The sequence below is a fragment of the Thiohalospira halophila DSM 15071 genome (assembly GCF_900112605.1).
GTDB lineage: Bacteria > Pseudomonadota > Gammaproteobacteria > Thiohalospirales > Thiohalospiraceae > Thiohalospira > Thiohalospira halophila.
The window spans coordinates 1-57,671 of sequence record NZ_FOMJ01000003.1; the positions used below are offsets into that span (position 1 = coordinate 1).

The window sequence follows — 57,671 nt, forward strand, 5'->3', positions numbered from 1 at the left end:
GACGCAGCGGCTCCGGCAGCAGGGTGTGCTCATCAGCATGGATGGCCGTGGCCGGGCGCTGGACAATGTCTTCGTGGAGCGGCTGTGGCGGACCGTGAAGTACGAGGACATCTACCTGCGGGGCTACGAGACGCCCGCCGAGCTGGAAGCCGGCCTGCACCGCTACTTCCGCTTCTACAACGAGCAGCGGCCGCATAGTGCCCTTGACCGCCGAACCCCGGCCGAGGTCCACTGGACCTCTCAGCCGGACCCATGAACCCGATGGAGAGGCCTCCGGTCTTTACTTCTCAGCGCCCCTCCGTGGTCCAGCGATCGGGGTCCACCCCAGTGGCCTACAACGAGATCGGGATCGAGCGGGGCATACGAAAGGTGGACCGCCTCAAAGCCGGTGAACCCGACTCGAAGACCGTCCACCGTTCGGTGAAGCAGCTACACGCCGACCTACCCGCCGAGATCGAAGCCGCCCAGGAACACACCCAGGAGGTCCTCGCGGAGGCACGCGAGCAGGCTGACGTAGCCCGGACCGAGGCCGCTGACGCCGAAGCGGAACGAGAGCGGGCCCGAGAACGGGCCGACGAGGCCCAAGCCGAACTCCAGGCCCTCGAAGAGAAGATCGCCAAGAACGAACGCCTCGAATCCCGGGCGCGGGAACAGGCAGAAAAGGCCGAGGCCGAAGGTGGCGAGCGGGCGGCCAGGGCCCGCAAGAAGGAACGCACCTACCAAAAGCGTGCCGAGAAGGCGCGGGCCCGGTACGACGAGATCATGGCCGAACCGCCCCTTCCAGAGCCGAGAAGGGAGAAAATCGTCACCCAGGACCGGGGAGCATTCCGGCAGCCAGAGACAAAACTCGTGAGGGTCTATCCGGCCAGACAAATCGAGCAGTACACCGCGCACACCGACATGCTGCGCAAGAAGACCGAGGACAATAACCGGGCGTTGCGGAAGCGCCTCAAAACCCTGGAAGACGCCACCAATAAGTGGCCGCACGCCGGGCCAGACACCGAGGTTTCCTGGTCGGCTGAAAAGGCCCTGACGGCACGGCAAGAGCACCGTTACGGCGTCATCTGCTCAACGCAGGACAACGAGATCGCCGTACCGCCGCAGAACGCCACCCCAAAGCAAGTGGCGGCGGCGATCTACCGTCACGGAAAGGAGCAGGGATGGCCCTCGCTGGTATTGGACGCTGACACCAATGTTCAGCGGGAAGTCCTCAGGGTGGCGAAGGAAGATGGCCGTTTGGAGTGGGTGCAGGGCGTGAGAGCCGAAATCCGGAAGGATTTTGACCCAATCCCGGCCACGACCGGCGAACCGGCCGTCGCTAATACACAGCGCCCAATACAGCACGAAGACCTTGAACCACCGACCGCACCGACTTCCCCTTAAGGAATCAATGATTCAGCCGGTTCTGGTTCCACAGAAGGCCGAATTCCATCGCTGTCGGTTGGCCGATGGTCGGACGCGGGCCGTTTTCGCCCCTCGTCCGAGGACGAGTGACCGCCTCAATGTAAAGACCCCTTGGCTTCCACACTCCCCACCGCCCAAAAACTTGGCACTCAGCCGCTTCGGGACCGCGTAGCCGTTCCAGCGTCGCGAGAAAGCGAATTGTTCGGCGTCTACGACGCCCGTATAAACTCCGAATCCCACCAGCGCTTACACAACCTTGGCGCTCTCGGCGCCCACTTTTTCACTGGTTCAATGTCCGGCGCACGCGCATAATACTCCTGTTTCAGGGAAGTCAACCCGTCTAGACCACGCATATTGCTTAGCTCCCATTCCTCGGCGGCGTAGTACTCCCACGCAGGAACATCAAAGCCCATATTTTGAAGGGCATGCTTAAATTGGCCGTTGTTCAGGAGAGATGGATACGCATCATCATTATTCATGCCTACAAAGTTCCAGCCTAGAATCCAATACGGAAAGCACTCATTGACCCCATCGAAGACTCTCACGAATGCGCGTTGCACTGCATCTATATATGCCGCAGTTCCGGCATCATCCAACTCCTTGTATAAGGAATGATCGCGTCTCTTACGGTGGGTCACTTCATTTCTCAGTTCAAGAAATTGCAGGATAACTTCACAGTCGCCCTCATCGATGACGGCGTCCGAGATTCTACGTGGCCACTTCTCAATTTTCTCACGAAGGGCTGTATATCTGATCTTGTTAGATATGCTCTGCTCTAGCTTCCCTTCCTGCTCCAGCACATTCCGCATTCTGGTGTTCAGAAAGGCCTCAATTGCACACCCACCAAATAGCAGACATGCACTCACATGGTGATATCGCATAATATCGTTTGTGGCAGAGATCGATAAGCTGTGCTCTTGGTACATGGAAGAATAGCTTTGCCACACGTCATCTACGTTCCATCGCCATACGCCATCCGTCGACATTTAGTTCCCCACGTTACTCGCCGAACGCCCGAAAAACTTGCGGCCATGTAATAACGGCGCAACCAAAATGAAAACGCCGTCGCTGTGCCTGCGTTTGTTATTCATTGTTCGAATGCATAACCCAACCCATAACCCGCAGCGGAAAAGCGGCCGGCTCCAGCCCTTAATTGTGTAATGAATCACCGGGCGACCCGCATTGCCATGTGCTCATTAATAGCAAGGTCGCAGTACACTTTATTCCTTTGAGATACGGAGGGGGTACCTAAAACGAGGATGTACGCCCCAGCAAGGCCCTCTTCATCTTCGATGCCGTATCGGTCATACAACGGGGTAACTAAATGCTCGTCCAAACAAAAACTGATCGCATCTCGACCTCCGCTATTTAGCCAAAGCGTGCCGTCGTGTCCCCTTCTTGCGTCAGACAACATTCCCCAATAACCGCGAAACTGACCTTCATGATCAGTGGTCACTTCCAGCAGCGGAACAAAGAAGTCTCTTACTAAGATTTCAGGACAGCCTTCGATTTCTAGGATTTGGTCAGACTGCCTAAATTCCGGCATCTCAATCAGGTTTCGTAGCAACGAACTAAGCCGGCGCTGCATCCTTGCCTGAGGCCTACCGCCTTCTTCGCCGTATCTTCCTCGCCTATCTCTATTTTGAGGGAGCCCGTCTTCCTCCCGAACAACTGGTTGGCGTGCCGCGCCATAATTGAGATCAACTACAATCCGATTGCCTGGGTTCAAAAGTTGCTCTTGGTCTTCCCCTCGACCGTCCGCATTAGGATCATATTCAGGCGCTGCTAATTCGCAGTTAGGTGCGTGAGGGCGAGCACCAAAGCATGCCGCTCTACCGCCACGAGATGCTTTTCTGAAAAAGGCTGGGCCACCACATTCCGAACACTGAAGAAACTGGCGTTTCCGAGCTAACTCTTCAGGAGGTAGCCTTGCAAAATCGACGGCGGCATAGATCACACCGTCCTCGGTACATCTTGCTGAGTACATATCGCCCTCCTTTTATCTAAAGCCCGCGTTTTCGGCTTCTTTGGCGCGCCAGCGGACAAGCTGGTCGGCCTTAAGAAATTGTTAACGCTCATTCAGTTTTGCCAGCATGTAACTAGCGATTGTCCCTGCCAGCTCGATAGCGGCCGAAAACTCGGCCTCCCCCAATCCCGGGATCCATGGCCGACCATGGCCCGTACCTTCCTTATTTCTGAGACGATTGACTCCGAGAGCCGCTTGGTACATACCCCGTTCCATCATACGTTGCGGTGGCTCGGTTGAACATGGAGCGTCTTCCGGCGTAGCCAAACCGAGAACCACAAACGCTTGTCCCAGCAATGCGGGGAAGTTCGCCTGCTGTGGGTATTCGCCGTATTTGGTGTTCAGTACGTGTGCAGCCGTCGCCTCGAGGAGGTCTTTACCTGTCCCGGAAACTAATGCTGCGTCGTGTGAACCTTTTTGGGCTCGCCGCGCATATCCCAGCAATGCCTCGGTGAGCTCCCTTCCTCGCAGAGATTCGAGATTCTTGGCGCGAAGTGAACCATCCATCGAAAGAACGAACCCTTCGGACTCAAATGCATCTATCGCGTGCCGAACAGATTCCGAGCCTATGTAGTTCTCCGATGAATCACGAAACCCGCCTGACGCGCGAATCTTGGAAATCAACGCCTCAATCAACTTGGCACCAGCCTCGGGGTCATTATCAATCGCCCAGGATAAGACCGCTCGCACACGCTTGGCCTTGCCGACTGTTTGCCCCTGTGACTTTGGATCGCCATCTTTCAAACCGAAACGCCCAATATAGAACTCTAGGTCCGAATGGCTCGGTTCTCGATACCCGTCAATCTGTGAGTCGTCGACCATTTTGCTGACGGCCGCGACAATCAGATCGTTTATTGGCACTAACACTTAGATATCTCCAGCATTTTCGCTAACGCCTTGGGTAAGCTGCCAGCGTGGAACGCAGCGTAGTCCCGATCGGCTTGACCCACTTGTTAAGGCCTTTGATATTTGCTTGGCGTTTTTGGGTTGAGCAAACGCAAATATTTCTTGTATACCCAACCTTCTCTATGGATATCCTCGAGATGGTCATAGAATTCCACTTTGATCCATTTTTGCTTTTGTTCCATTAGCCTGACCTTCTGATTTGGGTATAGAATATCTATCACTTGATGTTTGGTAGAGGGCCCTTCGCGAAAATTTACGTTTGCCTTAACTATATAAAAAGATGAGTTCTGTTCCTCTCTGGTCGCCACTTCATACTTCTCAACTATTGTCGATTCAAGTCGATCTAGCCTTTCCATCAAGTCGTCATCGGCTTCATTTGAATCAATGCTCTGCATCAAAAAGATAGTGAGAGTAATAACTAGAGTTAAATAAAACTCTAAACTCAAAGTTGTTTTGGACGATGACGCCTTTTCTTCGATCTCATTGATCGAACTCTCTAGCGAACCAGAGGCATTGGCGTCTGCGTATTCTCGTAAAATCTGAGAATAAATATCTGATAAGTTTTCGTGCTGGAGAGCGGAGATGTTTCTGGCAATTTCAGATGCTTGCCGGGAAGCTTTCAGAAGGTCGGGGTTCTTAAGAACCTCTTGATTCAATGCCTTTGCGAATGTGTCCCACTTTTTCTGAATTTCCAGAGATTGACTCCGAACTGGAGCCAATCGGTCATTCAGGTTCTTCGCAATATTCGCGTACGGCTCAATTCGCCTATTCCATTCATTTATGGCTTTCACGGTAGGCGCAAAGTGCCTATTGAAAGCCTTATTAACTTTCTCAATGTCTTTAACAGAAGAATTGAAACGGAATTGATTATTCAACGCCTTTCCTATAGATAATGGACTGCTATCAATCGGGTCGTGTCCATGTAGCCTTAATATTCCGCTTCACCCGACCGCAAGAGCGGACCGATGACGCATGACCGACGCAACTATCCCGCGCCGCGCTTGTTGATCGTGGTGCATCGTGTGTTAGGCACTTGGCAGACTCCAGATCGTTACCTCGTCCCCGTAGAGCCCGGCTCTGCGCCGCTGAAGGTTAGCCCGTGGATCGAAAAAATCCTCATGGAGTGGGCAGCGAAACCGGGCGTGGCTACTTCGACGTATCCCTAGGCGCTCGGCACCCTGCTTTTCGTCGGTCAGGGGAGACTCGCTATCGGGCTGGACTGGCGGCCCGATTTGGTCAGGGAAGTTTTCCTTGAAAGGGGCTCTACGGAGAGCCTGGACGTTCCGGGGGAAATTGGCCCAGCGGCGCGCATAGCTGTGGGCCAAGGGGTCGGTGCCAAACTGTTGCCTCGCCGCTGAGGCTCTCGAGGCAGGGAATGGGAGGAATAGCACTAAGAGCCCGCTCGGTCTTCTGGTCCTAGGGCTGCAAGCTGGTTCCATGAAAGTGTCCGTCCGTGACCCGTACCCGCATGAACACGCGAGTGATCGATAGGATCACGTTATCGGCTCGTTTCCTGGGCCGCAACAGGGGACTCTTGTCCAAAAGGCCTGATGGGCCACCAAAGCGGATGCACGGACGCGAGGGTTTTGAGGGCTAGGGGGGGCACGGGCAGGCGCAAGAAACCGCACACATAGCCTTTACGTCCGTGTGTGGTACTGGGCAAGAGCCGGGGTTTGCACCACGGCCTCTGGGCTGGCCGTATGGCAATCCGCAAAAGGGGGGTCGACGACGCTAGGTCCAGTTACTAGACAGATCGAGCCCCAAACCACCTCCGCGCTCTGAATGCCAAGACTCAGACGGGTAGCTTCCATCGAAGGGGATTGGACAGGCAGGAATGAAAAATCAGTGAGTTACGTTATGGCTAGCGATGCTGAAAAGTGTGGGACTCAGCGTGGGACTCGCTCTTTGAAGACTGTAACTCACTGCTTTTCAAGAAAAAGTGGCGGAGAGAGAGGGATTCGAACCCTCGAAGGGGGTGACCCCTTACTCCCTTAGCAGGGGAGCGCCTTCAGCCACTCGGCCATCTCTCCGGCGTCCGCAGGGCAACGATTGCCGCCCCTGAGGAATCGACAACTATACCGCCCCACCTGCGGGGGCGTCAAAAGGGGCGAGCCTCTCAGGCGGGCGTGCCGCCCTGGCCCGGCTCTTCGTCCTCGTCCTGGATCCGGTCGTAGATCTCTTCCCGGTGGACGGTGACATCCTTGGGCGCATTGATGCCCAGGCGGACCTGGTTGCCCTTGACGCCCAGCACGGTGACCGTGATGTCGTCGCCGATGATCAGGGTCTCTCCGACCCGTCGAGTCAGAATCAGCATGGTTTTCGCTCCGGTTGAACCATTATTGTAGTAATCTTTCGTTTCCCCGCACGGCCATCCAGGACCGTGCTTCCCCAGTGGCGCTCGTACAGCGCCCTAACCGGCGGCGGTTGCCGCCTCCTCCAGATTGAAGGCCTGGTGCAGGGCGCGCACGCCGAGCTCCAGGTACTTCTCGTCGATGACCACGGAGATCTTGATCTCGGAGGTCGCGATCATCTGGATATTGATCCCCTCGTCGGCCAGGGCCCGGAACATGGTCCCGGCGATACCGGCGTGGGAGCGCATGCCGACCCCCACCAGGGAGACCTTCACGATGCGGTCGTCCCCGGCCACCTCGCGGGCGCCGAATTCCTCGGCCAGCGCCTGGAGGATCTCGACCACGCGCTGGTAGTCATTGCGGTGAACGGTGAAGGTGAAGTCCGTGGTGCCGCCGTCGGCGCCCACGTTCTGGATGATCATGTCCACCTCGATGTTGGCATCCCCGATGGGGCCGAGGATGCGCGAGGCGATGCCGGGGGTGTCCGGCACGCCGCGGATGGTCACCTTGGCCTCGTCCCGGTTGAAGGCGATGCCGGAGATCACCGGTTGTTCCATGTCGTTGTCCCCTTCGTCGACCGTGATGAGGGTACCGGGCCCCTCCTGAAAGCTGGAGAGGACGCGCAGCGGCACGCTGTACTTGCCGGCGAACTCCACGGCGCGGATCTGGAGCACCTTGGAGCCGAGGCTGGCCATCTCCAGCATCTCCTCGAAGGTGATGCGTTCCAGCCGGCGCGCCCCGGGCACCACCCGCGGATCCGTAGTGTAGACGCCATCCACGTCCGTAAAGATCTGGCACTCGTCCGCCTTCAGCGCCGCGGCCAGGGCCACCGCCGTGGTATCCGATCCGCCGCGCCCCAGGGTGGTGATGGAGCCGGCCTCGTCGATGCCCTGGAAGCCGGCCACGACCACCACCCGGCCGTGACCGAGGTCGGACCGCACGTGCTCGCCGTCGATATCCAGGATCCGCGCCTTGTTGTAGGCGCTGTCGGTGAGGATCCGCACCTGGGAACCAGTATAGGAGCGCGCTTCGCATTCGCGCCGCTCCAGTGCCATGGCGAGCAACGCGATGGTCACCTGTTCACCAGTCGCGAGCAGGACGTCCAGCTCGCGACCGTTGGCTTCCGGGTCGACGCGCCCGGCCAGCTCGACCAGGCGGTTGGTCTCCCCGGACATGGCCGAGACCACGACGACGACGTCGTCCCCGGCCCGCCGCCGGGCACAGACCTGGTCAGCCACCGCCTCGATGCGTTCGGGGGTACCGACGGAGGTCCCGCCATATTTCTGAACGATCAACGCCATAGGAGCGATCTCACCGATTAGGGCGCGGCAGAGCCCCGCGCCAAAGGGGCGCAATTAAACACGAATCAAGGAGATGGTTAAAGGGGTAGGACAATCCCTACAGCCGATGACCACCCGGGAATAGGCCCCGAGGTGGCCGTCTGCGGCCTATCCGAGCTGCTCGGCCACCCAGGGGCGGACGCTGTCCAGGGCCTCGCCCAGCGCCTCGGGCTGGCTGCCGCCGGCCTGGGCGAAGTCGGCGCGACCGCCGCCCTTGCCACCTACCCGGGCGGCCACGTGGTTGACCAGCTCCCCGGCGGCGATGCGGTCGGTGAGGTCCTCGGTGACCCCGGCGGCCAGGTTGACCTTGCCGTCGCCGGGGACACCCAGGACGATGACCCCGGAGCCGAGCTTCTGCTTGAGCTGATCCACGGTGGAGCGCAGCGCCTTGGGGTCGGCGCCCTCCATCCGGGCGGCCAGGACCTTGATGCCGTCCATCTCCTGGGCCTGATCGGCGAGATCCGCCCCCTGGCTGGAGGCAAGCTTGGCCTGGAGGCGCTCGGTCTCCTTCTCGGCGGCGCGCAGCCGCTCCTGGAGCTGGTCCACGCGCGCCTCGACACCGTCGCGGTCGGTCTTCAGCTTCTCGGCCAGCCGGCCCAGAGCCGCCTCGGCCCCCTCCAGCCGGCGGAAGGCCGCCTCGCCGGTGACCGCCTCGATGCGCCGGACGCCGGCGGAGACGCCGCCCTCCTCGACGACCTTGAACAGGCCGATGTCCCCGGTACGGGCCACGTGGGTGCCGCCGCAGAGCTCCACGGAGAAGTCGTCCTCGCCCATGGAGAGCACCCGGACGGTGTCACCGTACTTCTCGCCGAAGAGCGCCACGGCCCCCATCTTCCGCGCCTCGTCCATGCTGGTCACCCGGGTGTGGACCGGGGTGTTGGCCCGGATCTGGCCGTTGACCATGGTCTCGATGGCCGCGACCTCGTCGGCGCTCAGCGGCGCCTCGTGGGAGAAGTCGAAGCGCAGCCGCTCCGGCTCCACCAGGGAACCCTTCTGCTGGACGTGGTCGCCGAGGATCCGGCGCAGGGCGGCGTGCAGGAGGTGGGTGGCGGAGTGGTTGTGGGCGGTGCTCGCCCGCCGCTCGCCGGTGACGCCGGCGCGGACGGTGTCGCCCACCGCCAGGTGGCCCAGATTCAGGGTGCCGATGTGGACGTGGGCGTTGCCGGCCTTCTGGGTGTCGCGGACCTCGAAACGGCCGTCACCGCTGGTGAGCGCGCCGGTGTCCCCCACCTGGCCGCCGGACTCGCCGTAGAAGGGGGTCCGGTCCAGGACCACAGCGCCCTCGTCGCCGGCCTCCAGCCGCTCCACCGGCTCGCTGCCGCGGAAGAGCGCCACCACGGTGCCCTCCGCCTCCAGGGCGTCGTAGCCCAGGAACTCGGTCTCCGCGTCGGTGTGGATGCCGGCGTGGTAGTCCACGCCGAACTGGCCGGCGGCCCGGGCGCGCTCGCGCTGGGCCTCCATGTGCTGCTCGAAGCCGGCCATGTCCACGCCCACGCCGCGCTCCCGGGCGATGTCGGCGGTCAGATCCGCGGGGAAACCGTAGGTATCGTAGAGGCGGAAGATCACCCCGCCGTCGAGCTGATCGTCCTGGAGGTTGGCGAAGGCCTCCTCGAGGTGCTTCATACCGGCGTCCAGGGTCTCGGCGAAGCGCTGCTCCTCCTTCTCCAGGATGCGCGCCACGCGGTCGGCCTGCTCGGCGAGTTCGGGGTAGGCCTCGCCCATCTCCTCCACCAGCGGCTGCACCATCCGGTGGAAGAAGGGCTCACGAGTGCCGAGTTGGAAGCCGTGGCGGATGGCGCGGCGGATGATCCGGCGCAGGACGTAGCCGCGCCCCTCGTTGGAGGGCAGCACGCCGTCGACGATGAGGAAGGCCACCGACCGGATGTGGTCGGCGATGACCTTGAGATGGCTGTTGTCGCGATCGAAATCGACCCCGGCGGCCAGCGCCGCCGCCTCCATGAGGTGGCGGAAGAGGTCGATGTCGTAGTTGGACTGGTTCCCCTGCAGCACCGCGGCCAGCCGCTCCAGCCCCATGCCGGTATCCACCGAGGGGTGGGGCAGCTCGCTCATGGTGCCGTCGGCCTGGCGGTCGTACTGCATGAAGACCAGGTTCCAGATCTCCACGTAGCGGTCGCCGTCCTCCTCCGGCGTGCCCGGCGGGCCGCCGGGGACCTCGGGGCCGTGGTCGTAGAAGATCTCCGAGCAGGGGCCGCAGGGGCCGGTATCGCCCATGGACCAGAAGTTGTCGTCGCCGTCGATGCGCGAGAAGCGCGCCGGGTCCACGCCGATCTCGTCCAGCCAGATCCGGGCGGCCTCGTCGTCGTCGACGTAGACGGTCACCCAGAGCCGCTCCGGCGACAGGCCGTAGGGGCCGGTGAGCAGGTCCCAGGCGTAGCGGATGGCGTCGCGCTTGAAGTAGTCGCCGAAGCTGAAGTTGCCCAGCATCTCGAAGAAGGTGTGGTGCCGGGCGGTGTAGCCGACATTCTCGAGATCGTTGTGCTTGCCGCCGGCGCGCACGCAGCGCTGGGAGGAGACGGCGCGGTGGTAGTCGCGCTTCTCGTGGCCCAGGAAGGTCTCCTTGAACTGGACCATGCCGGCGTTGACGAAGAGCAGCGTCGGGTCGTTCTCCGGCACCAGCGGGCTGGAGGGGACGACCTGGTGGCCGCGCTCGGCGAAGAAGTCCAGAAAGGTCTGGCGGATGTCGGCGCTTCTCATGCGGTTATCCCGTACTGCGAATTCAGTCGTCGTCCTCGCCCACCACCCGGCGGACCTGCTCGGCGGTAAAACCGCGCTGCTGCAGAAAGCGCATGCGCCTGGCCCGCTCGCGATAGTCGGCCGGGGGTTCGGCGTTGCCGAAGCGGTGCTGGTAGGCCGCGCGGGCCTGCTCCACCCAGTCCACCGCCTCGAGATGGGGATCGGCCAGGGCCGGTTCCACCCCGCGCTGGCGCAGCTCGGCACCGATCTTCATCGGCCCCTGGCCCCGCTCCACGCGGCTGTTCACGAAGGCCTCGGCGAAGCGCTCGTCGCTGACCAGGCGCTCCTCGGCCAGCTCGGCGACCACAGCGTCGGCGATCGCCGGTTCGTGGTCACGCTGCTCCATTCGTGCGCGGAGTTCGGCAACGGCGTACTCACGCCGAGCGAGCAGGCGGATGGCCACCTCCCGCGCCGCGGCGTGGTCGTCGGCGCTCACTCGTCGGCCTTCTCCGTCCCGCTCGCGGCCTCGGCCTCGCCCTCGCCCGCCTCACCAGAGCCGGCCTTGCCGGGGAGCAGGCGGGCACGGATGGCATTCTCGATCTCGGCGGCGGTCTCGGGGTGGTCCTTGAGGAACTGCCGGGCGTTGTCCTTGCCCTGGCCGATGCGCTCGCCGTTGTAGGAGTACCAGGCGCCGGACTTCTCCACCAGCCCCTCCTTGGCGCCCATGTCGATGATCTCGCCCTCGCGGGAGATCCCCTCGCCGTAGAGGATGTCGAACTCCGCCTGCTTGAAGGGCGGGGCCACCTTGTTCTTGACCACCTTCACCCGGGTCTCGTTGCCCGTGACCTCGTCGCCCTTCTTGATGGAACCGATGCGACGGATATCCATGCGGACCGAGGAGTAGAACTTCAGGGCGTTGCCGCCGGTGGTGGTCTCGGGGGAGCCGAACATCACCCCGATCTTCATGCGGATCTGGTTGATGAAGATGACCTGGGTGTTGGAGCGCTTGATGTTGGCGGTGAGCTTGCGCAGTGCCTGGGACATCAGGCGCGCCTGCAGGCCCACGTGGGAGTCGCCCATCTCGCCCTCGATCTCCGCCTTGGGCGTGAGCGCCGCCACGGAGTCCACGACGACGACATCCACCGCCGAGGAGCGCACCAGCATGTCGGCGATCTCCAGCGCCTGCTCACCGGTGTCGGGCTGGGAGACCAGGAGGTCGTCCACGTCCACGCCCACCTTGCGGGCATAGTCGGGGTCCAGGGCGTGCTCGGCATCGATAAAGGCGGCGGTGCCACCGGCCTTCTGCGCCTCGGCCACCACGTGCAGGGTCAGGGTGGTCTTGCCCGAGGACTCCGGGCCGTAGATCTCCACCACCCGGCCCCGCGGCAGGCCGCCAGCGCCCAGGGCCACGTCCAGCCCCAGGGAGCCGGTGGAGATGGCCGGCACGTCCTTGACGGCCTCGGCGTCGCCCATGCGCATCACCGAGCCCTTGCCGAACTGCTTCTCGATCTGGCCCAGCGCCGAGTCCAGCGCCTGCTTCTTGTTCTCGTCCATAACCGCGATACCCCGCCTGCTGTGCGGCCCGGCTCCCTGCCAGTGCCCGTGTTTGACTTGCTACCGATTATCCCACAGATGGCCGCTGCGGGCCTAGGCCGGGAAGGCCGTGTTCGCCAGTGGCCAGCGGGCCAGCTCGCGGTAGACCGCGCCCCTGGAATCCCGACGAGAGGCCATCAGCGAGAAGGCCGTCGCCTTCCAGGGGACAGCCTCGGGGAGTTCGGTGGTATCCCGTGCCGGCGCCTTGCGGGCCACCGTCACGTGGGGGCGATAGGGACGTTCATCGGCAGCGAGGCCGCAGGCCAGGGCCGCCGCCTCGCTGGCGGCGTTGAGGGCGGTGAGGTGGGTCGGGATGGCCGACGGCGCCAGCCAGGCAACACCGGGCCCGCGCCAGCTCCCCTGGCGGTCCAGGGTCAAGGCAAAGGGCGCCACGCGGATCCGGGCGGCGGCCCGCTCCAGGCAGGCGCGCCCGTCGGGCTCCACGGTGCCCAGGAAGCGCAGGGTCAGGTGCCAGTTCTGCCGGGGCATGGGGCGGCCACCGGGCCCGCCGGCGGCCTCCAGGGCGCGGTGGATGGCGTCGCGCTCCGCCTCCCCCGGGACCAGGGCGAAGAAGAGCCGTTCGCTCATGCCGGGACCCGGGCCAGCAGCCCCTCCAGGGCGACGGCCACGGTCTGCCGGCGGACGGCCTCTCGATCCCCGGCGAAGTCGTGGCAGGCGGTCGCCACCCCCGCCGGCCCGGCCCAGGCCAGCCAGACCCGCCCCACCGGCTTCTCCGGCGTGCCGCCCCCGGGACCGGCGATGCCGGAGGTGGCGCAGGCGAGGTCCGCCCCCGCCCACTCCCGAACGCCGGCGGCCATGGCGTGGACCACCGGTTCGGAGACGGCACCGAAGCGTTCCAGGTCGTCGGCCGGCACGCCCAGCAGTCGCTCCTTGGCCGTGTTGGCGTAGGTAACCAGGGCGGTGTCGAGCCAGCCGGACGAGCCAGGGATATCGGTGATGGCCTTGGCGATCCAGCCGCCGGTACAGGACTCGGCGGCGGTCACCCGCCAGCCGGCGGCGGCCAGGCGCTCGCCCAGGCACCGCGCCAGCCCCGCCAGCTCCGAATCCAGCGGTCCATGCACTTCTTCCATCGCCGCGTCTTCCTCCTGTCTATTCGAGGATCCGGTCGATCCGGCAGCCGATGCGATGGCCCTCGCCCTCCGGCTCCACGCGCACCACGGTGGCCTCGGCGTGGAGCGGGCTCACGCCGGGCCGGCTGGGGAGGACCCGGACCTCCAGGGTCTCGCCCTCGGCCAGCTCGCGCTCAGCATAAAAGGAGACGCCGGTGGCGCTGAGATCCCGGCCGCGTCCCTGCTCCATGGTGGCTGACCCCTCCGGGCGGAACTCCACCTCGCAATCCACCTCCATGCGGATGAAATCGCGCTTCTCCGAGTGTCCTCGTCCCAGCACCTTCCTGCCCTCCTCCGGATGCCAGTTTTCCCCGTTCGGGGCGCTTGGCAGAATCCTCGCCCATCCACCGCCCGACGTCCACTGACCGGTTTACCGAAAGGTCAGGCAGCACTACGATTTCAATACCCGGTTCATCAGGAGTCGTACTCCCATTTCCCGCTCCGACCCCGAACAGGCCCGGCTGGAAATACAGCCGGCCGACCATCGCCTTCAACTGAGCGGCCCCTGGCGAGCCACGGCCCTCGCCGATGCGGCCCGTGAGGCGGCGCAATGGGCGCCGGAGCCGGGCGAGTGGACCCTGGATCTGGGCGGGATCACTGCGCTGGACACCGCCGGAGCGGCCCTCATCCACCAGCTCCGGACGCATCTGGCCGAGCAGGGCGGTACTTCGGTGATCGCAGAGGCCGGCGACCTTCGCCAGCAGCTCCTGGACCTGGTGGATGAGACCCCTCCAGCCCCGAAGCCGGCCCGACGGCGATTCCGGCCCATCTCCCGGCTGGGGGAACGGGCCCTGGATCACGTCGGTGCCGGAAGGGCGCTGCTCGCCTTCCTCGGGGCCGTCGCCCTGGCCGCTCTGCCGGCCCTGCGCCACCCGAGGCAGCTGCAGCCGACGGCCATCAGCGACGAGATGGTCCGGGCCGGTGTCCAGGCCCTGCCCATCACCGGGCTGCTCGCCTTCCTCGTGGGCATCGTCGTCGCCTACCAGGGTGGGGCCGTCCTGGCCCCCTACGGCGCCACCACCTTCATGGTCGAGCTGGTGGGCAACGTCCAGCTCCGGGAGCTCGGCCCCATCCTGGTGGCCGTCATCGTCGCCGGGCGCACCGGCTCGGCCTACGCCGCAGAGCTGGGCACCATGCGGGTAACCGGCGAGATCGACGCCCTGCGAACCATGGGGGTCAATCCGCTCCACGCCCTCGTCCTCCCCCGCCTCATCGCGCTGATGGTCGTGCTGCCCCTGGTAACGTTATGGGCAGACGCGGCCGGCCTGGCAGGCGGCATCCTGACTGCGGGGCTACTCTTCGGGCTGGAACCGGCGGTCTTCATCGCCCGGATGCCGGAGGCGATCTGGAACAGCAGCCTCTGGCTGGGCCTGATCAAGGCCCCCGTCTTCGCCATGCTGGTCGCGATCACGGGCTGCCACCACGGCCTGCAGGTCCGCGGCAGCGCCGCCGAGGTGGGGCGGGCGACCACCGTCGCGGTCGTCCAGGCCATCTTCCTGGTCATCGTCACCGATGCCCTCTTCTCGGTGGCCTTCCAGCAACTGGATCTCTAGGGAGGGAGTGTGACGACACCCGTCATCGAACTGCACGGCCTGATCAACCGCCTGGGCGGGGCCACCATCCACGACGGGCTGGATCTGCGCGTGGAGCCGGGGGAGTTCATGGCCGTGGTCGGCGGCAGCGGCTCCGGCAAGACAGTACTGCTGCGCTCCCTGGCCCTGCTCCATCGGCCGACCGCCGGCTCCCTGCGGCTGTTCGGGGAGACCGTCGCCGATCCCGAGACCGCCGCGCCCTCTCTTCGCCAGCGCATGGGTGTACTCTTTCAGGGCGGGGCGCTGTTCAGCGATCTCAGCGTCACCGAGAACGTCCTGCGCCCCCTACGCGAGCACACCCGGCTCCCCGAGGATCTCCTCCAGGAGGTCGCCGCCATCAAGCTCCACCTGGCCGGGCTGGACCCGGCCGTGGGCCCGCAGCCGCCCCGCTCCCTCTCCGGTGGCATGGTCAAGCGGGCCGCCCTGGCTCGTGCCCTGGCCCTGGATCCGGAGCTGCTCCTGCTGGACGAGCCCACGGCCGGCCTGGACCCGGTGGCCGCGGCCCACTTCGACGCCGTCATCAATCGCCTGCGCTACCTGCTGGGCCTCACCGTGGTGGTGGTCACCCACGACACCGACTCCATCCACGCCATCGCCGACCGCGTCGCCTTCCTGGGCAACCAGCGGATCCTGGCCGTGGACACTCCCGCCGCCCTGCGCGAGCATGCCCGGCCGGAGATCCGACGCTTCTTCGCCGAACGGGCGGCCATTACCGAGGAGGAATTCCCGTGGAAGCGCGCCTGAACCACCTCATCGCCGGGATCTTCGTCCTCGTCTTCGGCGCCGCTACCCTCGTCGCCGGCGTCTGGCTGGCTGCCGATCGCGATCCCGCCGAATATCGCACCTATCGCCTCTACATCGAGACCACCGCACAAGGACTGGCGCGCAACGCCGCCGTCACCTACCGCGGCATCGAGGTGGGGCGAGTGGACCGCATCGACATCGACCCCGACAACCCGGCACGCGTCCGGGCCGACCTGCGGGTCCGCCGGGACGTCCCCGTCCGCAGCGGCACCACGGCCACCCTGCGCAGCCAGGGGCTGACCGGCGGCGCCACCCTGGCCATCTCCGGCCCGGAGCCCGGCGCCCCGGCCCTGACGGTCCCCGCCGGCGAGCCCTATCCGGTCATCCCCTTCGAACCCTCCTTCTGGAGCCAGCTGGACCGGGAGGCGGAGAAGACCCTGGGTGCCTTCCGGGGGCTGATGGCGGACCTCCGCGCGGTGGTCAACGAGGAAAACCGTGCCGCCCTGGGCGACTCCCTGGCCCACCTGGAGACCGCAACGGCCGCCCTGGCGGACAGCGACGACGACCTGCGCGAGGGGATCCGTGCCGGTCGGGAGCTCCTGGAGGGCAGCGCCCGCACCCTCCCGTCCACCCTGGAGCGGATCCGCGATGGCGCCTCCGCTGCCGAGCGCGCCGGGGGAGCCGTCGAGGAACTAGCCGCCAGCGGGGAGGCGGGCCTGGACCGGCTGGAGGGGCGCTCGCTGCCACGGCTGGAGGCGCTCACCCGGGAGCTGCAACGCCTGGCCGAGGACCTGGGGCGCCTCTCCCGACAGCTCGAGGACGACCCGGCCGGCCTCCTCCACGGCCGCCGCGACAATGGGAGCTAATCCGTGCGCCTGATCACCCTTGCCCTGACCCTCTCGCTCCTCACCGCCTGCTCAATCTTCCCCGAGCCGGCCCCGCCGTCGGTGGACCACGACCTCACCCCCGCCGCCGGCGAGGCCCGACCGGATCCCGACGGGCCGGTGGTCACGGTCACCGCCGATGCCGCCCCGGCCGCCGCCGGCCGCGACCTGCTCCGCCGCGAGGACACCGCCCTGGTCCCCCTGACCGGCCACCGCTGGGTGGAGCCCCCGGCCCGCCTGCTGGCCGATACCGTGGCCCGGCGCCTGGAGGAGCGCGGCGCCGTCCGCGCCGCACTGGTCGGCACCACGGGCGCCCGGCCGGGCCGGCATCTGGAACTGCGCCTGCTGGCCCTGGAACAGGCCGGCCCCGGGGAGCCGGTCACCCTGGCCCTCACCGCCCGGCTACTGACCGCCGACGGTACCCTGCTGGACAGCCGCCGGCTGCGCCTCACCGAGGCGGTGGACGGGCCGGGCGGTCGCGCCCACGCCGCCGCAGCCCGAGGGGCAGTGGACCGCGCCGCCAACCAACTAGCCGAGATGGTCGACTCCCTCGAATAGGGCGCGGAACCGAACGACGAGCTGGAAGCTCGGGTGGGGGTGGGGTCTGTCAGGTCCTCGACGGCAGGGATGCCGGAAAAGGCCCGGCGTGCGGTGCGAGTCCCTGCTGCCAGGTCGTCGGCAGCAGGGATGCTGCCGTCGAGCCGACAGGGACGTCTTCACGGCGTACCTGGCAGCCGGGACTCGTGCCGCACGCCCCCGGAATCAACAACAGGGAATTGGCGCCCCCGCGCCGACGGGCGGTAGACTCCGCGCCATGGCCGACGCGACCGCTCCCCAGCACACCCCCCTCATGCGCCAGTACCTCGGCATCAAGGCCGAGCACCCCGACATCCTGGTCTTCTTCCGCATGGGGGACTTCTACGAACTCTTCTACGAGGATGCCCGGCGCGCCGCCGAGCTCCTGGACATCACCCTCACCGTCCGCGGCGAATCCGCCGGTGAGCCCATCCCCATGTCCGGCGTACCGGTGCACGCCGTGGAGGCCTACCTGGCGCGCCTCATTCGCAAGGGCGAATCGGTGGCCATCTGCGAACAGATCGGCGACCCGGCCACCGCCAAGGGGCCGGTGGAGCGCCAGGTGGTCCGGGTGGTCACCCCGGGCACCGTGAGCGACGAGGCCCTGCTGGAGGAGCGCCGCGACCAGCTCGTGGCCGCCCTGGCCCCCGACGGCGACGGCTGGGGCCTGGCCTGGGCCGACGTCAGCGGCGGCCGCCTGGCGGTGATGTCCCTCGACGACGCCGAGGCGGCGGAGGCCGAACTGGCCCGGCTGCGGCCGGCGGAACTCCTCCTGCCGGAGACCATCGATGCCGGACCGGCCAGCGGCCACCACGCCCTGAGACGGCGCGGCGACTGGCTCTTCGACCCCGCCGAGGCCGCCCGGCAGCTGGCCGAACAGCTGGGCAGCCGCGACCTGGCCGGCTACGGCCTGGCCGACCCCGGGGCGGAGACCGGCGCCGCCGGGGCCGTCCTCGACTACCTCCGCCACACCCAGCGCGGCAGCCTCCCGCACCTGCGTACCCTCACCGTGGAGGACCGCTCCGAGGCGGTGCTCATCGACGCCGCCTCCCGGCGCAACCTGGAGATCGAGCAGAGCCTGGCCGGCGACGACCGCCACACCCTCGCCGCCCTGCTGGATACCAGCATCACGCCCATGGGCGGCCGCCTCCTGCGCCGCTGGCTCCACCGCCCCCTGCGCGACCACGCCGCCGTGGCCGAGCGCCAGGCGGCGGTGGCGGCCCTGCTGGAGGGAGGCAACTACCTGCCGGTGCGCGAGGCCCTGGCCGAGGTGGGCGACATGGAGCGGATCCTCACCCGGGTGGCCCTGCGTTCCGCCCGCCCCCGGGACCTGGTCCGGCTGGGCCACGCCCTGGCCGCCCTCCCCGGGCTGCGCGCGGCGGCCAGCGCCGCCGGGGCCGACCTCATCCACGCCCAGGTGGAGGAGCTGGCCGACTTCTCCGAGCTGGCGACCACCCTGGGCTCCGCCCTGGCGGAACCGCCACCGGCCTGGCTCCGCGACGGCGGCGCCATCGCCGCCGGCTACGACACCGAGCTCGACGAGCTGCGCCGCCTCACCGAGGATGCCGACGGCTTCCTGGCCGAGCTGGAGGCCGACGAGCGCGAGCGCACCGGCATCCCCAACCTGCGCCTGCGCCACAACCGCGTCCACGGCTACGCCATCGAGGTGCCGCGCTCGGCCAGCGACCGCGTCCCCGCCGACTACACCCGGCGCCAGACCCTGAAGGCGGTGGAGCGCTACGTCACCGACGAACTGGAGGCCTTCGAATCCCGCGTGGTCTCCGCCCGGGAGCGGGGTTCGGCCCGGGAGCGCGCCCTCTACGAGGGGCTGCTGGATCTCATCAACGAACAGCTTCCCGCGCTGCAGGCAGCGGCCGCGGCCGTCGCCACCCTGGACGCCCTGACTACCCTGGCCGAACGCGCCGAGACCCTGGGCTGGAGCCGGCCGGCGCTGGTGGAGACCCCGGGGCTGTGGCTGGATGCCGGGCGCCACCCGGTGGTGGAGCAGGCCCAGGCCGAGCCCTTCGTCGCCAACGACCTGGCCCTGGGCGGCGACCAGCGCATGCTGGTGGTCACCGGCCCCAACATGGGCGGCAAGTCCACCTGGATGCGCCAGGCCGCGCTCATCGCCCTGCTGGCCCACGCCGGCTCCTACATCCCCGCCGAGGCCGCCCGGATCGGCCCGCTGGACCGGATCTTCACCCGCATCGGCGCCAGCGACGACCTCGCCTCCGGCCGCTCCACCTTCATGGTGGAGATGACCGAGACGGCCAACATCCTCCACCACGCCACCGACCGCTCCCTGGTGCTGCTGGACGAGATCGGCCGCGGCACCTCCACCTTCGACGGCCTGGCCCTGGCCTCGGCGGTGGCGGAGGAGCTGGCCCGGCGCGGGGCGCTGACGCTGTTCGCCACCCACTACTTCGAGCTCACCGCCCTGGCCGAGCAGCTCCCGGGGGCGGCCAATGTCCACGTCCGCGCCCGGGAGCACGGCGATTCGGTGATCTTCCTCCACCGCGTGGAGACGGGGCCGGCCAGCCGCAGCTACGGCCTCCAGGTCGCCGCCCTGGCGGGCCTTCCCGACCCCGTGCTGCGCGCCGCCCGCCAGCGCCTGCACGAGCTGGAGGCGCGCACCGCGCCGGCGGACCCGGCCCAGCCCGACCTTTTCGCCGAACCGGCGCCACCGTCCGCACCGGAACCGGCCCCCGTCCCGGAGCCGCCCCACCCCGCCGTGGAGGCACTGCGCGAGGTGGACCCCGACGAACTGACCCCGCGCGCGGCGCTGGACCTGGTCTACCGGCTGCGGCGGGAGGTGGAATAGGGCCTTACCCGGGCCGGGGACTCCTCCAGCGGCTACAGGCCGGAGGGGTGGGCCGGTGTCAGGACCCTCGACGGCAGGGATGCCGTCGTGGAGGCTACAGGGACGTATGTACGCCGTGTCCTGACACCGGCCCGCCCCTCCGGCCTCCTTCCCCGACCGCCTGCGCGAATCCCTCACCGAACAGCACGACCGCCCGCCGGCGTGCTATGATCCGTGCCATTGCAACAGGCGTCGGGAAGAGAAGACCGGCCCCTTCCCGGTTGATCCCGCCCCCGCGAACCATTACAACGCCCCGAGTTCACAAGGAGTCCCCCCAATGACCTACGTCGTCACCGAAAACTGCATCGCCTGCAAGTACACCGACTGCGTCGACGTCTGCCCGGTGGACTGCTTCCACGAGGGACCCAACTTCCTCGCCATCGACCCCGACGAGTGCATCGACTGCACCCTGTGCGAGCCCGAGTGCCCCGCGGAGGCCATCTTCGCCGAGGACGAGATCCCCGATGGCCAGGAGGACTTCCTGGAGCTCAACGCCGAGCTCGCGGCAAACTGGCCGGTCATCAACGAGAAGAAGGATCCCCTCCCGGAGGCGGAGGAGTACGACGGCAAGGAAGGCAAGCGCGAGCTCCTCAAGCGCTGATCCCCTCCCGGGCGGCGGTCCGCGCCGCCGCCATCGACTTCCCGCATCCGGCCGGGAGTGCCAATATACCCCCTTCGATATCCGGCGATCCGACGCAGGGGGGAGTCATGGGTAATTTCCGGGAGACAGCCAGGCGATTTCTGCAGGAGGTCGCCTGGGACTGCCTGAGCGCCCGGCACCACAGCCGCACCTTCGACTACTACCGGGCCGACCGGCTCATCCTCCGTTCTCGCTTCTTCGCCCTGCTCCTCGGGGTCGCCACGCCGCTGTGGCTGTTTGCCGATATCTGGCTGCTCCCCGCCGGCTATCTGGAACCCATGGTCATCCTGCGGCTGATGGCGGGTGCCCTGTTGCTGGCCCTGGTCTGGGTCGTGCCCAAGCCGAACCTGTTCGGCGCCCGTGCCCATATCCTGATGCTGGTGGGGATCCCACTGCTATTCCACGTGGCCTCCCAGGGGCTGCTCGGGCCGACCTACTCCAACCCGGCCCTCATCGGCTACACCACCCTGCCGCTCTTCCTGGTGGTGATGCTGGCGCTCTTTCCCCTGACCCTCATGGAGGGGCTGGGGATCACGGCCCTGCTGGTGGGCGCCGTGGTCGTCCAGCACGCGGCCCAGGGCGTCATCGGCGAACTGGGGGTGCTCGGCCTCTTCTGGGACCTAGCGCTGCTCACCGGCTTCTCCCTGCTGGCCCAGGGCATCCACCTGCACATGCTCATGCTGGTCCACCGCCAGGCCACCCACGACCCCCTCACCGGCCTGCTCAACCGTGGCGGCCTCTTCCGCCGCCTGGAGCAGGGGGTTACCCAGGAGGAGTGGCCGGATACCGCGACGGTCCTCATCATCGATCTGGACCGCTTCAAGACCATTAATGACCGCCATGGCCATCCGGTGGGAGACGAGGTCCTGCGCCACCTCAGCACCATCCTGGAAGAACATCTGGGCCCGCAGGACCTGGCCGGACGCATCGGCGGCGAGGAGTTCGTCATCGTCGGCCATCCCGATGCAGGGGGCACTGTTCGGGAACGGGCGGATATCCTGCGCCAGGCCATCGCCGACCACCCGGCTCCTACCAGTGCCGGCCCCCTCACCATCACGGCCAGCATCGGCGTTGCCCGGTGGGAGTCCGGCCGGCGCGTCGAGGAGGTCATCGCCGAGGCCGACGAGGCGCTCTACGCCGCCAAGGAAGGTGGTCGCGACCTGGTTGTCGAGCCTGCCTCCTGAGCCGCTCCCGGGGTGGAGCGATCATAAAAAGGCCCGCTCGAAGCGGGCCCAAGTATTCCAAACCGGAACGAAGGGAAACGAAAGAGCGGGTTGTCGGTCGGCCTCCTGCCCACCGGGGCTTCATGCCCGAACCCGCGACTGCCTCCTGCAGACTGTTCAATCGGGCGAAGATCCCTGGCTCCCCGTACGAGCCTTCCGCCCTGCAATAACCAACCTCCCTGTTGCCTTCCCTGATTTCGGCCACTTCCTGTGGCCGCGCCTTCCTGGCGAATCGTCCCTGAGCTTGCCTTCCCTGGCGGGGCCCTTCCTGGGCCACCGCATCCTCCCTGGCGGATTTCTTGCCGGCCCCGAGCCCGGGGCCGCGTTTTGTTTAGTCAGAGCCTAACAAAGCGGCCGGCTGTCTCAAGGCCACCCCCTCGCCGGCCCCTGGTAGCCCCGGCATCCCCACCAGTGGTTAAACAACCTACAACTCAATGACTTGAAGCTCATTAATCCACCGGAGAGACAGAGACTGTCATGAGACCAACCAGTAGCCCTACAGTGATTTCAGTCGATCCCTACAGATGTGAACGCATTCCATTGCCGAAACGCCTTGAAGCCGGCTTCCGGGGCCCCCAATTGAGGCCTTTGATGCCCGGCCCTGGCGGGTCGGACAAGCGGCATTACCAGGAGAGGAAAAGATGAGCGAGACTGACAGCATCGTCGATGTCACCGCCGAGGATTTCGAACAGGAGGTTGTCGAGGCCTCCCGGCAGCGGCCCGTGCTGGTCGATTTCTGGGCCTCCTGGTGCGGCCCCTGCCAGAGCCTGATGCCGGTCCTGGAACGGCTGGCAGAGGAGTACACCGGCGCCTTCCGGCTGGCGCGGGTCAATACCGATGAACAGCAGCAGCTCGCCGCCGACTGGGGGGTCCGCGGGCTGCCCACGGTGAAGGTCTTCCGTCACGGGGAGGTGGTGGAGGAATTCACCGGCGCCCAGCCGGAATCCGCCATCCGGCCGCTTATCGACAACCACCTGCCGCGGGAGTCGGATGCCGCGGTGGAGAAGGCGGAGGCGGAACGCGAGGCCGGCCGCCCGGAGGAGGCACTGGCCCTGCTACGGCCGGCAGCCGAGGCGGAGCCGGAGAATGCCCGGCTGCAACTGCTCCTGGCGGAGCTACTGACGGATACCGGGCACGCCGACGAGGCCGAGACGCGCCTGGACGGACTGCCGGTGAACCTCGCCTCCGATCCCCGCGTGGAGTCCCTGCGGGCCCGCGTGACCCTGGCCCGGATCGCGGCAGAGGGGCCGTCGGATGAGGAACTCGACCGCCGCCTGGAGGCCGATGGCGACGACCTGGAGGCGCGCTACCACCGGGCCGCTCGCCATGCCCTGAAGGGGGATCACGAGACGGCGCTGGCTGATTTCCTCCATATCCTGCAGCGCGACCGCGGCTTCGCCGAGGATGGCGGCCGCCGCGGTCTGCTGGCGGTCTTCGAACTACTGGGCAACTCGGGCGATCTGGTCAATCGCTACCGCGGCCGGATGTTCGCCGCCCTCCACTGACGCCCTACTGCTCCAGCGCCTCCACCAGCTTCTCCGGCGGCGCAAAGCCGGGGATCATGCGGCCGCTCTCGGCAACAATGGTGGGCGTCCCGCGGATCCCCAGTTCACCGGCGAGATCGAACTGCCCGCCCACGGGGTGGTCGTCGCAGGCCTCACCACCGCCATCGCTGCTGTTCTTCATCGCCCGGTCCATGGCGGCCTGGCGGTCGTCGGCACACCAGACGGCCACGGCCTTGTCCCAGGAGCCGGAGCCCCGGCCGGCGCGGGGGAAGGCGGCGTACTGGACCGTGATACCGCGCTCGTTGTAGGCCTCGATCTGCTCGTGGAGGCGCTGGCAGTAGGGGCAGTCGATATCGGTGAAGACGGTGACCCGATGGCGCTCGTCCTCGGCCGGATAGGTGATAAGCCCCTCGTCATCCAGCCGGGCCACCTGCTCGGCGCGGCCGCGCCCGCGGGCGGCCTCGCTGAGGTTGCGCCGCTCCTCCACGTCCAGCAGGTCGCCGGCGAAGATGTAGCGCCCGCCCTCGGTGATGTAGAGGACCTCCTCGTCCACGACCACCTCGAGGATCCCCTCCACCGGGGTGGAGCGGATCACCGGATCCTCCGCCTCGGGGATGAGCTTGCGCACCTGCTCGGTGAGCCGGGCATCGCGCTCGGCGCTGCCATCGGCCGGCGCGGCGCCGGTATAGAAGGTAAGGACCAGGGCAAGGCCCAGGCCGACGACGGCCAGAAGGCCGCCCATTCGCTTGGATGCTGCGGTCACGTCGATTCCTCGCTGCTATCGGTGGGCATACAGTTTCATTGGTCACCGCCAGGGCGGACAGGTTCCCCTCATCCGGCCGCCCGGGCCGGTACCACGGCCGCCAGCGCCTCGCGGATGAGGCCCGGCCCGGAGCCGGCGCGGGGCGCACCCTCGGAGAGGATCCGGCGCCAGCGGCGCGCGCCCGGGCGGCCGCTGAAAAGGCCCAGCAGGGGCCGGGTCAGCGCGGTCATGGGGGCGCCGTCGGCGTGGCGCTCCTGCGCGTAGGGGAGCCAGGCGGCCACCGCCTCCTCCGGCGTCGCCACCGGGGCCGGTTCGCCGAAGAAGGTGGGGTCCACCGCCTGCAAGAGCCAGGGGTCCTGGTAGGCCGCCCGGCCCACCATCACCCCGTCCAGGGCCGGCCCGGTGGCGGGGTGGAGCTGCGCCCGGGCGGTCTCCCAGTCGCGGATCCCGCCATTGATCTGGATGGCAAGCCCCGGATGCTCCGCCTTGAGGTGCTGGACCCGCTCCGGGCGCAGGGGCGGGATGTCGCGATTGGCCTTGGGCGAGAGCCCCTGCAGCCACGCCTTGCGGGCGTGGACGATGAAGGTCTCCACCCCCGAGCCCGCCACCGTGGTCACGAAACGCTCCAGGTCCGCGTACTCGTCCTGGTCATCGATGCCGATGCGGCACTTCACCGTCACCGGGATATTCACCGCCTCGACCATGGCACCGGTGACTTCGGCCACGTGCTCGGGCTCCGCCATCAGCGCGGCGCCGAAACGGCCGGACTGGACCCGGTCGCTGGGGCAGCCGACATTAAGGTTGATGGCGCTGTAGCCCCACGCCTCGCCGATCCGGGCCGCCTCGGCCAGGTCGCCGGCATCGGCGCCCCCCAGCTGCAGCACCAGCGGCGACTCCGCCGGGTCGTGGCCCAGCAGCCGCTCCCGATCCCCGTGGATGGCCGCCTGGGCGTGGACCATCTCGGTATAGAGGACCACCCGCCGGGAAAGGAGCCGGGCGAGATAGCGGTAGTGGCGGTCGGTCCAGTCCATCATGGGCGCGACCGACACCTCGGGGGCAGTACGGGGTTCTGTCATGGGGCCATTCTAGCGGGCCACCGGTCGTTCCGGGTAGCCGGGGCTCCGGTCAGGGGCGGTTGGAGGTTGGAGGTAGGCGGTGGGGGTCACGGGTCCTCGACGGCAGGGATGCCGTCGTGGAGCCTACATGGACGTATGTACGGCGTACCCGTGACCCCCACCGCCTACCTCCAACCGCCTCGCTTTCCGGCACTCCCCTCAATCGGTTTTGGCGATCTCACCGGTCTCAGCCGGCCCGGTCTCCGGCCAGGCGCGCAGGATGGCGTTGACCAGGGTCGCCAGGGGGATGGCGAAGAAGATCCCCCAGAAGCCCCAGAGGCCGCCGAAGACGAGCACGGCCACGATGATGGCCACGGGGTGGAGGTCCACCACCTCGGAGAAGAGCCACGGCACCAGGACGTTGCCGTCCAGCGCCTGGATGACGAGATAGATGATGACCAGCCAGGCCAGGTCCGCCCCCCAGCCCCACTGGATGTAGCCGGCCACCGCCACGGGGATGGTGACCACCGCCGCGCCGATGTAGGGGATGAGCACCGAGACGCCCACCAGGACCCCCATGAGCAGGGCGTACTCCAGCCCCAGCAGGCTGAAGACCGCCCAGGAGACCACGGCCACGATGAGGATCTCCCAGAACTTGCCGCGGATGTAGTTCCCGATCTGCTGGTCCATCTCCCCCCAGATCCGGGCCAGGAGGCCGTGGTCCTCCGGCAGCAGGCCGACGAACCAGTCCACTAGGGTGCGCTTGTCCTTGAGGAAGAAGAAGATGAGGACCGGCACCAGGACCAGGTAGACCACCAGGGTAATAATCCCCAGCACCGAGGAGAGCGACAGCGACAGGACCCGCTGACCCAGGCCGGTGATCTCCGTCCGGGCGGCGTCGATGAGCTCCCGGATCTGGCTCTCGGAGAGGAAGGCATACTGCGCCGGAAGTTCCAGCAGGGCCTTCTGCCCCTCGGCGATATAGGTTGGGAGCTGGCGCAACAGGTCGGTGATCTGGACCCAGACCAGCGGCACCAGCCCCAGCAGCAGGAAGGCGAGGAAGGCGGTAAAGGCCGCCAGGACCAGCAGGATGACCAGCAGCCGCGGGGCCCCCCGGCGCTGGAACCAGCCCACCACCCCCTCCAGGAGATAGGCCAGCACCACGCTGGCGATGACCGGCGCCAGCATGCCGCCGAAGAGGAAGACGATGCCGAAGCCCACCAGCAGGGCCACGGCCAGGGTCACCGTCTGCGGCTCGGAGAAGCGCCGCCGGAACCAGGCGGTGACCAGGTTGCTCATTCGCCGTCCTCGCCCGCGGTCCCGAAGTTCCGCTCATAGTGGCGATAGAAGACGGTCTCCAGCTCGTCGATGACCGAATCGGCCTCGCGGCCCTGGAGGGTGTGCTCGGCCATGAGCTGGGAGGTCTCGTCCAGCATCTTCGCCTTGTCCAGCATGGGGTAGGTGGCGGAGAGGCGGCGGATGGCCTTGACCACGCTCTCCTTCTCCGGCCGGGGGATGTCCACCGGCTCCGGCGTCGGGCGCTCCTCCTTCTCGCCGCGCTGACCCAGATACTCGGCGAAGCCGATGACGGTCTCCCGCTCGCCCTCTTCCAGATCACGGGCGGCGGCGAGCATTCGCTTCTCCCAGTCCTTCATCCGTTCCGTCACTCCACCTTCAACGAAAAGACCGGCGTCTTGTGGCGCTCCTGCATGAGCTGCAGCTCGCTCACCAGCGCCACCGCGACGCGGTCGGTAACATCCTGCATGTCCGGCCAGCGATTGCGCGCCTCGCTCATGAGTTCACCCAGGTTCTCCGGCGTCTCCCGGTCGTCCTCCATGACCAGGTCCTCCAGCATGCCGGGCTTCATCTCCGGGCGGAAGAGCAGGCCGTAGGTGGTCTCCGTGGGCCGGATGGCCAGCCACTTGCCCTCGTCGTCCACCACGATGGGGTCGAGCCCCTCGGGCAGGGTCGCCGAGCCGTTGTAGAGGACCAGCACCTGCCGGCCGTCCACCGCCTGGGCGAGCTGGTCCTCGGCACCGGCCTCGGTGGCGTGGGCGGTGGTCCAGTAGGCGTTGTGGAAGGGCTCCGTGGAGAGCTCGGCCCCATGGACGGCGGCCACCGACAGGCCGCCGAAGCCGATGCCCACCGCCGGTCGCTTGGCCTTCTCGTAGACACCGATGAGACGCATCTCGTCGTCCAGCCAGGGGCAGGCCTCGCGATCGGCGTTGGGGTGGCTGCCACCGAGGACGAAGAGGCCGTCGAAGTGCATGGCGCTGGAGGGCATGGCATCGCCCACCGCCATGCGGTAGTAGGAGAAGCCGATCTCGCGCTTCTCCAGCTGCGCCTCGAGCTGACCCAGGAATTCGGTGTAGGTGTGCTGGATGACGGCCATCTGTTTCATTTCGGCTCCTCCATTGTCGCCGGGTCGGCGTGCGACCGGCAGTAGTCCCGCGCGAATTCCATGAGTTCCTCCATGGCGCGCAGGCGGAATTTCTGGCGCTGGTGGACGAAGGAGAAGGGCCGGCTTACCTGCGGCTCCAGCTCCAAGGCCACCAGCGTCCCCAGGCGCAGCTCCTTGTGCACCGTGGAACGCGAGAGGATGGCAACCCCCATCCCGGCCTCCACTGCTCCCTTGATGGACTCCGGCGAGCCGAGTTCCATAATGACCTGCAGGTGGCGGTAGTCGATACCCTCGGCCTTGAGCGCCTCCAGCAGCACCTCGCGGGTCCCGGAACCCTCCTCACGGCAGATGTAGGGGTACTGGTGCAGCTCGGCGAGGGAGAAGGTCGTTCGCCTGGCCAGTTCGTGCTCCGGGGCGCAGATGAGGACCAGGGGGTCCATGCGACAGTGCTCCACGGCCAGGTTCTTGTTGGCCACCGGCGCCTCCACCAGGCCCAGGTCGATCATGTTGTTCTCGACCATGGAGACGATGGCGTCGGTGTTCGCCTCCTTGAGCCGGATCCCGACATCGGGGTAGCGCTTCTTGAAGTCACCCAGCAGCCCCGGAAGCATGTATTCGGCGATGGTGGTGCTCGCCCCCAGGAGGAGGACCCCGTTCACCGCGCCGGTGAGGTCGCGGACGGCGTTCTCCATGTTGCCGTAGAGCTCGAAGATCCGCTCGGCGTAGTCGAAGACGCGCTGGCCCGCCTCGGTGAGGCTGATCCGGTTGTGGGTACGATCGAAGAGCCGGGTATTGAAGTGCTCCTCGAGCTGGCGCACCTGGAAGGTCACCGCCGGCTGCGTCATGTGCAGCGCTTCGGCCGCCTTGGTGAAGGAGAGCAGCCGCGCCACGGTATGGAAGACCTGGAGTCGCCGATCGGCCATGGGGTTGGCTCCCGCGTCGCCTGGAGGTTTCGGGGCGCGCACGCCGCCGGCGGCGATCCTAGCATGAATGACCGGGGCCGCCGGTTCCTTAGTACAATACTAAACTTTAGGATAGGGGTCAGACCAGAGCGAACCCGGCTGGGTCTTCCGCCGAAAAGTCCACTCAGGACTCCTGCGGGCCGGGGGACGGGATCCGGGGCCCTCGGCGGCATGGATGCCGCCGTGGAGGCTACAGGGACGTATGTACGCCGTGCCCCGGATCCCGTCCCCCGGCCCGCAGGAGGCCGCCCCGAATCGAATCCGCCTTCCATCCGGAGCCAACATGTCCCGACCCTGGCAGAAACTCGACCTCTCCGGCGGCGGCCTGCAGAGCGTCAACCAGAACCTCGCCGGCCGCCTGCGCAAGCGCACGACCACCTGGGCATTGTGGCCATTGTTCCCACTGGGGTTGCACCGTCTCTACCTGGGCGACCGGCGCGGGGCCATCGCCCTGCCGCTGCTGACCCTGGGCGCCCTGGGCCTCTGGTGGGCCGGCTGGGCCCCGGTGGCCGCCGCCCTGGCCACCGTCGTACTCGGCTGGGGCGTCGTCGACCTGTTCCGTATCGAGGGGCTGCGGGCGGAGGTGAACAAGACGCTGCGCAAGCAGGCCTTCCTGGGCGGCGGCGCGACCCCGCCGGCCGGCTATCGCGGCCGCTACCCCCAGGAGAGCGAGGACCCCGAGGCAGCCATCGCCGCCTACAGCGCCGAGAAGGAGCGCGAGCACGGGGGCCACATGCCCCCTCGAACGGGGGAAGACGACAGCGGTGGCCGGATGCCATCCTTCACCGAGCAGGAGAAGATGCTCCGGGAAATGGCCAGGGAACGGGACGCGGATGAACCGAAAAGCGGCGGCAATGATTAATCATTGACCAGCGCAAAGTGTGACGGCGTTCACATTAATGCGCCGGTGGGATACCGTGGCTCCGATGGGAGCCGTCGAGCGTGCGGCATAGGGAGAGGTTTATGTTCCGGGTCATGGTGGTCAATGCCAAGGGCGGTAGCGGCAAGACCACCCTCTCCACCAACATCGCCGGCTATTACGCCGATCAGGGCTACCACACGGCCCTGATGGACTACGATCCCCAGGAATCGGCCATGGCCTGGCACGCCATGCGGCCGAAGACCGCGGCCCCCATCCATGCCATCTCCGCCAACCGGCACGTCACCGGCGCCACCCGCTCCTGGCGGCTACGCATCCCGCCGGAGACCCAGCGGGTCGTCGTCGACGTCCCCGCCGGCTTCACCGGCTACGACCTGCAGAACATGCTTCGCCGGGTGGATGCCGTCATCATCCCGGTGCTGCCCTCGCCCATCGACATCCATGTCACCTCGGACTTCATCAAGGACCTCTTCCTCACGGGAAAGATCCGCGCCATGCCGGTGGAAGTGGGCGTCATTGCCAATCGGGTCAAGAAGGACACCCCGGTCTACCATCCGCTGCAGCGCTTTCTGAAGCGGCTGGAGATCCCCTTCATCACCACCCTTTGGGACAGTCCCAGCTACACGGATGCCGCCGAGCACGGGCTCTCCATCCACGAACTCCACGACGTCGACCCCTCGGAGCTGGCCCAGTGGGAGCCGCTGCAGGAGTGGCTGGCCGCCGCCGAGGCCAAGGCGGAAAGCCAGGAGCCGCCGCCCATTCCGCGGACGACGACCTCGCGCTGGTAGGAACACACGACGGAAGAGCCGGGGAGGGCCGGGTGGCCCGTTCCGGGACCGTCGGCGGCATGGATGCCGCCGTCGAGGCTACAGGGATGTATTCACGCCGTGTCCCGGAACGGGCCACCCGGCCCTCCCCAGCCCCCCGGACTGATTCACCCGAACCGACTCACCGGGACACTTCCTTCCAGGCCGCCGCCACCCGTTTCTCCGAGACCTTGCCCCGCGCCCCGATCTCCTGGGCGAACAGCGCGATGCGGTACTCCTCCAGCAGCCAGCGGAAGTCGGTGAGTTCGTCCCGGCGGGGATGGTCCCGCCAGCGCTCCCACCAGGGGCGGATGGCGCGCAACGGCCCCCGCTCCCGGGCGGGGTCCTGCTCCAGCCGCTCCACCCGGCGCTGGATCCCGCGCAGGTAGCGCGGCAGGTCTGCGAGCCGCTCCGGCGGTAGCGCCCCCAAAAAGCCCGGGTAGACCAGGAAGTCCAGCTGCTCCCGGATATCCGCCAGGCTCTCCATGAGCGCCAGGCTGTTGAAGCCCTCCAGGGCGCGGGTGATGTCCCGGTACTGACCCAGGATCCCGTGGAGCTGTTCCACCAGCTTGGTGGCGGTGGGCACCAGGTCACCGCGGCGCTCCAGCCGCGCGCGGAAGGTGGCCTCGTCCCGGGGCAACGGCTCGTCCCCCAGAAAGACCCGGTCCACGGCCACGTCGGTGATGACCTCGGCGGCGTCACTGCTCCGGTCCACCCGCAGCAGCTCCTTGCGCACCGCCTCCAGGCCCGGCAGCTGCCGGCGCAGGTAGCGCACCGTCTGGCCCGCCGCCAGCCGGTAGAGTCGCCGCAACCCGGCGCGGCTGGCCGCCTCGGCCGCCTCGGCGGTATCGAAGAGCCGCAGCCCCACCGCCTCACCCTGGTCCACCAGGCCCGGGTGGCCGGCGAAGGTCACCCCGCCGGTGGTCAGTTCCACCCGCTGGGGCAGCTCGCCGAAGTCCCAGTCGGTGATCCCGTCGCGCTCCCACTCGTCCCCGGCCACGCCGGTGAAGCCGGCGGTGGCCGCCCCGCCCTGCTCGGACTGCAGGGCGGCCAGATCCCGGCCGGTGGCGACCACGGTGCCGTCGGCATCCACCACCTCGAAGCGCAGGCGCAGGTGGTCGGGCAGTTCCACCGCGGTCCATTCCTCGGCGGCGACCTCCACCCCGGTCATGCGGAGCAGCGCCCGGCCCAGCGCCTCGGTGAGCGGCTCGTCGCCGCGCGTGCCCACCGCCTCCCGGGCGGCACGGGCGAAGTCGGGGGCGGGGACGAAGTGGCGCCGGCGCGCCTTGGGCAGGCCGCGGATGAGGGCGGTGATCTTCTCCTCCAGCAGTCCCGGCACCAGCCACTCGAACGGTGCCGGCGGGAGCTGGTTGAGGGCGGCCAGCGGCACCGTGGCAGTGACGCCGTCCTCGGCGTGGCCGGGGTCGAAGCGGGAGCGCAGGGGCAGCTCCACCCCGGCCACGGTAAGCCGGTCCGGGTAGTCGGCGGCGGTGACGTCACCGGCCTCGCCGGCCAGGGCCGCCTCCGGATCCAGGAAGAGGTAGCGCGGGTCGTCGGCCTCCACCTGCTTGCGCCAGCGTTCGAAGGCCTTGCCGGTGTGGATGCCCTCGGGGATGCGGCGGTCGTAGAAGTCGAACAGGGTCGCCTCGTCCACCAGCAGGTCCCGGCGGCGCGCCTTGTCCTCCAGCTGCGCCACCGCCTCCAGGCACTCGCGGTTGTGGGCGTAGAAGGCGGCGTCGGTGGCGTAGTCCCCCTCCACCAGCGCCTGCTGGATGAAGACCCGGCGCGCCTCCTCGGGATCGATGCGGCCGTAGTCCACCCGCCGGTTGCTGGCGAGGATGAGCCCCTGCAGGGAGGTCTGCTCGGCGGCCACCACCCGGGCGCTCTTGCGCTCCCAGTGGGGGTCGCCGTAGCTGCGGCTCACCAGGTGGTCCGCCAGGGGCTCGATCCACTCCGGCTCGATGCGCGCCACGGTCCGGGCAAAGAGCCGGGAGGTCTCCGCCAGCTCGGCGGCGATGATCCACTTGGGCGCCCCCTTGATGCCGCTGCCGGGGAAGAGGTGGAGCTTGCGGCCCCGGGTGCCCAGGTATTCCTTCTTCTCGTCGCGCACCGCCACGTGGGTGAGCAGGCCGGCGAGCAGGGCGCGGTGGAGGCCGGCGTACTCCGCCGGGGTCTCGTTGAGCCGCCAGCCCTGCTCGGTCACCGTCTGCTTGAGCTGGGTATGCAGCTCCCGCCACTCCCGCACCCGCACCGGGGAGAGGAAGTTCTCCTTGCAGTGGGCCTCGAAGCGCCGCCGGGTGAGGTGGCGGCGGCGGTCCTCCACGTGGTCCCAGAGCCGGAGCAGGGAGGCGAAGTCGGAGGCGTCGTCGGCGAAGGGGGCGTGGCGGGCATCCGCCTCCCCGGCGGCCTCGGCGGGGCGCTCCCGGGGGTCCTGGATGGTCAGACCGGCGACCACCACCAGCGCCTCCGCCAGGGCGCCTTCCTCCCGGGCGGCCTGGAGGATCCGGCCCAGGCGCGGGTCCACCGGCAGGCGGGCCAGCTCGCGGCCGGCGTCGGTGATCCGGCGGCCGTCGTCCACCGCCCGCAGCTCGTGCAGGAGGCGGTAGGCGTCGTTGATCTGCTTGCGCTCCGGCGGGTCGACGAAGGGGAAGTCGGCCACGTCCCCCAGCCCCAGGTCGGCCATGCGCAGGACCACGCTGGCCAGGTTGGTCCGCCGGATCTCGGGGTCGGTGAAGGGGGGCCGGCCCTGGTAGTCGGCCTGGCTGAACAGGCGGATGCAGATCCCCGGCGCCACCCGGCCGCAGCGGCCGGCGCGCTGGTCGGCGGAGGCCTGGCTCACCGGCTCCACCGGCAGGCGCTGGACCCGGGAGCGCACCGAGTAGCGGCTCATGCGCACCAGGCCGGTATCCACCACGTAGCGGATCCCCGGCACGGTCAGGGAGGTCTCGGCGACGTTGGTAGCCAGGACGATGCGCCGCCCGCCCCCGGTGCGGAAGACGCGGTTCTGCTCCGCCGCCGACTGCCGGGAGTAGAGGGGCAGGATGGTGGTCTGCGGCGGGTGGTGCTTGCGCAGGGCCTCCGCCGCCTCGCGGATGTCCCGCTCGGTGGGGAAGAAGACCAGGATGTCCCCGGGCCCCTCGGCGGCCAGCTCATCCACCGCCGCCAGGACCCCGTCCAGGATGCCACCCTCCCCGTCCTCGGCCTCCTCCGGTGGGCGGTAGCGCACCTCCACCGGGTAGCCGCGGCCGCTGACCTCGACCACCGGCGCGCCGTCGAAGTGGTTGGAGAAGCGCTCGGTATCGATGGTGGCCGAGGTGATGACCAGGCGCAGGTCGGGCCGGCGCGGCAGCAGCCGCTTGAGGTAGCCCAGCAGGAAGTCGATGTTGAGGCTGCGCTCGTGGGCCTCGTCGATGATGATGACGTCGTAGGCGAGCAGGTCAGGGTCGTGGGGGATCTCGGCCAGCAGGATCCCGTCGGTCATCACCTTGACCCGGCTGCCCTGGCCAACCCGGTCCGAGAAACGGACCTTGTAGCCCACCAGCTCCCCGGTCTCGCCGCCCACCTCCTCGGCCAGGCGGTTGGCGACGCTGCGGGCGGCGATGCGCCGGGGCTGGGTGTGGCCCACGCGGCCGTCGATGCCATAGCCCAGCTCCAGGCAGAGCTTGGGCAGCTGGGTGGTCTTGCCGGAGCCGGTCTCCCCGGCCACCACCACTACCTGGTTATCCCGGATGGCGTCGCGGATGACCTCGCGGTGGGCGGTGACCGGCAGGTCCGGCGGATAGTCCAGGCGCGGCTCCGCCTCCAGGCGGGCGGCGCGATCGGCGCGGGCCCGGCCCAGGTCGGCCTCGATGGCGGCCAGCGCCTTCTCCCCCACCGGCTGGCCGCGCTTGAGGCGGCGCTCCACCCCGCCCAGGCGACGACGCAGCGCCTCGGCCTCCTGCCGGGGCACCTCCGCCAGGGCGCCCCGCAGGTCAGCCAGGCGCTGCTTCTGTTCCCGGACCCGCGACCGGGCGCGCGTATCACCACTCATGCTGGCATTATACGGGGCAGGGGCCGACCGGGTCACAAGGAATCCTGGCCCGGGAACAGGAATCCAGCAAGGATCGAGGACGAGCGGGAGGGAGGTCGGGTGCAGCAGGTCCTCGACGGCAGGGATGCCGTCGTGGAGCCTACATGGACGTATGTACGGCGTACCTGCTGCACCCGACCTCCCTCCCGCTCGTCCGGCCTAGTCCGGCCAGAACAGGAAAAGACATCCCATGAAGACCACACGCTGGCACAGGACGGGGCCCATCCTGCTGGGACTGGCACTGCTGGCCGCGGCGCTCTGGTGGCAGCACACCGACCTGCGTGGCGCCGCCGACCTCCGGGATCGGCTGGAGCGGCTGGTCTACGACTGGCGCTTCGAGGTGACCCGTCCCTTCGCCGGGGCCGACAGCGGCGCCCAGGTGACCATCGTCGACATCGACGAAGAGGCCCTGGCCGCCCACGGCCGCTGGCCCTGGCCCCGGGAGACGGTGGCGGAGCTGGTGGAGCGGCTCCACGCCGCCGGTGCCGTGGTGGTGGGGCTGGACATCCTCTTCCCCGAGCCCCAGCGCAATCCGGTGGAACGGGCCCGGGACCTGGCCGAGCGGGCGGGCCTGCCCCTCGACTTTCGCGATCGGCTGACGACCCTGGCCGAGCGGGCCGACGGCGATGTCCGCCTGGCCGAGGCCCTGGCCGGCGGCACCTCGGTCCTCGGCTATCACTTTCGCAGCGACGAGGGCCGCAAGGGCGCCCTGGGTCCGCCCCTGCCCCTGGCCGAACCGCTGCCGCTGGAGCAGACGCGCCTGCGCCGGGCCGATGACTACACGGGCAACCTCCCGGCCCTCCAGGAGGCGGCGGCCAGCGGCGGCTTCTTCACCATCCTGCCGGACAGCGACGGGGTCCTGCGCCGCTACCACCTCGTCATGGGCCACGACGGCGAGGTCCACCCCTCCCTGGCCCTGGAGATGGCCCGCCAGTACCTGCTGAGCGGCCCGGTGGAGGTTACGACCGCTCCGAGCGGCCGCGCGCTCTCGGTTACCGGTCTGGACCTGGGCGGCCTCTCGGTGGAGACCGACGGCGACGCCTCGGTGCTGGTCCCGTATCGCGGCGGGGCCGGCGCCTTCCCCTACCTCTCCGCCGCCGATGTCCTGGCCGGGGAGGCCGACCGCGATGCCCTGGCCGGAGCCCTGGTCCTCATCGGCACCAGCGCCGCCGGCCTCCACGACCTGCGGAACACCCCGCTGCAGGCCGCCTATCCGGGTGTGGAGGTCCACGCCAGCGTCCTCGCCGGCCTGCTGGGGGAGACCTTCCCCCGGCAGCCGGACTGGGCGGAGGGGGCCGCCTTCGTGCTGCTACTGGGGCTGGGCGGACTCCTGGCGCTGGGGCTGCCCTGGCTGCGACCGCTGGCGCTGGCGGTGGTCACCGCCGTGGCCGCCGGCGGCGTGGTGGCCGGCAACCTGGCCGCCTGGGCCACGGCCCACTGGGTCCTGCCAGCGGCGGTACCGCTTATCCTCGTTCTGGGGCTGGGCATGCTCAACATGGCCTGGGGCTTCCTCTTCGAGAGCCGCAGCCGTCGCCAGATCCAGGGGATGTTCGGCCAGTACGTCCCGCCGGCCCTGGTGGAGGAGCTGGCCCGGGACCCGGAGCGCTCCGCCAGCATGGAGGGGGAGCGCCGCGAGATGACGGTGCTCTTCTGCGATATCCGCGGCTTCACCACCCTCTCGGAGCAGCTGGACGCCGGGGCACTGAAGGATCTGCTCAACCGCTACTTCACCCCCATGACCCGGATCCTCTTCGAGCACCGCGGCACCGTGGACAAGTACGTGGGCGACATGATCATGGCCTTCTGGAACGCGCCGCTGGACGACCCCGACCACGCCCGCCACGCCGTGGATGCCGCCCGCGCCATGCTCGCCGAGACCGAGCGCCTGAAGCCGGAGCTGGCCGCCCTGGGCTACCCGGAGGTGAACATCGGCATCGGCCTGAACACCGGCGAGATGAACGTGGGCAACATGGGCTCGGAGTACCGCCGCGCCTACACCGTGCTGGGCGATGCGGTGAACCTCGGGTCCCGGCTGGAGGGGCTGACCAAGTTCTACGGCGTGAGCCTCATCATCGGGGGGACCACCCGCGCCGCCCAGCCCGACCTGGTCTGCCGCCCCCTGGACCGGGTACAGGTGAAGGGCAAGGAGGAGCCGGTGACCCTCTACGAGCCGGTGGGCCGCAAGGACGAGGTGGACAGCCCCACGCGGGAATGGCTCGAGCAGCTGGAGCGCGCCCTGGCCGCCTACTGGTCCCGGGACTGGGAGACCGCCCGGGCCGACTTCGAGGCCCTGGCCGCGGCGGAGCCGGAGCGCGTGGTCTACCAGCTCTACCTGGAGCGCATGGCGGCCGTGGACCCGGCGGAGCTACCGGCGGACTGGGACGGCGTCTTCCGCCATACCAGCAAGTAGGCCCGGCTATTCTCCGGCGTAACCGGGGATCGCGGCGAGATCCACCTCATCGATCTGCTCCGGCTTGAGGAACTGCCGGGCGTAGTCCAGGTAGACCCCCTCGCGGATGAAGGTATCGAAGAGGTCCGGGTCCAGGTGGCCTTCGGTGGCCATGCGGCCGAGGATGGTCAGGGCCTCGGTGAGGGTGTTGGGCCGCTTGTAGGGACGGTCGGCGGCGGTGAGCGCCTCGAAGATGTCGGCGATGGCCATCATCCGGGCGCCGGGGAGCATCTGGTCGCCGGTAAGACCGCGCGGATAGCCCTTGCCGTCCATGCGTTCGTGGTGGCCGCCGGCCAGCTCCGGCACCCGCTGGAGATAGCGGGGATAGGGCAGCGCCTCCAGCATCTCGATGGTGACCACGATGTGGTCCTGGATGGTCTTGCGCTCCTCGGGGGTGAGGGTCCCCTTGGCGATGGTGAGGTTGTAGACCTCGTCCTCGTCCAGCAGGGGCCGCTCCTCGCCGGCCAGGGTCAGCCGGTAGCGCTCGGCGATATCCCGGATCCGCTGCTGGTCCTCGGGGTCCATGAACTCGCCGCCGGTATTGTGGCGGCGGACGAAGTCGCGATCCGCGTCGACGGCGGCCACGGCGGCGTCGCCCTCGGCATCCAGGCCATCGTCCAGACCGGCGGCCGCCAGCCGGCGGCGCAGGGCGGCGTTCTCGGCATCCCGACGGGCGACCTCGAAGCGGGCATCCACGGCGTGGATGCGGTCGAACATGCCGTCGAGCTTGGTCGCCTTGTCGATGACCGGCTCCGGCGTGGTCACCTTGCCGCAATCGTGCATCCAGCCGGCGATCTTCAGCTCGTAGAGCTCGTCCTCATCCATGGAGAAATCGGCCATGGGGCCCTGCTCGGCCCGGTTGGTCGCCTCGGCGATCATCATGGTCAGCTGCGGCACCCGCTGGCAGTGGCCGCTGGTGTGCTTGGACTTGTGGTCGATGGCGTTGGCGATGACCTCCACGAAGGATTCGAACAGCCGCCGCTGGTCGTCGATGAGCTGCTTCTGGGTGAGCGCCACCCCGGCCTGGGAGGCCAGGGACTCCGCCAGCCTCTGCTCCTCGGGGCCGAAGGGGATGACCGCGCCCCCCTCGTCCAGGGCGTTGATGAGCTGGAGGACGCCCACCACCTCGTCCTCGTGGTTGGTCAGCGGCACGGTGAGGAAGGAGGTGGAGCGATAGCCGGTGCGCTCGTCCATGGAGCGGGCGCCGGAAAAGTCGAACTCTTCGGCGGTATAGGCGTCGGTGACGTTCACCGTCTCGCCGCTGATGGCGGCCCAGGCGGCGACATTGTGCCGGTTGGGCTCTCCGTCGATGTGCAGCGGCAGCGGCGGGAAGTCCGGTTCCGGGCCGGCTGTCCCCCCCATCCGGAAGCCCAGGGTGTCGTTGCGAACGGTGGAGAAGACCAGTTCATCCCCCTGCCGCAGGTAGAGGGTGCCGGCGTCGGCGCGGGTCAGGGCCTTGGCTCCCTCCAGGATGGTCTCCAGGAGGCGGTCCGTGTCCCGCTCTCGGGAGAGGGCGATACCAATGGCCGAGAGGCGCTCTACCCGCTCAAGAAGGGTAGCGTGGCTGGCGGTGGCCTCGGCGCGCTGTGCCAGGGTGTCGACCATGAGGTCCTCCGCGTTGATGCGATATATGCGAAGACCATCCCTGGCCCGGGTCCGGATAGCGGTCCGACGCAAGCTACCGGAAAGTGTAGCGCAGCGCGACCTCGTACCGGGTTCGCCGGTATTCGTAGATATCCACGTTGGATTCGTTGGCGCTGTAGCGCACCGAGGGTGTGACCCGCCAGCCCGGCACCGGTTCCCAGTGGACGAGCAGATCGGCGCTGCGCAGGGTCTCGTCGCGGGCCGGCAACGGGACCAGCAGGGTCTCACCCTTGTCGTAATCACTCATGAGCGCCCGCAGCCCCAGGCGGGCAGTGAGGTTCGAGCGCGGCCGAAGGGTGAGGCCGAGGTTGACGCCGCGCAGATCCCGATGGGCACGGGCCCGGGCGGTCTCCCCGCTGGCCCTCGGCCGCTCGGCGCCGACCAGCAGGCTGGTGGTCAGCCGCGGCTGCCAGGCCAGCGGCAGGGACTGCTCGCCGGTCACCCCCAGCAGACTGAAGTCGCTGTCCCGGGTGTTGCTGTCGGCGTACTCCAGCCGGCGCAGGCGGAGGAAGGCGCCGGCGCCCCAGCCCATTGGCGAACGGTAGCGACCGCTGGCAGCCAGGCCGTAGCGATCCTGGTAGGCGTCACCGTCCAGCCTGTAGCTCCCCGCCTCCAGACCGGTTCGCACCCGGTAGCGCGGGCCGCCCCACTGGTAGCCGCCGGCGGCATCCAGGACCGTGTTATCAAAGTCGCTGAGGTCCGAATGGCGCAGGGTCTCCAGCTCGGCCCGACCGTAGACGGCCTGACCTTCTTCCAGGGGGATCCGGCCGCGCGCGCCGGCGCCCAGGGAGGCGTAGCGGTCGCCGTCGGCCTCGGCATCCTCTATCCGGACAAGGAATGGTCCGACGTCAAGGGCGAACTCTTCGGGCCCGCTCTTTACGTTGGAATCATGCCCGAAACCGCCCTCGACCCAGCCGGCCCACTGCGGCCCCCGGCGCTGCTCCCGCGCGTCCATGGCGTCCAGGTGGGCCCGGATGCGCTGTTCCACCATGCGGGGCGGGTCGGTCTCCAGCACGCGCCTGAACTCGCTGCGGGCGCGGCCGTAGTCCCCCAGCCGGAAGTGGGCCCGGGCCAGCTCCAGCCGGGCCCGGCGGGAGTCGGGATGGACGGTGAGCACCCGCTCCAGGGCGAAGATCCCCTGGTTGGGATCGCCGGCCTCCATGGCCGCCAGGGCGTACCAGAAGTCGAAGTCGGGATCGCCCATGTACTCGGCGCGGTGTTCCCGGGCCACCCGGAGTGCGGCGGCAAAATCGCCGGCCTCGACCAGCTCGCGGAGGGTAGCAGCAACTTTCTGCCGCTCCTCGCTTTCCGCCCCGGACGGTTCCGAGGTTTCCTGGGCCCCGGCGGCCCACGGCCCGCACAGGGCCAAAAGGCAGAAGACCAGCGGCCCCTTCCATCTACGCTGACGGCTCACGCTCGCCACTCCCGAACCCCGCCGGCCTCATGCCACCGGGGATGTTGACTGGATCGCGCCGCGGCCCTCCGCCGCCGTGGCGTCGGCAGGCGGACCCGCTACTGCCTCTCCAGGACGCCGACGCCTTCGAGGCCCTGGACGTTCTGCTCTGTGTTAATCGAGAAGGTGACACCCGCGCCATCGGCCTCCTCCCCGATAAAGAAACCCTCCACCCAGGCAGAATCGGTGGAATCCGAATCCTGCAAGGACACCATGAAGGAGGCATCAAGGGCCGGATCCATTTCGGGGCCGTGCATGGTCACCTCCTGGCCATCGATCGCGAACTCTGGCGCATCATCATCGGTAACCAGTCGTAGCGTTCCGCCCGTAAAGGTGTCGGCCTTGAAATCGGCCGTGAGAGTGAATTCGTCCACTGCATAGGTGTACTCGGCCACGCCGTCGAGATCCGTCGCCCGGATCTCCGTCCCGCCAGCCCAGACAAAGTCCACGTCAGTTCCCGAGAGGGTATCGTACTGCGCGGAGGTCATAAGATCCTCGGCATTCTCCAGGACGAGCCAGTGCCAGTCCGTTCCCGGAGGCGGGCCCTCCTCCCCATCAGGCGAGATCATAATGTTGCCATCGACGACCTGTTCGTAATCGCCCAGATTCCAGCGCCCCCAGTGGACCCCGAGGCCCGATGCACTACCGGTTTGCGCCGGTTTGGCCCCGGACTCCGCACGCATCACTACCTTTTCAAAGCCATACGAATCGAGCGTTGCCTCCTGACCTCCTTCAAGGTCACCCCCGGGTATCAGCATCCCGCTCTCCACCCGGTAGTAAATCATCTCCTCCAACCAACCCTCGTCATCCAGCGTAAGACTCTCGACTTTGCCGTTGACCGGATGTGGCTCACCATCAGTGACGTAACCGGGGGACTGCCAGGGACCTCCTAGTAAGCCAGTCATCCCAAACTTGGTCAGGGAGTCATCCTCGTACCAGGGAGTGGTGACCACGGTGTCACCGTTGTCCGAAGTTCCGTCATCCGTAGTTCCATCGTCGATGCTACCGCCGGACCCGGTGTCGATGTCGCTCCCTTCGTCCTCTGCGCGCTCACGAGTCCCTTCGTCCTCGCCTGCGCTGTAGGCCGGTTCCTCGCCGTCTACGCCGAAAGCATCTTCCCCGTCGGCTGTATCACCCCCCGGAGTGGAGGATTCCGAAGGATCTTCACTCGGGCCCTCACTCTCGACGGGATCGTCACCGGCATTCTCGTCTCGACCCTCCGAGGCTTGTTCTTCACCTCCGGCCTCGCCCTCTTCTCTGTCACCCTCGTCGCCGCCGCCCTCGAACTCTTCTTCTGCGGCCCCACTCCCGTCCTCGACTTCACTCCCGGTATCCAGCTGCTGCGGCCGCTGTTCCAGCTCCTGCGGGGCCTGGTCGCGGCTGCGAACGGCAAAGAACTGGCCGGCGCCAACCTCGGTGCCGCCGCCATCGTTCTCCACCACGATGGCGCCCTCGGCGACCTCGCCCACGGTCCCGCTGTCGTCGCTGTGATGGAGGGCGAAGCGGGTCCCGCGGATGCCGATGGTGGCCACGGGGGTGTCCAGCTGGTAGTCCTCCGGGTCGTCATCCCCGATGGCGCCGGTGACGGTGCGCAGGCCGCCTTCCACCAGCTCGGTGACGGCGCCACGCTCTTCGCCCTGGGCCCGGTAATGCTCGATGCGGTATTCGGTGTCGGCAGCGAGCTGGACCAGCCCCTCGTCCGACAGGCGCAGCTGAGCCCGGGCGCCGGGGCCGGTGGTAATGGCATCGCCCTCGTAGAGGCGGTCCCCGCGGCCCAGGGCGCGGGTGGAGGCCCCCTCGCGGGTAGCGGTTACTTCGCCGCTGGCGACCAGGACGCGCCCCACCTCGCGGGGCTCCGCGGCCAGGACGGTGAAGGCCACCAGGGAGAGCAGGAGGAACAGGGTCCAGGGATGGGGTCGGCGTAGGGGCATGGGCAGAACAGGCATGGGCCTTCTCCGAGCACGACGAATCCCTGTCTGACACATTTGTGAGTAGTATCGCAGATCCGGCGCCCAGACTCTGCTATAGACTGGTAACAAATCAACCACTTTAGTCCCCCCTAATCGAGGGCCTCTCCCGGGAATGACCAGGAGGCGCACCGCCGGGCGAACGGCTATCATGCCCCCCATGCATCTCCAGCGCTACCTCATCACCGGCCTGCTCACCATCATCCCGCTGTGGCTGACCTGGTGGGTCTTCGACTTCGTCCTGGGCCAGCTCTCCAGTCTGGGAGGGCCCCTGGTCCGCGCCCTGGCCGGCCTCGTGGAACCGTGGGCGCCAGGGCTCTCCGCCCGACTGCTGGCGCCCTGGTTCGAGTTCGGCCTGGCGGTAGTGGCCACCCTGCTTGCCCTCTACATCCTCGGCTGGCTCACCACCCGCGTGGTAGGTCGCCGCCTCATCGCCCTGGTGGACGCCATCATCGACCGGATCCCGCTGGTCCAGCGCGTCTACGGCGCCACCCGCCAGCTCCTGGCCGCCCTGCAGACGCGCCCCTCCGAGGATGTGGAGCGGGTGGTCCTCATCGACTTCCCCTCGCCGGAGATGAAGGCGGTGGGCTTCGTCACCCGGGTCTTTACCGACCCCGATGACGGCCAGCGCTACGCCGCCGTCTACGTCCCCACCACCCCCAACCCCACCTCGGGCTATCTCGAGATCGTGCCGGTGGAGAAGATGGTGACCACCGGCTGGAGCGCCGACGAGGCCATGTCCTTCATCATCTCCGGCGGTACCGTCGGGCCGGACGAACTGCGCTACCGGGCGGCACCCCCCGCTCCATCCCCCGAGGAATGAACCGCGCCCGGCGGGCTGTCAGCGGAGTGCTCACCCTTTTGGCGTTGTGACCTGGTTCGCTTCCCCATGGCCGCGGCATGGCGTACATTGAGTGAGGATTCGGAGGACACACCATGGGAACCCGAGCCACACTGCTTGCCGGCCTGCTGCTGGCGGCCACCGCTGCCACGGCTTCGGCGGACCGCTCCGCGGACCGGACGGAGGAGCGCCAGCTCTTCCGCCAGGCGGAGCTGGCCCTGCATTACGGCCAGCAGGGGCGCTTTCGGACCCTTACCCGGGAGCTGCGCCACTACCCGCTGCTCCCCTACCTCCTGCGCCGGGATCTGGGCAACCGGCTGGGGCAGGCCGATAACGCCGAACTCCGCCTCTTCTTCTACCGCTACGGCGATACCCTCCCCGGCGATCGCCTGCGCCGACAGCTGCTGAACCGGCTGGCGAACCGGGGGGACTGGGACCGCTTCCTCCGCTTCTGGACCCCGGACATGGGCACCCGACTCGGCTGCCACCATCGCCGCGCCCTGCTGGAGACCGGCAAGCGAGACCGGGCCCTCGAGGGAATGCAGTCCGTCTGGCTCACCGGCGAGAGCCTGCCCGGCGCCTGCGATCCCGTCCTCGCCGCCTGGAAGGAGGGTGGCGGCCTGACCCCGGCGCTGGTGGAGAGGCGCCTGGGTCTCGCCGTGCGCGCCAGCGAGCTGGGCCTGGCCCGCTACCTCCTGCGGCAGCTGGAGGGAGAGGCCCGGCAGCGCGGTGAGCGCTGGTTGAAGCTCTGGTACGACCCCGAGCGAGCGGCGGACTGGCTCGACCCACCGGCCAATGCCAGCACGGCCCAGCTCGTCTGGGGGCTCCAGCGCTGGGCCCGGCGTGATCCGGCCGAGGCCCTGGAGGCGTGGCGCAGCAAGGGTGCGAACCGCGCCTACACCCCGGATCAACGCATGGCCATGGAGAGAGCGCTGGCGACCTCCCTCGCCCGGGAGGACGACCCCCGCGCCCGGGCAATGCTCCACCGTCTGGCCCGCTATTCCGGGGACAGCGAACCGGCCCGGATCGGCCTGACCCTTGCCCTGCAATCGCGGGACTGGGACCAGGTCCTCGCTACCGTCGAGGCCCTGCCCACGGAGGTCGCCGACGGCCAGCGCTGGCGCTACTGGCGTGCCCGAGCCCTGGCGGCCACGGGTCGGCAAAAGGAGGCAGCCGGAATCTACCGGGAGCTGGCCCGGGAACGCGGTTACTACGCCTTCCTTGCCGCCGATCGCAGCGGGACGTCCCCCTACCAGATCTCCCCAGCCGGCGGATCACCGACATCGTCGGCAATCACCCGCAACTACCCGGGACTGGCCCGCGCCTTCGAGCTTCGGGCGCTCCAGCGCCACCCGGATGCCCGACGGGAGTGGAACCGCGCCATCGCCGAAATGCCCCGGGAGGATCGCGCCGCCGCCGCCCGCCTGGCTGCCGCCCGGGGCTGGCACGACCGCGCGCTGGCCACGGCGCTGGACAGCGGGCTGGAGGATCCGCGGGTCTACTATCCGCTGGGCCACGGCGAGGCCGTCACCACGCTCACGGAATCCCACAAGCTGGACGCCGCCTGGGTCCTGGCCCTGATCCGGCAGGAGAGCGGCTTCATCACCGACATCCGTTCGGGTGCCGGCGCCCTGGGCCTGATGCAGCTCATGCCGGCGACGGCGCGCTCCGTGGCCAGCCGCATGAACCGGCCCGCACCCGGTGTGCGGGACCTCATCGATGCCGAGACCAACCTCACCCTCGGCGTGCGCTACCTGGCTCGCAATGCCCGCCGCTTCGACTACCACCCGGCGGTGGTCACGGCCGCCTACAATGCCGGCCCCACCCGGGTCAGCCGCTGGCTCCCCGAACAGGGCCAGGTTCCGGCGGACATCTGGGTGGAGACGATGCCCTACCGCGAGACGCGGCGGTACGTCCGCCGGGTCATGACGGCGACGGTCTTCTACGAACAGCGTCTGGGAAGGGAGCCCACGCCGCTGGGTCAGCGGCTGCGGCCGGTAACGGCGCCAGGCTACGAGCGGGTCGCCCAGGCGGAAGAAGGCACTCCGTCGAACCCCTAGGGATCCCCTGAGGTTCGCGGTTCAACCCTCCCCCTCCAGGGCCCGGCGCAGGCGCAGCCAGGCCGAGTAGTAACTCCCCGGGACCTCATCGCCCTCGCGCAGATCGGCCACATCCTCCGCCAGGCTGTCCACGGTGGAGACGCTCCAGGGCAGGGCGGTGGCGAATCGGCCGCGGCGGGTGAAGACGACCCGCCCGTGCACCGGCACCTCCGGTACCTGGTCGCTCACGGCCTGGACCTTGAACTGGTTGGGCGCAATGGGGTTGGGGAACTTGTAGGAGCGACGCCCCACCGTCTGGGTCCATTCGTCGATGCGCTCCCCGGCGAACAGGATGCCGGGATAGTCCTTCAGATCGACGACCAGGATCCCGCCGGGGACGAGCACCAGGAAGTCCACCACCACGGAACTGTCCAGCCCGTCCGGGATCACCGCGTCCTCCATGTACTCCCGCCCCAGGCGCCGCAGGGTACGACGCGTCCGCGCCCCTTCCAGGCGGAGCAGCCAGTCGTGGCGACGGCTCCAGGCCCAGGCCAGGACCAGGAGGCCGATCACGACGGCGGCAGCGGTGATCCCCAGGGTGGTGGTGTCGGTCATCGATCTCCTCTCCGTGCAGGGGCTCCGCCGCCCGTGGAAGCGGGCAACCCTACCAGAACCGCGTGGGCAGCGTTAATCCGGGCAAACCGTGCCGAATCCCCCCCGCGATCGGGGTGGTATTGCATGGCCAGTTCACGATAGCGCCGACGAATGATATCCGGAGTGGCCTCAGCGCCCAGATCCAGCTCCCGGAGGGCCCACTCCCTCCGCGCATGGGCGTGGTAGCGGCGCCAGAAGGCCGTCAGCAGGGCGTCCACCTCGGCGGCACCGGTGGAGGCCAGCTCATCCGGGTCGAGATAGTAGGCGCGCAGGGGCTCCGGCGCCACCAGGGCCCGACGCCGGGGACCGGGATGCGCGCAGTAGCGCACCCCGACGGCGTCCAGCGCCAGGTCGCCGAGCCCCCGGGCCAGGAGGCGGTCCCGCAGACGGTAGAGCAGGTGGCGCAGGAGGAAATGGCGCCGGAAGAGGCCCAGCGTGGAGCCGTCCGGATCCTCGAAGGGCGGCACGCGGCGACGCCTCAGCTCACCGAGGAGATCGAACTCCCGCCACGCCGGCCGACTCGCCAGCATGGCCTCCAGCAGGGCCAGCCGGGGATCGGGGTCGATCACGGCCGGCCCCGCCCGGCCGGGCCACCGGGCCGGGATACCGGTCATGCCGGCAGCCAGGGCGGGACTTGCCCGGCGGGGCTCCGCAGGGCCCGCTCCCGCTCGGCAGCATCGGGCAGGTGGCGGGTGAGCAGGCGGCGGAAGGCCGGGCCGTGATTCAGGTGGTGCCGGTGGCAGAGCTCGTGGACGAGGACATATTCCACCAGCGCCGGCTCCAGGAAGAGAAGCCGACGATTGAGGTTGATCCGGCCGCGGGCGGAACAGCTTCCCCAGCGGGTCCGCTGCCCCCGGATGGTCAGGCCGGTGACGGTGACCCCCAGGCGCCCCGCCCAGTCCAGCAACCAGGGCTCCAGCGCCGTCCGGGCCCGGCGGCCCACCCAGCGCTCCAGGGCCTCGTGGGCGGCGGCCTCATCACCGGCTCCGACCTGCAGGGCCCCACCGGACTCCCGGCAGCCGGCGGGGCCTTTCCGGTAGGTCACCGCCCACTCCTCCCCCACGGCGGACAGTCGCAGCCGGGTCGGCCAGGGGCCGCGCTCCGCTGCCGGCCAGGTCTGCCGCCGGGCCTCCTGGTCGGCCTGCACCCGGCGGATCCAGTCCCGCCGGGCCGCCACGAAGGCGGCGGCCTGCCGGCGGTCGCCCCCGGCGGGGACGGTCACCTCCACCCGGCCGTCCTCGCGTACCCGCAGGCGCATGCGCCGGGCGCGGCGGCTCTCCCGGAGTTCCCAGGCGGGCAAGGCCGTTTCCGCAGGGGTGTTCACGTGCGCACCAGGCCGGGGGTGGCGTCCAGGTTCATGAGCCCCTCCGCCTCGGCGGCCTGATAGAGGAGGTAGAGGAAGTCATTGTTGTGGTCCACCTGGCGGGCAAAGCGCGCCACCAGGATCGTGAAGCGGGCCGCGACGGCCTCCTCGTCACCCGCCTCGGCCGCGGCCAGCAGGATCGGGTCGAGATGGACCAGCAGCCGCAGGCCGGTCAGGCGCAGCGCCATGAGCTGCACTGCCCGGAAGGGATCCGGGAGGGTGGTGAAGGGCTCGCGGAAAAGGGTGTTGTGACACCAGCGCGCCAGCCAGGTATCCAGCCGCTCGTCCAGCCCCTGGCGCACCCGTGCGCGCCTCTCCCGCAGGACCGTGGTCAGCGCTTCGCCCTCCAGGCCGCGTTCGGTGACCGGCTCGCCCGCCGCCGCCATTGCCTCCCAGCTGGCCGCGATGATCGTGCCCAGGGGGCTCTCCGGCGCCTGGTCCCGGACCAGGAGCAGCGCTGCCTGGGCCAGGAGCAGCCCCCGATGGTCCTCCTCGGCGATGGCCAGGCGGTGGCGCAGGGTCTCCGCCACCGCCGGGTCATGGCGCCGCTCGAGGATATTGCCCAGCATGGGCTCGGGCTCGCTGCAGTCGGCGTGGTAGAAGGGCGCCAGGCGAGCGGCCAGGTAGGCCGCGGTGAAGAGTCCCTCGGCCAGGCCGTGCCCCTCCGTGGGGATGGCATCGGCCAGGGCGGCGCGAACCGGAATGAGGTAGCGCGCGTACGCGCTCCGCCCGGTATGGTGCCCGCGCTCGAGGTCGAAGATGAGTTCCTCGGCCCGGGCCGGCTCCAGCCGGTTGCCACCCTCGACCAGGAGGGAGCGCCGGACCACTTCCGGGCAGGACAGGGCGCCACTCACCTCGGTGGTCGCCGGGTGGCGGTGGATCACGCGGGGGTAGTGGGCGCAGTTGCGCGGCAGGGCCCGCTCCCCGTGGCGACGGTGGACGCGGCACCAGCCCTCGTCCTCGTAGAAGTGGCACATCCCCCGCTCGTCCAGCCGGAGGCGGGCGGGCGGCTCCCCCTCCCCCGAGAGTCGCTCCACGCCGGCGCTGAAGAGGCGGCGATCCCCCGGATCCCGGCGGGTGAAGTCCTGGAGCACGGCGTAGTCCCGCGCATCCAGGTTGATGTCGAAGCCGCCGCAGCACGGCATCTCGCAGTCGGGGCCGATGCAGCGGAATTCCCGGATGTACCGGGGGGCCCGGCAGGGTGTCGTCGCGGAGTGATCGGCCATGGGTCAGCGGCCGGTGCCGTCATCGGGATCGCCGACGTGCCGGACCTGCTGGAGGGTGCGTTCGCGCCCGGGCTCCTCCCCGGCAAAGCGGACCAGCGCCATCCCGGCAAAGGCGTCGTCGCGGTAGACCTCCACCCGGAAGGTGCGACCGCTCCGGTCCAGGGAGAAGCGCGGCAGGATGTCGTCCCGGTAGATCCGGTCGCCGGCCTGGTCCTCCTCGTCGCTGACGTAGCCGATGACGTTGACCCGATAGCCCTCCCGCGGCTCCACCCGGAAGTCCTCGGCGACGGGGATCACGGAGCCGAACTCCGCCTCCACGGGCCGGCCGTCCACCTGCAGGCGCACCCGTTCAAGGCCGTCGTGGTACTCGAAGTACTGCGGATGGAGCCGCGTCAGCTCCCGGTTGCCGTGGCGGACCACGTAGCTGCCATCGTCCTGGAGGACCGCCACCAGGGGGCTGTCGGCGGCGAACTCCAGTTCGCTCCCCTCCTTGAGCGGCACGTAACCGAGACGGCTGCGCGCGTTGGCCAGCTCCAGACGGATCCGCCGGTCGTAGAGGGCCAGATCCATGTCGTCCTCGATGGCCGCCTCCACGCCCGCCAGGGTACGGGGAAAGTCACGCTCGTAGCCGATGCCCATGCGATCCATGAAGCCGTGCAGGACCTTGAGGTGGAAATCGGTCCGGCGGACCGTACCGAAGGACTTGCTCGCCTCCACCCCGAAGGCCGGCTTGCCGTGGCGCACCGCGTACCAGGTCAGGGTCCGCGCCATCTCGGCGTTGCCCTGCCCGGTATGGGTGTTCTTCACCGCGTAGAAGTGGTCATTGTCGGGGATGTGCATGTTGGCTCGGGCCGCCACGTCGGCCGCCACCGACTCCAGATTGCCGAACAGCGGCGCATCCATGTGCGCCTGGTCGACGATGACCGACTGGCCCCAGCGCCAGGGCGACTGCAGCTCGTCGATGTGGTGTCGGCGGTAGAAGCCGGAGCCGTCGTGGAGGTTGAGGACCGCGTCCACCTCCTCGTCCCGGATGAGCGCCTTGACCCGCTGCACCGCCTCGTACTGCGGATCGGAGGGCGGCAGGTTCGCGAACTTGCGGTTCATGTCGCCGTGGACCCCGCGGGAGCGGCGCAGGATGCTCTCGAAGTTGAGATTGGGCACCACCCAGACGGAGCCCCGGGTAATCCGGTAGCGCGTGACCAGGAGGGCGGCGGCATTGAAACCGCCCGGCTCGTCCCCCTGGATCCCGCCGACCACCAGCAGTGTGGGCCCCGGCACGCCGGAGTCCAGCCGATGGACGGTGAAATCCCGGGCCGCCGCGGGGCCGGCGGTGAGCATCAGGGCCAGGGCGAGGAGCACGCTCCCCCGCCACATCCGCCTAGACCACCTTGATGTGCCAGGGCTCGAAGCGCACCCCATACGGATTCCGGTCGGTATAGCGGATGTCCACCAGGCCGAGATCGGCCAGGCGATGGAAGAGTTCGGTCTCGGCGAATTCGGCGGTGAAGTTGCGCTCGCCGAAGCCGGCCTTGCCCACGTCGAAGTCGCCGATGCCGTGGTAGGAATAGCCCGGCGGTGCCAGGGAGCGGGAGGCGCGGGAGAGGTTGCCGCCGGTCTCCACCGCCTTGGCCAGGAAGAGGTGCATCTGCTTGACCACGGAGCGCACGCCGGAGGTCAGCACCAGCTCGTCCCCCACCTTCCGGCGCAGGTCGCGGAAGAGCCCCTCGGCCTCGCCGTGGAGGAGATAGTGGCCGGAGCCGGCGACCTTGCGCGCCTCCTGCTCGGGGAAGCGGGCGGTGAGTTCGGTGACCACCTTCTCGCCAAAGAAGCCGTAACGCCGGGCATCGGCAGCGAAGATCCCGTCCATGAAGTCGAGCTCCGCCGGGGTGAAGGCGCCGATGGCCTCGTAGTTCCGGGCAAAGCGCAGCATGCGGTCGAAGGAGAGGAGGTTGAAGTTGCCGTAGCCGACGAACTTGATCACCCGTTCCAGCCGGGCCACGACCTGCGCCAGGCGCTCCCGGTCGGCGGCGTCGAGGTGGACGTCCTCGCGATGGTCCTCGTCGAACTCCCGGATACGCCGGAGGTAGCGGTCCCGGTCGGCCATCTGCTGCGGGGGCGCGTTGGGCTCCACCAGCACCCGGGTCTCCAGCTCGCCGGCGTCACCGGTCTCCGTGGCCCCGCCCGCGGCCGTCGGCTTGGGCGATTGCGTCGACCCGGCGGCCTGCTCGGCGTCCATTCCCGGTCGGTCCCCACCCCCGGTCCGGAAGTGGTACGCCGTGGCGACCGCACCGGCAGCAACTGGCAAGGTCTTGAGCAGGGTCCTGCGTTGCACGCCCATCCTCCTCCGCGATTGAGCAGACTCTACCGAGCCTTGCCATCTCGTGACAAGAATAAAGACCGCATGCCCGGAGCCTCCGCCCCGGCTTGCCGCTCTTGGCAGGGCCCCGTAAGCTGCCCGGAATGCGACGTTACAACGGTGAACTCATCCACGCCAGCCGCGACGAACACGGGCCCATCGAGATCGTGGAGGATAGCCGCGTCCGCTCGCTGCACTTCGGCAGCCGTTCCCGGCAGAGCGCCCTCTTCCTGGACCGCCCGGAGGCGCTGGTGCTGGCCTATACCCAGTCCATGATGGCGGCGCTGCTCCTGCATGCCGCGCCCCGGCGGGTGCTGCTGGTGGGCCTGGGGGGCGGCTCCCTGGCGCGCTTCCTCCTCCACCACTACCCCGACTGCCAGATCGATGCGGTGGAGCTGCGCCCCCGCGTGGTGGAGCTCGCTCATGGCTACTTCCGCCTGCCCGAGGATGATGCCCGCCTGAACATCATCCCCGGCGAGGGTCGGCACTTCCTCACCCACGCCGCCCTGCGCCACAGCGACTACGACCTCATCCTGGTGGACGCCTTCCACGGCACCGGCATGGCCGAGGAGGTAGCGGAGGCCGACTTCTTCGCCGCCGCGCGCGGGCGGTTGGCCGACGAGGGCGCGCTGGCGGTGAACCTCTGGCAGCAGCCGGCCCAGCGCCTGCGCCGCACCCTCACCGGCCTGCAGGACGCCTTCGCCGGCCGCTGCCTGCAGCTCCCGGTCCCCACCCGCGGCAACCTGGTGGCCCTCGCCTCCACGCGCCCCGTACCCCCCGACCTTGCCACGGCCTGGGACCTGCGAGCCCATGCGCTGTCGCGCTTCACCGGGCTGGACTTCCCCGGCTTCCTGGAGGGGCTGGCCGAGGCCAACAGCGCCTCCTGAGGCCACGCCACCCCCATTCGCGCTGCGGGCTTTTTCTTGACTATTTTCGTCAGTTAATTTATACATAGTCCAGATTCACGACCAGCCGGTAATACGAGGGATTCAGCCATGCGACTTTCCACCAAGGGGCGTTACGCCGTCACGGCGATGATGGACCTGGCCATCCATGAAGACAGCGGCCCGGTTACCCTGGCCGACATCTCCCTGTGCCAGGACATCTCCCTCTCCTACCTGGAACAGCTCATGAGCCAGCTGCGCCGCAACGACCTGGTGCGCGGCATGCGCGGCCCCGGTGGCGGCTATAGCCTGGCCCGGCCGGCCAGCGAGATCAGCGTCGCCGAGATCATCTCGGCGGTGGACGAGCCGCTGGAGGCGACCCGCTGCGGCGGCGAGGAGAACTGCCAGGAGGGTGAGCGCTGCCTGACCCACGAACTCTGGAACGACCTGAGCCACCGGCTCTACGAGTTCCTCGACGGCATCACCCTGGACGCCTACGTCCAGCGCGAGGACGTACAGGAGGTCATCCGGCGGCAGAAGAGCCGGCAGGGGCAGCGGAACAACATGCGCCGGATCCGGGCCGCCTGATCGCACCGGGTCGCGCACCCGGACCCCCTGAAACGGGAACCATTGGAACGGGAATCATTCCCGTTTCCATCTGGTTGTTCCTGCTCGATTTTTCCCGTGACCCTGCGGAGCTGACCCGCTATACTACCTCCCTCACCAACCGGGAGGAGTATCGATGTTCCGCCACCTCTTCGTCAGCGCCGCCCTCTTTGCCGTCGTCGCCGGGGTCTGGCCCCAGGTGGGCGAGGCCATGCCGGCCTTCGCCCGGCAGTACGAGGTGAGCTGCGCCGCTTGCCACAGCGCCTTCCCCAAGCTCAACGGCGGCGGCGAGTCCTTCGCCGGGAACAACATGAAGCTCCCCGGCTGGGAGGACCAGGCGGCGAGCTTCGGCGACGACCGCCTGGCGCTGCCGAAGATCCCGCCGCTGGCAGTGCGCGCCCAGGGCTTCTTCCAGGTCCGGGAGGGGCGGGTCGCCAAGTATGACGAGGAGAACCCAACGGACCCTCCAACCCTCTCGGGCGCGGACAACGATCTCCAGTCCCCCTACCTCATCAAGCTCCTCTCCTCGGCGCCGCTGTCGGAGAACCTGACCTACTACTTCTACGGCATCATGGCCGAGAAGGGGGGTAACGGCTCCTTCCTCATCGAGGATGCCTGGTTCGGCTACCAGGACGCCTTCGGCACCGGCATCGACGCCACCCTGGGGCAGTTCCAGGTCTCCGACCTCATGTTCGCCCGGGAGACGCGGCTGACCTTCCAGGACTACATGGTCTACCGCATGGCCGATATCACCTACGACCGCGGCCTCATCCTCAGCCGCGCCCTGGGGCCGGTGGACCTGGCCGTGGGCGCGGTGAACGGTAACGGCATCAAGGAGAGTGCCACCCTGAATGCCCCCGGCTATGCCCGGCCCGACCACACCTTCGACGACGACCACGAGAAGTCCGCCTTCACCCGGCTGGGCTTCGAGGTGGGCGGCATCGGCGTAGGGATCATGGGGCTCTCCGGCGGCTGGCAGGGCGTAGACACAACCAGTAATGCGGTCTCCGCCGGCAATGGCCCCGACAGCGACATCCGCATCGGCGGCCTCGACCTCAGCGGCCGGATCAGCCCGACCCTGGACTGGTACGCCCAGTACCTGCAGGTGACCTGGACCGACTTCCTGGACGGCGAGGATGTGACCTGGGACGGCGGCTTCGCCGGGGTCGACTGGATCCCCAACGACCGCTGGGCCTTCTCCGCCCTCTACAACCACACCGATGCCGGCGACCTGGACGGCAGCGAGACGGTCTACGACGGCATCGACATGCAGACGGTGTCGCTCACCGCCTCCTACTACTTCATGCGCAACGTGAAGGGGCTGGTGGAGGTCAACGCCGACCTGCTGGATACCGAGGATCCGGACGTCCACCCCTACGGCCACCTCACCGGCGAGGACTACCTGCTCATGGGCTTCGACGCCGCCTTCTAGCTCAATCGGCCGGATTGGGGCAGTGCAGCACCTTCCAGTAGCCGCCGAGGTTCACGGAACGGACCTCGGCGGCCTCCAGGCCGGTCTCGGTGAGGAAGTGGTCCATGCGGAAGTCGGGGTGGAAGCCGACGAACTTGGCGATGGGCGCCAGGGCACCCTCGATGCCGCCGATCACCGGGTTCTCCGACTGGAAGTGGTTGACGATGTAGAGGTCGCCCCCCGGCTTGCAGACCCGGCGCATCTCCCGCACCAGACGGTGGTAGTCGGGGACGGTGGAGACCACGTACATGGCCACCACCCGGTCGAAGGCATCATCGGGGAAGTCCATGGCCTCGGCATCCATCTCGCGGATCGCCTCCACGTCCTCGCCGATGCCGTCGCGCTCCACCCGCCGCTCGGCGACGTCGAGCATCTCCCGGGAGATGTCGATCCCGGTGAGCTTCACCCCGCGGGGATACAGCGGCAGGGAGAGGCCGGTGCCCACCCCCACTTCCAGGACCCGTTCCCCCGGCTGCGCCCCCAGGGCCTCCACCACGTGGCGGCGGCCGGGATGGAAGATGGGGCCGAAGACGACGTCATAGATCCGGGCCCAGCGGCGGTAGGCGGCCTTCACCGACTCGATGTTCATGCCTTCTCCTGGCAGGTCGCGAAAAGTTTTACTCTAGCACCACCCGCGGGACCCGCGCATGGGGCCTTCAGTCCTCGCCGCCGAAGACATTGCCGAACTGGCGCTCCACCTTCCAGTCATGGGGGCTGTAGGCGGCCTCCATGTTGGACAGGTAGGCGTTGATCTGGCCCTCCTGATACTCCCGGGGGACCTCGACCAGCCGCACCGGGCGGCCGGTCGCCGTCTCTCCCACGCCCTCCCGGAGGGTCCTGGTCCGCTCACCGTCCAGAACGGGCTGGGCGGTGGTATAGATCCGGGCGGTTTCACCACTGAGGTCGGCCATGATGCTCTCCTCACTGTCGTTATTGATCTTTTTCCCCCGGCGACCCCGGGCCACTCGGGGCAGGTCTGCCTGCCTGGTGATTAATTGTACGCCTCCGGGACCGCCATGGCCTCCGCGGCTACTCCCTATGGGGCGGCGGTATGGCCGGGAGCCGACTCTCGGCCGGTCCAGGCCGGCCGAGCCGGGGCCTGACGCTGCACGCAGGGGCCTGATTCCATCGCAGCGAGAACCGCACGACCCCTCACAACGAAACAGCCACCAGCGCCGTCGCCCATTTGCGACAGCCGGGGAGCACCGCATATCGGGGCCGCTCCCAAAATGCACCCACCCCCCTGTCGCCAGGCAGCGACACTCACTGCCCCGGAGATCGAACAAGTTGCTGATTTATTTGATCCCCCATTCCTGGCACACCTCCTGCAAAAGGGAGAGCGAACTCATCCTTTGAACGGAGGAAACCGATGAATACGGAACGCGAATTCGGCAAGCTGCTCAAGGCCCTGCCCCAGGGTGTCCTCGGCGAACTACTCCTCCACGGCGACGACGCCGTCTGGGCCGCCATCGCTGCCCACGCCTCGACCCTCCCCGAAGACGTGGTCGAGACCCTGGCCACGAGCCACAACGAGTCCGTCCAGCAGAACCTGGCCCGCCAGGCGGCGGACCTGCCGGAAGGCGCCCTCTACATGCTCCTGGCGACCACCAGCACCGAGGAGATCCGCGGCCTCGTCTTCCAGGCCCGCCACCAGCTGCGCACCGACATCCGCCACTTCCTGGAAGAGACCGAGAACCTCCCGGCCAGCGCCTGACAACACCCGGGCAAACCGGGCAGAAAGCTAGCGAGCCGCGCCAGGGGACTGGGCGCGGCTCTTTTTATGTTCGGCCATCTGGCCCCGAAAAGGCGGCCACGCCCCTCATGGCCCGAGGGTGATCTCTGACGTATCATCGAACGCGGCGTCAGGCACATCCCGAACCCCACTCGGGCGTAACGGACAAGGAGGCCCATGGCCGAGCACGCCCATTCGGCGGCTACCCCGCTCCCCCGGCTGGTCCGCGGCGGCGAATCCGATCCCCTTCTCCCTCAACTCCTGGCCTCGATCCGGCGAGCGGAGGAGATCGAGCTGGCCGTCGCCTTCATCAAGACCACCGGCCTGGAGCTCATCTTCGACGCCCTCAGCGAGCGTTGCCAGGGGGAGCGACCCGCCCGTATCCGGATCATCATCAGCGACTACCTCGGCATTACCGATCCCCAGGCCCTGCGCTGGCTCATGCTCCTGGCCGAGCGCGGGGCCGAGGTCCGCATCTTCGAGACGGACCGGCACAGCTTCCACCTCAAGGCCTACATCTTCACCCGGGAGCACGGCCATCGCGGCGAGGCCTTCATCGGCTCCAGCAATATCAGCAAGGAGGCGCTGACCGCGGGGCTGGAATGGAATTACCGCATTGAGGAGCCGGACCCGCCGGGCGAGGCGCGCCTGGCCGAGATCCGGGAGGGCTTCGAGGGTATCTTCCGGGACGACCAGGCCCACGTCCTCGACTATGCGTGGATCGATGCCTACGAACAGCGGCGCCCCGCCGAGCGCCCGCCCATGGGCCCCGGTAGCGACGACCCTGAACGACCGCCGCCCGATCCCACGGACACTCAGCGCGAGGCCCTGGCGGCGCTCGCCGAGACCCGGGACTCGGGCCATGGCCGGGGCCTGGTGGTCATGGCCACGGGCCTGGGCAAGACCTTCCTGGCCGCCTTCGATGCAGCCCAGGCCGGTGCCAGCCGGGTGCTCTTTCTCGCCCACCGGGAAGAGATCCTCCTCCAGGCGGAGACCACCTTCCAGCGCGTCTTCCCCCAGGCCCACGTCGGCGGCTACCGGGGGACGCAGCGGGAGACCGAGGCGGACATGCTCTTTGCCTCGGTGCAGACCCTCCATCAGGAGAACCACCTGGACCATTTCGACCCCGAGGCCTTTGAATACATCGTGGTGGACGAATTCCACCACGCGGCGGCCGGGACCTATCGTCGGCTCCTGCAGCACTTCCGGCCCCGGTTCCTCCTCGGCCTGACCGCCACCCCGGAGCGTGCGGACCAGGCCAATATCCTCTCGCTGTGTGATGACAACCTGGTCTATACCGCCGATCTCTTCGTCGGGATCCGCGAGGATCTGCTCTGCCCCTTCCACTACTACGGCATCCTCGACGAGGAGGTGGACTACCAGGCCATCCCCTGGCGCGACCGTCGCTTCGAAGAGACAGCGCTGGAGAACCAGCTCGCCACCCGCGGCCGTGCGCGCCACAACCTCCGGGAGTGGCAGGACAAGGGCGGCGAACGCACCCTGGCCTTCTGCGCCTCCCGCCGCCATGCCGACTTCATGGCCGAGCAATTCCAGCGAGCAGGGTTCTCGGCCCGCTCCGTCCACGGCGCCTCGGACACCACCCGGGACGAGGCCATTGAACGCCTCACTCAGGGCACCATCCAGGTCGTCTTCTCCGTGGACCTCTTCAGCGAGGGCGTCGACATCCCGGCCGTCGACACCATCCTCCTGCTCCGGCCTACCGAGTCGCCCGTTCTGTTCCTCCAGCAGCTCGGTCGCGGTTTGCGCCGGGCCCCCGGCAAGGACCACCTGGTCGTCCTGGACTTCATCGGCAATCACCGCGCCTTCCTGAACCGGCCCCGGGCGCTCTTCCAGGCCTCCAACACGGGGGCGGGACTGCGGGCGTTCACGGAGGGGGTCCGCTCCGACTCCCTGGAGCTGCCGCCAGGCTGCTTCGCCAACTACGACCTGCGCTTTATCGAATTCCTCGAGAGCCTGATCCCCGGTAACCCGGGCGAGGAGTACGAGAATCTCAAGGCGGGCCTGGGCCGGCGCCCGACAGCGGCCGAGGCCTACCGGGCCGGGTTGAGCATGACCAAACTGCGCAAGGAAGGGGGTCACTGGTGGGCCTTCCTGGAGGGGCGCGGAGAGCTGGTCGAGGCCGAGGCCCGCTGCGTCACCGCCCACGGCGATTTCCTTAAGGAAGTCGAGACCACGGCGATGACCAAGTCCTTCAAGATGGTCCTGCTGGAGGCCCTGCTGGAACTCGACGGGTTCCGTCAGCCCCCGACCCTGGAGGCCCTGACGGCGGCCTCGGCGGCGATCTTCGGCCGGCGGCCCGCCCTGCTGGCCGACCTCCCGCCAGAGCTCCAGGACGCCCAGGCGCTCGATGGCCAGGGCCTTGCCGCCTACTGGCGGAAGAACCCCATCCACTTCTGGACCAAGGGCGACAAGGGGCCGGAGGCGCAGCGCTGGTTCGTGGTCGAGGGGGAGCGATTCCGGCCGACCTTCTCTCTCGATGACACCGTGGAGGCGGCCACCTTCACGGACATGGTGCAGGAGCTGGTGGACTACCGCCTGGGCCGTTACCAGCCATCCCAGTC

Annotated in this window: 50 protein-coding genes and 1 tRNA gene (1 of these 51 running past the window's edge); 20 read left to right on the plus strand and 31 right to left on the minus strand. The window is 68.3% G+C overall.

Annotated features, from left to right (window positions below; genetic code table 11):
- Both BM272_RS05505 and BM272_RS05510 read left to right on the plus strand, forming a co-directional pair.
- Positions 1-256: integrase core domain-containing protein (locus BM272_RS05505; protein ID WP_143613171.1), on the plus strand; the 256-nt coding region annotated here is incomplete at its 5' end.
- Positions 257-327: 71 nt separating this feature from the next.
- Positions 328-1,383, plus strand: a complete 1,056-nt coding sequence (locus BM272_RS05510) for a hypothetical protein (protein WP_143613174.1) — start codon at positions 328-330, stop codon at positions 1,381-1,383.
- A 230-nt stretch (positions 1,384-1,613) separates the two neighbouring features.
- On the opposite strand, the gene BM272_RS13530 is transcribed toward BM272_RS05510, so the two are convergent.
- From BM272_RS13530 to BM272_RS05565, 13 genes are all read right to left on the minus strand, one after another.
- A complete protein-coding gene (locus BM272_RS13530; RefSeq protein ID WP_143613176.1) occupies positions 1,614-2,204 on the minus strand; it encodes a hypothetical protein in 591 nt (196 codons plus the stop codon).
- Positions 2,205-2,569: 365 nt separating this feature from the next.
- Positions 2,570-3,361, minus strand: coding sequence for a hypothetical protein (locus BM272_RS13535; protein ID WP_143613178.1), 792 nt, complete (start codon positions 3,359-3,361; stop codon positions 2,570-2,572).
- 111 nt (positions 3,362-3,472) lie between these two features.
- Complete coding sequence (locus BM272_RS05515) at positions 3,473-4,252, minus strand: abortive infection family protein (protein WP_093427996.1); 780 nt, start codon at positions 4,250-4,252, stop codon at positions 3,473-3,475.
- A gap of 131 nt (positions 4,253-4,383) precedes the next feature.
- On the minus strand, positions 4,384-5,211 hold the full coding sequence (locus tag BM272_RS13540) for an SH3 domain-containing protein (RefSeq protein ID WP_143613180.1): 828 nt from the start codon (positions 5,209-5,211) through the stop codon (positions 4,384-4,386).
- 1,065 nt (positions 5,212-6,276) lie between these two features.
- Positions 6,277-6,366, minus strand: a tRNA-Ser gene (locus BM272_RS05525).
- Between the two features lie 86 nt (positions 6,367-6,452).
- Positions 6,453-6,650: a carbon storage regulator CsrA gene (csrA, locus tag BM272_RS05530; protein WP_093427780.1), complete on the minus strand. Its 198-nt coding sequence runs from the start codon at positions 6,648-6,650 to the stop codon at positions 6,453-6,455.
- A gap of 96 nt (positions 6,651-6,746) precedes the next feature.
- A complete protein-coding gene (locus BM272_RS05535; protein WP_093427781.1) occupies positions 6,747-7,988 on the minus strand; it encodes an aspartate kinase in 1,242 nt (413 codons plus the stop codon).
- Between the two features lie 147 nt (positions 7,989-8,135).
- Positions 8,136-10,742 (minus strand): alanine--tRNA ligase, encoded by a 2,607-nt coding sequence (gene alaS / locus BM272_RS05540; RefSeq protein ID WP_093427782.1) that lies wholly within the window; start codon positions 10,740-10,742, stop codon positions 8,136-8,138.
- Between the two features lie 22 nt (positions 10,743-10,764).
- The gene (locus tag BM272_RS05545; RefSeq protein ID WP_240308040.1) at positions 10,765-11,217 is read right to left on the minus strand and encodes a regulatory protein RecX; all 453 of its coding nucleotides are present in this window, start codon (positions 11,215-11,217) and stop codon (positions 10,765-10,767) included.
- Positions 11,214-12,275: a recombinase RecA gene (gene recA / locus BM272_RS05550; protein ID WP_093427783.1), complete on the minus strand. Its 1,062-nt coding sequence runs from the start codon at positions 12,273-12,275 to the stop codon at positions 11,214-11,216. Before recA ends, BM272_RS05545 begins: the two co-directional genes overlap by 4 nt.
- 93 nt (positions 12,276-12,368) lie before the next feature.
- The gene (thpR, locus tag BM272_RS05555) at positions 12,369-12,902 is read right to left on the minus strand and encodes an RNA 2',3'-cyclic phosphodiesterase (protein ID WP_093427784.1); all 534 of its coding nucleotides are present in this window, start codon (positions 12,900-12,902) and stop codon (positions 12,369-12,371) included.
- Positions 12,899-13,405 (minus strand): CinA family protein, encoded by a 507-nt coding sequence (locus BM272_RS05560; protein WP_093427785.1) that lies wholly within the window; start codon positions 13,403-13,405, stop codon positions 12,899-12,901. Before BM272_RS05560 ends, thpR begins: the two co-directional genes overlap by 4 nt.
- A gap of 19 nt (positions 13,406-13,424) precedes the next feature.
- Complete coding sequence (locus tag BM272_RS05565; protein ID WP_093427786.1) at positions 13,425-13,724, minus strand: PilZ domain-containing protein; 300 nt, start codon at positions 13,722-13,724, stop codon at positions 13,425-13,427.
- A 214-nt stretch (positions 13,725-13,938) separates the two neighbouring features.
- Here BM272_RS05565 and BM272_RS05570 point away from each other — a divergent pair, with 214 nt between their 5' ends.
- The 8 genes from BM272_RS05570 (at position 13,939) to trxA (ending at position 23,468) form a co-directional block, all read left to right on the plus strand.
- Positions 13,939-14,997, plus strand: a complete 1,059-nt coding sequence (locus BM272_RS05570) for an ABC transporter permease (protein ID WP_275886930.1) — start codon at positions 13,939-13,941, stop codon at positions 14,995-14,997.
- A 9-nt stretch (positions 14,998-15,006) separates the two neighbouring features.
- Positions 15,007-15,780: an ABC transporter ATP-binding protein gene (locus BM272_RS05575; RefSeq protein ID WP_093427788.1), complete on the plus strand. Its 774-nt coding sequence runs from the start codon at positions 15,007-15,009 to the stop codon at positions 15,778-15,780.
- On the plus strand, positions 15,765-16,646 hold the full coding sequence (locus BM272_RS05580) for an MlaD family protein (RefSeq protein ID WP_159433028.1): 882 nt from the start codon (positions 15,765-15,767) through the stop codon (positions 16,644-16,646). Before BM272_RS05575 ends, BM272_RS05580 begins: the two co-directional genes overlap by 16 nt.
- A 3-nt stretch (positions 16,647-16,649) precedes the next feature.
- Positions 16,650-17,222, plus strand: a complete 573-nt coding sequence (locus BM272_RS05585; RefSeq protein ID WP_093427789.1) for an ABC-type transport auxiliary lipoprotein family protein — start codon at positions 16,650-16,652, stop codon at positions 17,220-17,222.
- 256 nt (positions 17,223-17,478) lie between these two features.
- Entirely contained in the window at positions 17,479-20,061 is a 2,583-nt protein-coding gene (mutS, locus tag BM272_RS05590; RefSeq protein ID WP_093427790.1) for a DNA mismatch repair protein MutS, read from the plus strand.
- A gap of 316 nt (positions 20,062-20,377) precedes the next feature.
- A complete protein-coding gene (gene fdxA, locus BM272_RS05595; protein ID WP_093427791.1) occupies positions 20,378-20,701 on the plus strand; it encodes a ferredoxin FdxA in 324 nt (107 codons plus the stop codon).
- 107 nt (positions 20,702-20,808) lie between these two features.
- The gene (locus tag BM272_RS05600) at positions 20,809-21,924 is read left to right on the plus strand and encodes a GGDEF domain-containing protein (RefSeq protein WP_093427792.1); all 1,116 of its coding nucleotides are present in this window, start codon (positions 20,809-20,811) and stop codon (positions 21,922-21,924) included.
- 680 nt (positions 21,925-22,604) lie between these two features.
- Positions 22,605-23,468, plus strand: a complete 864-nt coding sequence (trxA, locus tag BM272_RS05605) for a thioredoxin (protein WP_093427793.1) — start codon at positions 22,605-22,607, stop codon at positions 23,466-23,468.
- Positions 23,469-23,472: 4 nt separating this feature from the next.
- Here the strand turns inward: trxA and BM272_RS05610 are convergent, their stop codons facing one another.
- From BM272_RS05610 to BM272_RS05635, 6 genes are all read right to left on the minus strand, one after another.
- On the minus strand, positions 23,473-24,231 hold the full coding sequence (locus BM272_RS05610) for a DsbC family protein (protein ID WP_143613182.1): 759 nt from the start codon (positions 24,229-24,231) through the stop codon (positions 23,473-23,475).
- Between the two features lie 68 nt (positions 24,232-24,299).
- On the minus strand, positions 24,300-25,307 hold the full coding sequence (gene dusA / locus BM272_RS05615) for a tRNA dihydrouridine(20/20a) synthase DusA (protein WP_093427795.1): 1,008 nt from the start codon (positions 25,305-25,307) through the stop codon (positions 24,300-24,302).
- Between the two features lie 198 nt (positions 25,308-25,505).
- Positions 25,506-26,585, minus strand: coding sequence for an AI-2E family transporter (locus BM272_RS05620; protein ID WP_093427796.1), 1,080 nt, complete (start codon positions 26,583-26,585; stop codon positions 25,506-25,508).
- Positions 26,582-26,920: a Crp/Fnr family transcriptional regulator gene (locus BM272_RS05625; protein WP_240308041.1), complete on the minus strand. Its 339-nt coding sequence runs from the start codon at positions 26,918-26,920 to the stop codon at positions 26,582-26,584. Before BM272_RS05625 ends, BM272_RS05620 begins: the two co-directional genes overlap by 4 nt.
- Positions 26,921-26,949: 29 nt before the next feature.
- Positions 26,950-27,687 carry a type 1 glutamine amidotransferase family protein gene (locus BM272_RS05630; protein WP_093427798.1) on the minus strand — a complete coding sequence of 246 codons (738 nt, stop codon included), beginning with the start codon at positions 27,685-27,687 and terminating at the stop codon, positions 26,950-26,952.
- Complete coding sequence (locus BM272_RS05635; RefSeq protein ID WP_093427799.1) at positions 27,684-28,610, minus strand: LysR family transcriptional regulator; 927 nt, start codon at positions 28,608-28,610, stop codon at positions 27,684-27,686. The genes BM272_RS05630 and BM272_RS05635 overlap by 4 nt, the downstream gene beginning before the upstream one ends.
- A 322-nt stretch (positions 28,611-28,932) precedes the next feature.
- On the opposite strand from BM272_RS05635, the gene BM272_RS05640 reads away from it, so the two are divergent.
- The gene (locus tag BM272_RS05640) at positions 28,933-29,511 is read left to right on the plus strand and encodes a TM2 domain-containing protein (RefSeq protein ID WP_093427800.1); all 579 of its coding nucleotides are present in this window, start codon (positions 28,933-28,935) and stop codon (positions 29,509-29,511) included.
- 101 nt (positions 29,512-29,612) lie between these two features.
- On the plus strand, positions 29,613-30,317 hold the full coding sequence (locus BM272_RS05645) for a ParA family protein (RefSeq protein ID WP_093427801.1): 705 nt from the start codon (positions 29,613-29,615) through the stop codon (positions 30,315-30,317).
- A 160-nt stretch (positions 30,318-30,477) separates the two neighbouring features.
- Here BM272_RS05645 and hrpA read toward each other — a convergent pair whose 3' ends face one another.
- On the minus strand, positions 30,478-34,365 hold the full coding sequence (gene hrpA / locus BM272_RS05650) for an ATP-dependent RNA helicase HrpA (protein ID WP_093427802.1): 3,888 nt from the start codon (positions 34,363-34,365) through the stop codon (positions 30,478-30,480).
- Between the two features lie 229 nt (positions 34,366-34,594).
- Here hrpA and BM272_RS05655 point away from each other — a divergent pair, with 229 nt between their 5' ends.
- Positions 34,595-36,814: a CHASE2 domain-containing protein gene (locus tag BM272_RS05655; RefSeq protein ID WP_093427803.1), complete on the plus strand. Its 2,220-nt coding sequence runs from the start codon at positions 34,595-34,597 to the stop codon at positions 36,812-36,814.
- 6 nt (positions 36,815-36,820) lie between these two features.
- Here BM272_RS05655 and BM272_RS05660 read toward each other — a convergent pair whose 3' ends face one another.
- The 3 genes from BM272_RS05660 to BM272_RS05670 all read right to left on the minus strand — a co-directional run bounded on the left by BM272_RS05660 (position 36,821) and on the right by BM272_RS05670 (position 41,896).
- Entirely contained in the window at positions 36,821-38,458 is a 1,638-nt protein-coding gene (locus tag BM272_RS05660) for an HD domain-containing phosphohydrolase (RefSeq protein WP_093427804.1), read from the minus strand.
- Between the two features lie 73 nt (positions 38,459-38,531).
- Entirely contained in the window at positions 38,532-39,911 is a 1,380-nt protein-coding gene (locus BM272_RS05665) for a tetratricopeptide repeat protein (RefSeq protein ID WP_143613184.1), read from the minus strand.
- Between the two features lie 98 nt (positions 39,912-40,009).
- Positions 40,010-41,896, minus strand: a complete 1,887-nt coding sequence (locus tag BM272_RS05670) for a FecR domain-containing protein (protein WP_205407759.1) — start codon at positions 41,894-41,896, stop codon at positions 40,010-40,012.
- Between the two features lie 172 nt (positions 41,897-42,068).
- Here BM272_RS05670 and BM272_RS05675 point away from each other — a divergent pair, with 172 nt between their 5' ends.
- The gene (locus tag BM272_RS05675) at positions 42,069-42,740 is read left to right on the plus strand and encodes a DUF502 domain-containing protein (protein ID WP_093427807.1); all 672 of its coding nucleotides are present in this window, start codon (positions 42,069-42,071) and stop codon (positions 42,738-42,740) included.
- A gap of 113 nt (positions 42,741-42,853) precedes the next feature.
- Complete coding sequence (locus BM272_RS05680; protein WP_093427808.1) at positions 42,854-44,818, plus strand: transglycosylase SLT domain-containing protein; 1,965 nt, start codon at positions 42,854-42,856, stop codon at positions 44,816-44,818.
- Positions 44,819-44,839: 21 nt separating this feature from the next.
- Here BM272_RS05680 and BM272_RS05685 read toward each other — a convergent pair whose 3' ends face one another.
- Genes BM272_RS05685 through BM272_RS05710 form a run of 6 tightly spaced genes read right to left on the minus strand, consistent with a single transcriptional unit; the run spans position 44,840 to position 50,372 of the window.
- Positions 44,840-45,412, minus strand: coding sequence for a nuclease-related domain-containing protein (locus tag BM272_RS05685; protein ID WP_093427809.1), 573 nt, complete (start codon positions 45,410-45,412; stop codon positions 44,840-44,842).
- Positions 45,409-46,065, minus strand: coding sequence for a DNA-J related domain-containing protein (locus tag BM272_RS05690; RefSeq protein WP_093427810.1), 657 nt, complete (start codon positions 46,063-46,065; stop codon positions 45,409-45,411). The genes BM272_RS05685 and BM272_RS05690 overlap by 4 nt, the downstream gene beginning before the upstream one ends.
- Positions 46,062-46,751 (minus strand): M48 family metallopeptidase, encoded by a 690-nt coding sequence (locus BM272_RS05695; protein WP_093427811.1) that lies wholly within the window; start codon positions 46,749-46,751, stop codon positions 46,062-46,064. Before BM272_RS05695 ends, BM272_RS05690 begins: the two co-directional genes overlap by 4 nt.
- A gap of 20 nt (positions 46,752-46,771) precedes the next feature.
- Entirely contained in the window at positions 46,772-48,040 is a 1,269-nt protein-coding gene (gene fliB / locus BM272_RS05700; protein ID WP_143613186.1) for a flagellin lysine-N-methylase, read from the minus strand.
- A 3-nt stretch (positions 48,041-48,043) separates the two neighbouring features.
- Positions 48,044-49,414, minus strand: a complete 1,371-nt coding sequence (locus tag BM272_RS05705; RefSeq protein WP_093427813.1) for a M14 family metallopeptidase — start codon at positions 49,412-49,414, stop codon at positions 48,044-48,046.
- Positions 49,415-49,418: 4 nt separating this feature from the next.
- On the minus strand, positions 49,419-50,372 hold the full coding sequence (locus BM272_RS05710; RefSeq protein WP_143613187.1) for a M15 family metallopeptidase: 954 nt from the start codon (positions 50,370-50,372) through the stop codon (positions 49,419-49,421).
- Positions 50,373-50,500: 128 nt separating this feature from the next.
- Between BM272_RS05710 and BM272_RS05715 the strand changes: the two genes are divergently transcribed.
- From BM272_RS05715 to BM272_RS05725, 3 genes are all read left to right on the plus strand, one after another.
- Entirely contained in the window at positions 50,501-51,283 is a 783-nt protein-coding gene (locus BM272_RS05715; protein WP_093427815.1) for a fused MFS/spermidine synthase, read from the plus strand.
- Between the two features lie 108 nt (positions 51,284-51,391).
- The gene (locus tag BM272_RS05720) at positions 51,392-51,868 is read left to right on the plus strand and encodes an Rrf2 family transcriptional regulator (RefSeq protein WP_093427816.1); all 477 of its coding nucleotides are present in this window, start codon (positions 51,392-51,394) and stop codon (positions 51,866-51,868) included.
- Between the two features lie 154 nt (positions 51,869-52,022).
- Positions 52,023-53,318: an outer membrane protein gene (locus BM272_RS05725; RefSeq protein ID WP_093427817.1), complete on the plus strand. Its 1,296-nt coding sequence runs from the start codon at positions 52,023-52,025 to the stop codon at positions 53,316-53,318.
- A 1-nt stretch (position 53,319) separates the two neighbouring features.
- Here the strand turns inward: BM272_RS05725 and BM272_RS05730 are convergent, their stop codons facing one another.
- The gene (locus tag BM272_RS05730) at positions 53,320-53,946 is read right to left on the minus strand and encodes a class I SAM-dependent methyltransferase (RefSeq protein ID WP_093427818.1); all 627 of its coding nucleotides are present in this window, start codon (positions 53,944-53,946) and stop codon (positions 53,320-53,322) included.
- 67 nt (positions 53,947-54,013) lie between these two features.
- A complete protein-coding gene (locus BM272_RS05735) occupies positions 54,014-54,268 on the minus strand; it encodes a hypothetical protein (RefSeq protein ID WP_093427819.1) in 255 nt (84 codons plus the stop codon).
- A gap of 458 nt (positions 54,269-54,726) precedes the next feature.
- Here BM272_RS05735 and BM272_RS05740 point away from each other — a divergent pair, with 458 nt between their 5' ends.
- Both BM272_RS05740 and BM272_RS14170 read left to right on the plus strand, forming a co-directional pair.
- Positions 54,727-55,071, plus strand: coding sequence for a hypothetical protein (locus tag BM272_RS05740; RefSeq protein WP_093427820.1), 345 nt, complete (start codon positions 54,727-54,729; stop codon positions 55,069-55,071).
- A 195-nt stretch (positions 55,072-55,266) separates the two neighbouring features.
- Positions 55,267-57,671, plus strand: partial view of a DUF3427 domain-containing protein gene (locus BM272_RS14170; RefSeq protein WP_093427821.1) — the 5' portion only. The gene runs 904 nt beyond the window's last position; the window shows 2,405 of its 3,309 coding nt (coding positions 1-2,405); its start codon is at positions 55,267-55,269; its stop codon lies beyond the right edge, outside the window.

Excerpts from the sequence above, each read along its gene's own strand:
- BM272_RS05515 (WP_093427996.1), bottom strand. The coding sequence starts at position 4,252 with ATGGTCGACGACTCACAGATTGACGGGTATCGAGAACCGAGCCATTCG.
- csrA (WP_093427780.1), bottom strand. The coding sequence starts at position 6,650 with ATGCTGATTCTGACTCGACGGGTCGGAGAGACCCTGATCATCGGCGAC.
- BM272_RS05535 (WP_093427781.1), bottom strand. The coding sequence starts at position 7,988 with ATGGCGTTGATCGTTCAGAAATATGGCGGGACCTCCGTCGGTACCCCC.
- alaS (WP_093427782.1), bottom strand. The coding sequence starts at position 10,742 with ATGAGAAGCGCCGACATCCGCCAGACCTTTCTGGACTTCTTCGCCGAG.
- recA (WP_093427783.1), bottom strand. The coding sequence starts at position 12,275 with ATGGACGAGAACAAGAAGCAGGCGCTGGACTCGGCGCTGGGCCAGATC.
- thpR (WP_093427784.1), bottom strand. The coding sequence starts at position 12,902 with ATGAGCGAACGGCTCTTCTTCGCCCTGGTCCCGGGGGAGGCGGAGCGC.
- BM272_RS05560 (WP_093427785.1), bottom strand. The coding sequence starts at position 13,405 with ATGGAAGAAGTGCATGGACCGCTGGATTCGGAGCTGGCGGGGCTGGCG.
- mutS (WP_093427790.1), top strand. The coding sequence starts at position 17,479 with ATGGCCGACGCGACCGCTCCCCAGCACACCCCCCTCATGCGCCAGTAC.
- fdxA (WP_093427791.1), top strand. The coding sequence starts at position 20,378 with ATGACCTACGTCGTCACCGAAAACTGCATCGCCTGCAAGTACACCGAC.
- BM272_RS05600 (WP_093427792.1), top strand. The coding sequence starts at position 20,809 with ATGGGTAATTTCCGGGAGACAGCCAGGCGATTTCTGCAGGAGGTCGCC.
- trxA (WP_093427793.1), top strand. The coding sequence starts at position 22,605 with ATGAGCGAGACTGACAGCATCGTCGATGTCACCGCCGAGGATTTCGAA.
- dusA (WP_093427795.1), bottom strand. The coding sequence starts at position 25,307 with ATGACAGAACCCCGTACTGCCCCCGAGGTGTCGGTCGCGCCCATGATG.
- BM272_RS05620 (WP_093427796.1), bottom strand. The coding sequence starts at position 26,585 with ATGAGCAACCTGGTCACCGCCTGGTTCCGGCGGCGCTTCTCCGAGCCG.
- BM272_RS05625 (WP_240308041.1), bottom strand. The coding sequence starts at position 26,920 with ATGCTCGCCGCCGCCCGTGATCTGGAAGAGGGCGAGCGGGAGACCGTC.
- BM272_RS05630 (WP_093427798.1), bottom strand. The coding sequence starts at position 27,687 with ATGAAACAGATGGCCGTCATCCAGCACACCTACACCGAATTCCTGGGT.
- BM272_RS05635 (WP_093427799.1), bottom strand. The coding sequence starts at position 28,610 with ATGGCCGATCGGCGACTCCAGGTCTTCCATACCGTGGCGCGGCTGCTC.
- BM272_RS05640 (WP_093427800.1), top strand. The coding sequence starts at position 28,933 with ATGTCCCGACCCTGGCAGAAACTCGACCTCTCCGGCGGCGGCCTGCAG.
- BM272_RS05645 (WP_093427801.1), top strand. The coding sequence starts at position 29,613 with ATGTTCCGGGTCATGGTGGTCAATGCCAAGGGCGGTAGCGGCAAGACC.
- hrpA (WP_093427802.1), bottom strand. The coding sequence starts at position 34,365 with ATGAGTGGTGATACGCGCGCCCGGTCGCGGGTCCGGGAACAGAAGCAG.
- BM272_RS05655 (WP_093427803.1), top strand. The coding sequence starts at position 34,595 with ATGAAGACCACACGCTGGCACAGGACGGGGCCCATCCTGCTGGGACTG.
- BM272_RS05660 (WP_093427804.1), bottom strand. The coding sequence starts at position 38,458 with ATGGTCGACACCCTGGCACAGCGCGCCGAGGCCACCGCCAGCCACGCT.
- BM272_RS05670 (WP_205407759.1), bottom strand. The coding sequence starts at position 41,896 with ATGCCTGTTCTGCCCATGCCCCTACGCCGACCCCATCCCTGGACCCTG.
- BM272_RS05675 (WP_093427807.1), top strand. The coding sequence starts at position 42,069 with ATGCCCCCCATGCATCTCCAGCGCTACCTCATCACCGGCCTGCTCACC.
- BM272_RS05680 (WP_093427808.1), top strand. The coding sequence starts at position 42,854 with ATGGGAACCCGAGCCACACTGCTTGCCGGCCTGCTGCTGGCGGCCACC.
- BM272_RS05685 (WP_093427809.1), bottom strand. The coding sequence starts at position 45,412 with ATGACCGACACCACCACCCTGGGGATCACCGCTGCCGCCGTCGTGATC.
- BM272_RS05690 (WP_093427810.1), bottom strand. The coding sequence starts at position 46,065 with ATGACCGGTATCCCGGCCCGGTGGCCCGGCCGGGCGGGGCCGGCCGTG.
- fliB (WP_143613186.1), bottom strand. The coding sequence starts at position 48,040 with ATGGCCGATCACTCCGCGACGACACCCTGCCGGGCCCCCCGGTACATC.
- BM272_RS05705 (WP_093427813.1), bottom strand. The coding sequence starts at position 49,414 with ATGTGGCGGGGGAGCGTGCTCCTCGCCCTGGCCCTGATGCTCACCGCC.
- BM272_RS05715 (WP_093427815.1), top strand. The coding sequence starts at position 50,501 with ATGCGACGTTACAACGGTGAACTCATCCACGCCAGCCGCGACGAACAC.
- BM272_RS05720 (WP_093427816.1), top strand. The coding sequence starts at position 51,392 with ATGCGACTTTCCACCAAGGGGCGTTACGCCGTCACGGCGATGATGGAC.
- BM272_RS05725 (WP_093427817.1), top strand. The coding sequence starts at position 52,023 with ATGTTCCGCCACCTCTTCGTCAGCGCCGCCCTCTTTGCCGTCGTCGCC.
- BM272_RS05730 (WP_093427818.1), bottom strand. The coding sequence starts at position 53,946 with ATGAACATCGAGTCGGTGAAGGCCGCCTACCGCCGCTGGGCCCGGATC.
- BM272_RS05735 (WP_093427819.1), bottom strand. The coding sequence starts at position 54,268 with ATGGCCGACCTCAGTGGTGAAACCGCCCGGATCTATACCACCGCCCAG.
- BM272_RS05740 (WP_093427820.1), top strand. The coding sequence starts at position 54,727 with ATGAATACGGAACGCGAATTCGGCAAGCTGCTCAAGGCCCTGCCCCAG.